Origin of the sequence: Stenotrophomonas sp. A3_2, from assembly GCF_036624925.1 — a bacterium.
Lineage (GTDB): Bacteria > Pseudomonadota > Gammaproteobacteria > Xanthomonadales > Xanthomonadaceae > Stenotrophomonas > Stenotrophomonas hibiscicola.
The window spans coordinates 1-56,343 of the sequence record NZ_JAZKVY010000226.1; the positions used below are offsets into that span (position 1 = coordinate 1).

51 protein-coding genes (1 of these 51 only partly in view) are annotated in these 56,343 nt (G+C 67.5%); 20 read left to right on the top strand and 31 right to left on the bottom strand.

From position 1 onward, the window contains the following. The 4 genes from R5H29_RS07830 to ttcA all read right to left on the bottom strand — a co-directional run. Positions 1-91 (bottom strand): transposase (locus R5H29_RS07830; protein WP_332329010.1); only part of this gene is annotated, 91 nt, incomplete at its 3' end. A gap of 278 nt (positions 92-369) precedes the next feature. Continuing rightward, positions 370-1,149 carry a M48 family metallopeptidase gene (locus tag R5H29_RS07835; protein ID WP_021202266.1) on the bottom strand — a complete coding sequence of 260 codons (780 nt, stop codon included), beginning with the start codon at positions 1,147-1,149 and terminating at the stop codon, positions 370-372. 59 nt (positions 1,150-1,208) lie between these two features. Further along, positions 1,209-2,114 carry a recombination-associated protein RdgC gene (locus tag R5H29_RS07840; RefSeq protein WP_021202267.1) on the bottom strand — a complete coding sequence of 302 codons (906 nt, stop codon included), beginning with the start codon at positions 2,112-2,114 and terminating at the stop codon, positions 1,209-1,211. A 36-nt stretch (positions 2,115-2,150) separates the two neighbouring features. Further along, entirely contained in the window at positions 2,151-3,071 is a 921-nt protein-coding gene (gene ttcA, locus R5H29_RS07845) for a tRNA 2-thiocytidine(32) synthetase TtcA (protein WP_171953210.1), read from the bottom strand. 91 nt (positions 3,072-3,162) lie between these two features. Between ttcA and R5H29_RS07850 the strand changes: the two genes are divergently transcribed. Beyond that, complete coding sequence (locus R5H29_RS07850; protein ID WP_005407501.1) at positions 3,163-3,366, top strand: YdcH family protein; 204 nt, start codon at positions 3,163-3,165, stop codon at positions 3,364-3,366. Positions 3,367-3,482: 116 nt separating this feature from the next. Here R5H29_RS07850 and plsB read toward each other — a convergent pair whose 3' ends face one another. The 4 genes from plsB to R5H29_RS07870 form a co-directional block, all read right to left on the bottom strand. Further along, positions 3,483-6,119: a glycerol-3-phosphate 1-O-acyltransferase PlsB gene (gene plsB, locus R5H29_RS07855; RefSeq protein ID WP_171953209.1), complete on the bottom strand. Its 2,637-nt coding sequence runs from the start codon at positions 6,117-6,119 to the stop codon at positions 3,483-3,485. Continuing rightward, on the bottom strand, positions 6,119-7,072 hold the full coding sequence (locus R5H29_RS07860; RefSeq protein WP_164145431.1) for a hypothetical protein: 954 nt from the start codon (positions 7,070-7,072) through the stop codon (positions 6,119-6,121). Before R5H29_RS07860 ends, plsB begins: the two co-directional genes overlap by 1 nt. A 424-nt stretch (positions 7,073-7,496) precedes the next feature. Next, positions 7,497-8,222, bottom strand: coding sequence for an orotidine-5'-phosphate decarboxylase (pyrF, locus tag R5H29_RS07865; RefSeq protein WP_021202271.1), 726 nt, complete (start codon positions 8,220-8,222; stop codon positions 7,497-7,499). Beyond that, positions 8,219-9,142 carry a 5'-nucleotidase, lipoprotein e(P4) family gene (locus tag R5H29_RS07870; protein WP_308306058.1) on the bottom strand — a complete coding sequence of 308 codons (924 nt, stop codon included), beginning with the start codon at positions 9,140-9,142 and terminating at the stop codon, positions 8,219-8,221. The genes pyrF and R5H29_RS07870 overlap by 4 nt, the downstream gene beginning before the upstream one ends. Before the next feature lie 101 nt (positions 9,143-9,243). Here R5H29_RS07870 and R5H29_RS07875 point away from each other — a divergent pair, with 101 nt between their 5' ends. Then, positions 9,244-9,897 carry a YceH family protein gene (locus R5H29_RS07875; protein ID WP_019662241.1) on the top strand — a complete coding sequence of 218 codons (654 nt, stop codon included), beginning with the start codon at positions 9,244-9,246 and terminating at the stop codon, positions 9,895-9,897. 61 nt (positions 9,898-9,958) lie between these two features. On the opposite strand, the gene R5H29_RS07880 is transcribed toward R5H29_RS07875, so the two are convergent. Both R5H29_RS07880 and R5H29_RS07885 read right to left on the bottom strand, forming a co-directional pair. Further along, positions 9,959-10,483, bottom strand: coding sequence for a GNAT family N-acetyltransferase (locus tag R5H29_RS07880; protein WP_332329018.1), 525 nt, complete (start codon positions 10,481-10,483; stop codon positions 9,959-9,961). Between the two features lie 261 nt (positions 10,484-10,744). Next, complete coding sequence (locus tag R5H29_RS07885) at positions 10,745-12,721, bottom strand: UvrD-helicase domain-containing protein (protein WP_058983214.1); 1,977 nt, start codon at positions 12,719-12,721, stop codon at positions 10,745-10,747. 101 nt (positions 12,722-12,822) lie between these two features. Here R5H29_RS07885 and R5H29_RS07890 point away from each other — a divergent pair, with 101 nt between their 5' ends. Beyond that, the gene (locus R5H29_RS07890; RefSeq protein WP_332329019.1) at positions 12,823-13,443 is read left to right on the top strand and encodes a thymidine kinase; all 621 of its coding nucleotides are present in this window, start codon (positions 12,823-12,825) and stop codon (positions 13,441-13,443) included. 568 nt (positions 13,444-14,011) lie between these two features. On the opposite strand, the gene R5H29_RS07895 is transcribed toward R5H29_RS07890, so the two are convergent. Next, entirely contained in the window at positions 14,012-14,665 is a 654-nt protein-coding gene (locus R5H29_RS07895; RefSeq protein WP_021204301.1) for a response regulator transcription factor, read from the bottom strand. Further along, positions 14,658-17,687 carry a triple tyrosine motif-containing protein gene (locus R5H29_RS07900; protein ID WP_332329020.1) on the bottom strand — a complete coding sequence of 1,010 codons (3,030 nt, stop codon included), beginning with the start codon at positions 17,685-17,687 and terminating at the stop codon, positions 14,658-14,660. The genes R5H29_RS07895 and R5H29_RS07900 overlap by 8 nt, the downstream gene beginning before the upstream one ends. A 97-nt stretch (positions 17,688-17,784) precedes the next feature. On the opposite strand from R5H29_RS07900, the gene R5H29_RS07905 reads away from it, so the two are divergent. The 7 genes from R5H29_RS07905 (at position 17,785) to R5H29_RS07935 (ending at position 24,561) form a co-directional block, all read left to right on the top strand. Then, a complete protein-coding gene (locus R5H29_RS07905; RefSeq protein ID WP_164145131.1) occupies positions 17,785-18,117 on the top strand; it encodes a hypothetical protein in 333 nt (110 codons plus the stop codon). 50 nt (positions 18,118-18,167) lie between these two features. Further along, a complete protein-coding gene (locus R5H29_RS07910; RefSeq protein ID WP_332329021.1) occupies positions 18,168-18,611 on the top strand; it encodes an AraC family transcriptional regulator in 444 nt (147 codons plus the stop codon). Beyond that, entirely contained in the window at positions 18,608-19,264 is a 657-nt protein-coding gene (locus R5H29_RS07915) for a hydrolase (protein ID WP_019659975.1), read from the top strand. The genes R5H29_RS07910 and R5H29_RS07915 overlap by 4 nt, the downstream gene beginning before the upstream one ends. A gap of 2 nt (positions 19,265-19,266) precedes the next feature. Beyond that, positions 19,267-19,692 carry a DoxX family membrane protein gene (locus tag R5H29_RS07920; protein WP_332329022.1) on the top strand — a complete coding sequence of 142 codons (426 nt, stop codon included), beginning with the start codon at positions 19,267-19,269 and terminating at the stop codon, positions 19,690-19,692. Positions 19,693-19,811: 119 nt separating this feature from the next. Continuing rightward, complete coding sequence (locus tag R5H29_RS07925) at positions 19,812-21,659, top strand: amidohydrolase (protein ID WP_332329045.1); 1,848 nt, start codon at positions 19,812-19,814, stop codon at positions 21,657-21,659. Continuing rightward, the gene (locus R5H29_RS07930; RefSeq protein WP_332329023.1) at positions 21,638-22,921 is read left to right on the top strand and encodes an alginate export family protein; all 1,284 of its coding nucleotides are present in this window, start codon (positions 21,638-21,640) and stop codon (positions 22,919-22,921) included. Before R5H29_RS07925 ends, R5H29_RS07930 begins: the two co-directional genes overlap by 22 nt. Next, positions 22,915-24,561, top strand: a complete 1,647-nt coding sequence (locus R5H29_RS07935) for an MFS transporter (protein WP_332329024.1) — start codon at positions 22,915-22,917, stop codon at positions 24,559-24,561. Before R5H29_RS07930 ends, R5H29_RS07935 begins: the two co-directional genes overlap by 7 nt. Positions 24,562-24,683: 122 nt before the next feature. Here the strand turns inward: R5H29_RS07935 and R5H29_RS07940 are convergent, their stop codons facing one another. Next, entirely contained in the window at positions 24,684-25,508 is an 825-nt protein-coding gene (locus tag R5H29_RS07940) for an alpha/beta hydrolase (RefSeq protein WP_332329025.1), read from the bottom strand. 186 nt (positions 25,509-25,694) lie between these two features. Between R5H29_RS07940 and R5H29_RS07945 the strand changes: the two genes are divergently transcribed. Beyond that, on the top strand, positions 25,695-26,081 hold the full coding sequence (locus R5H29_RS07945) for a hypothetical protein (RefSeq protein WP_155029728.1): 387 nt from the start codon (positions 25,695-25,697) through the stop codon (positions 26,079-26,081). 67 nt (positions 26,082-26,148) lie between these two features. Here R5H29_RS07945 and R5H29_RS07950 read toward each other — a convergent pair whose 3' ends face one another. From R5H29_RS07950 to R5H29_RS08010, 13 genes are all read right to left on the bottom strand, one after another. Then, positions 26,149-26,862, bottom strand: coding sequence for a DUF2968 domain-containing protein (locus R5H29_RS07950; protein WP_019659968.1), 714 nt, complete (start codon positions 26,860-26,862; stop codon positions 26,149-26,151). A 99-nt stretch (positions 26,863-26,961) separates the two neighbouring features. After that, positions 26,962-29,115 (bottom strand): TadG family pilus assembly protein, encoded by a 2,154-nt coding sequence (locus tag R5H29_RS07955; RefSeq protein ID WP_164145124.1) that lies wholly within the window; start codon positions 29,113-29,115, stop codon positions 26,962-26,964. 8 nt (positions 29,116-29,123) lie between these two features. Further along, the gene (locus R5H29_RS07960) at positions 29,124-29,582 is read right to left on the bottom strand and encodes a DUF3613 domain-containing protein (protein WP_155029726.1); all 459 of its coding nucleotides are present in this window, start codon (positions 29,580-29,582) and stop codon (positions 29,124-29,126) included. After that, complete coding sequence (locus R5H29_RS07965) at positions 29,579-30,469, bottom strand: Flp pilus assembly protein TadD (RefSeq protein WP_058982759.1); 891 nt, start codon at positions 30,467-30,469, stop codon at positions 29,579-29,581. The genes R5H29_RS07960 and R5H29_RS07965 overlap by 4 nt, the downstream gene beginning before the upstream one ends. After that, on the bottom strand, positions 30,469-31,404 hold the full coding sequence (locus R5H29_RS07970) for a type II secretion system F family protein (RefSeq protein WP_332329026.1): 936 nt from the start codon (positions 31,402-31,404) through the stop codon (positions 30,469-30,471). Before R5H29_RS07970 ends, R5H29_RS07965 begins: the two co-directional genes overlap by 1 nt. 25 nt (positions 31,405-31,429) lie before the next feature. Further along, positions 31,430-32,386: a type II secretion system F family protein gene (locus R5H29_RS07975; RefSeq protein WP_019659963.1), complete on the bottom strand. Its 957-nt coding sequence runs from the start codon at positions 32,384-32,386 to the stop codon at positions 31,430-31,432. Positions 32,387-32,388: 2 nt separating this feature from the next. Beyond that, positions 32,389-33,738: a CpaF family protein gene (locus R5H29_RS07980; protein WP_019659962.1), complete on the bottom strand. Its 1,350-nt coding sequence runs from the start codon at positions 33,736-33,738 to the stop codon at positions 32,389-32,391. Further along, complete coding sequence (locus R5H29_RS07985) at positions 33,723-34,979, bottom strand: fimbrial protein (RefSeq protein ID WP_019659961.1); 1,257 nt, start codon at positions 34,977-34,979, stop codon at positions 33,723-33,725. Before R5H29_RS07985 ends, R5H29_RS07980 begins: the two co-directional genes overlap by 16 nt. A 27-nt stretch (positions 34,980-35,006) precedes the next feature. Further along, the gene (locus tag R5H29_RS07990; protein ID WP_111102426.1) at positions 35,007-36,365 is read right to left on the bottom strand and encodes a type II and III secretion system protein family protein; all 1,359 of its coding nucleotides are present in this window, start codon (positions 36,363-36,365) and stop codon (positions 35,007-35,009) included. Between the two features lie 18 nt (positions 36,366-36,383). Further along, positions 36,384-37,421, bottom strand: a complete 1,038-nt coding sequence (gene cpaB / locus R5H29_RS07995; RefSeq protein WP_164145120.1) for a Flp pilus assembly protein CpaB — start codon at positions 37,419-37,421, stop codon at positions 36,384-36,386. 23 nt (positions 37,422-37,444) lie between these two features. Continuing rightward, a complete protein-coding gene (locus R5H29_RS08000; protein WP_058982316.1) occupies positions 37,445-37,921 on the bottom strand; it encodes a TadE/TadG family type IV pilus assembly protein in 477 nt (158 codons plus the stop codon). After that, positions 37,918-38,463 (bottom strand): A24 family peptidase, encoded by a 546-nt coding sequence (locus tag R5H29_RS08005; protein ID WP_332329027.1) that lies wholly within the window; start codon positions 38,461-38,463, stop codon positions 37,918-37,920. Before R5H29_RS08005 ends, R5H29_RS08000 begins: the two co-directional genes overlap by 4 nt. Positions 38,464-38,530: 67 nt before the next feature. Next, entirely contained in the window at positions 38,531-38,722 is a 192-nt protein-coding gene (locus R5H29_RS08010) for a Flp family type IVb pilin (RefSeq protein WP_021204284.1), read from the bottom strand. 684 nt (positions 38,723-39,406) lie between these two features. Between R5H29_RS08010 and R5H29_RS08015 the strand changes: the two genes are divergently transcribed. From R5H29_RS08015 to R5H29_RS08030, 4 genes are all read left to right on the top strand, one after another. Next, positions 39,407-40,387 (top strand): helix-turn-helix domain-containing protein, encoded by a 981-nt coding sequence (locus R5H29_RS08015; protein ID WP_332329028.1) that lies wholly within the window; start codon positions 39,407-39,409, stop codon positions 40,385-40,387. 236 nt (positions 40,388-40,623) lie between these two features. Then, entirely contained in the window at positions 40,624-45,630 is a 5,007-nt protein-coding gene (locus R5H29_RS08020) for a YadA-like family protein (protein ID WP_332329029.1), read from the top strand. Between the two features lie 63 nt (positions 45,631-45,693). Continuing rightward, positions 45,694-46,530 (top strand): OmpA family protein, encoded by an 837-nt coding sequence (locus R5H29_RS08025; RefSeq protein WP_134731548.1) that lies wholly within the window; start codon positions 45,694-45,696, stop codon positions 46,528-46,530. A 119-nt stretch (positions 46,531-46,649) separates the two neighbouring features. Continuing rightward, complete coding sequence (locus tag R5H29_RS08030) at positions 46,650-46,940, top strand: DUF6959 family protein (protein ID WP_019659952.1); 291 nt, start codon at positions 46,650-46,652, stop codon at positions 46,938-46,940. 82 nt (positions 46,941-47,022) lie between these two features. Here R5H29_RS08030 and R5H29_RS08035 read toward each other — a convergent pair whose 3' ends face one another. After that, positions 47,023-47,748, bottom strand: coding sequence for a class I SAM-dependent methyltransferase (locus tag R5H29_RS08035; protein ID WP_332329030.1), 726 nt, complete (start codon positions 47,746-47,748; stop codon positions 47,023-47,025). A gap of 166 nt (positions 47,749-47,914) precedes the next feature. Between R5H29_RS08035 and R5H29_RS08040 the strand changes: the two genes are divergently transcribed. Continuing rightward, positions 47,915-48,322, top strand: a complete 408-nt coding sequence (locus tag R5H29_RS08040; RefSeq protein ID WP_332329031.1) for a MerR family transcriptional regulator — start codon at positions 47,915-47,917, stop codon at positions 48,320-48,322. 72 nt (positions 48,323-48,394) lie between these two features. Here the strand turns inward: R5H29_RS08040 and R5H29_RS08045 are convergent, their stop codons facing one another. The 3 genes from R5H29_RS08045 to R5H29_RS08055 all read right to left on the bottom strand — a co-directional run bounded on the left by R5H29_RS08045 (position 48,395) and on the right by R5H29_RS08055 (position 53,156). After that, complete coding sequence (locus R5H29_RS08045) at positions 48,395-49,111, bottom strand: MgtC/SapB family protein (RefSeq protein ID WP_332329032.1); 717 nt, start codon at positions 49,109-49,111, stop codon at positions 48,395-48,397. Positions 49,112-49,239: 128 nt separating this feature from the next. Continuing rightward, positions 49,240-51,012 (bottom strand): chloride channel protein, encoded by a 1,773-nt coding sequence (locus R5H29_RS08050; RefSeq protein WP_227844730.1) that lies wholly within the window; start codon positions 51,010-51,012, stop codon positions 49,240-49,242. A gap of 62 nt (positions 51,013-51,074) precedes the next feature. Further along, on the bottom strand, positions 51,075-53,156 hold the full coding sequence (locus tag R5H29_RS08055; protein ID WP_332329033.1) for a TonB-dependent siderophore receptor: 2,082 nt from the start codon (positions 53,154-53,156) through the stop codon (positions 51,075-51,077). Between the two features lie 131 nt (positions 53,157-53,287). Here R5H29_RS08055 and R5H29_RS08060 point away from each other — a divergent pair, with 131 nt between their 5' ends. Then, positions 53,288-54,208: a M14 family metallocarboxypeptidase gene (locus R5H29_RS08060; RefSeq protein ID WP_332329034.1), complete on the top strand. Its 921-nt coding sequence runs from the start codon at positions 53,288-53,290 to the stop codon at positions 54,206-54,208. 113 nt (positions 54,209-54,321) lie between these two features. On the opposite strand, the gene R5H29_RS08065 is transcribed toward R5H29_RS08060, so the two are convergent. Then, positions 54,322-55,173, bottom strand: coding sequence for a LysR family transcriptional regulator (locus R5H29_RS08065; protein WP_332329035.1), 852 nt, complete (start codon positions 55,171-55,173; stop codon positions 54,322-54,324). Positions 55,174-55,324: 151 nt separating this feature from the next. On the opposite strand from R5H29_RS08065, the gene R5H29_RS08070 reads away from it, so the two are divergent. The 3 genes from R5H29_RS08070 to R5H29_RS08080 form a co-directional block, all read left to right on the top strand. After that, the gene (locus R5H29_RS08070) at positions 55,325-55,678 is read left to right on the top strand and encodes an SMR family transporter (RefSeq protein ID WP_134735563.1); all 354 of its coding nucleotides are present in this window, start codon (positions 55,325-55,327) and stop codon (positions 55,676-55,678) included. After that, positions 55,678-56,001 carry a multidrug efflux SMR transporter gene (locus tag R5H29_RS08075; RefSeq protein WP_134731558.1) on the top strand — a complete coding sequence of 108 codons (324 nt, stop codon included), beginning with the start codon at positions 55,678-55,680 and terminating at the stop codon, positions 55,999-56,001. Before R5H29_RS08070 ends, R5H29_RS08075 begins: the two co-directional genes overlap by 1 nt. A 96-nt stretch (positions 56,002-56,097) precedes the next feature. After that, positions 56,098-56,343: the 5' portion of a VOC family protein gene (locus R5H29_RS08080; protein WP_332329036.1), read on the top strand. The gene runs 135 nt beyond the window's last position; only the first 246 of its 381 coding nucleotides appear in the window; it begins with the start codon at positions 56,098-56,100; the stop codon falls past the right edge of the window.

A 56,343-nucleotide genomic window follows, 5' to 3' on the forward strand; every position in this document is an offset into this window, starting at 1 on the left:
TGTGGCGACGAGCAACGGCTTTGACTGATGTGGAGGTCTTGCAGGCCTCTTTGGCGACCTGCAGTTTGAAACGAGCGTCGTATCTGTTCATGTATCCCTCGGGGTTGGATCTGGCGTCCAACTCCCGGGGGTCACTTCACCCTGGGGGCTTGGCCGCGGCATCCATGCCGCGGACACCCCCGCAATCCCACCCATCCCGTCCTTCGACAGTTTCCGGTGTGCCCACCACGGAAGAAAGAAGGAAGAGCAGGAGCAAAGCGGGTCGCGCGCTGTGCGCGCTCTTCTGTAGAGCCGAGCCATGCTCGGCTGCTCTTCAACGTGATGACTGGAACCCCGCGCCACGCGCGTCAGCCGAGCATCGGCTCGGCTCTACAGCAGCTGGCGAAGCATCGCCTTCAGCCTGCGCCCTTCCAGCTGGAAGTAGTCGCGCTGCTCGCGCCAGGCGGGGAAGCGTTGTTCCACTTCGTGCCAGAACGCAGGCGAGTGATTGGGCTGGATCAGGTGGCAGAGCTCGTGCACCAGCACATACTCGAACGCTTCCGGACGACCGAGCACCAGGGCCAGGTCCAGTGCCATGCTGCCGTCGGGGGCCAGCGAGCCCCATTGCGAGGACATCACCTTCAGCCGCAGGCGGCTGGGGGCGCGCGGCAGAGTGGGCAGGTACTTCGGCAGCCAGCGGCCGACGTCGGCGCGGGTCTGAGCTTCGTAGAATTCGCGCAGCAGACGGCGCAGGGTGGCGTCGCCGCCGCGGGTCGGCCACTGCACGCAGGCGCCGTGCGCGTCGATCTCCAGGCGCGCGTAGCGCCCTTCCTGCCAGCGCAGCGGCAGCAGTTCGCCGCGCAGGGGCAGCACACCGTCTTCGCCCGGCTGCAACGGTGGCGGCAGGCCCTGGCCCTGGTACTGCCGCAGCTGCAGCGCCAACCAGTCGCGGTGCTGTTCCAGGAAGCGTTCGCCCATCACCAGGCTTGCGCGCGGCGGCAGGGTCAGGCGTGCGCCGCGTTCGTCCACGCTCAGCTTGATGCGCCGCGCACGCGGATCACGCACGCGCAGGACCTCGATCTCGGCATCCTCCAGGCGCAGGCGAACGGTGTCGCGCTGTACGGTGGCGGGCGGGGTCGGGCTGATCAGGCGGCGCAGCAGACGGCTCATGCGCCCAGCATAGCGCCGCTTCGGGCCGCCGGATGACCGGCGGCCGTCGCGCTGCCTGTTCAGTCAGCCTTGCTGAGCTTGAAGGCTTCTTCCAGCAACAGGAACAGGCGGCGGATCTCGGCGCTCTGCAGGGCAAAGCGGGCGTCGAACTCGGCGCGGCGTCCGTCTTCGTCGGCATGCTCCAGCTGGTCCAGGGCGCCGTCGAGGAACTTCAGCTTGCGCACGATCAGGTCGTCGCCGATGACGAAGGACAGGTTGTCCTCGAAGATCAGCGCCAGCTTGGTCACCTGCTTGCCGGCGTCCAGGTGCTTGTCGATCTCGTCGCAGCGCAGTTCCTGGTGCTGGCACTTGACCACCGCGCCGCCTTCCACCGGGTCCTTCATCTCGCACTCTTCGCCCAGGCTCAGTCCGGTCGGCAGCGGCTCGCCGGCGATCCAGCCGGTCAGGATCGAGCGCGGCGCGACTTCGGCGTTCAGCGGCATCGCCGGGAAGCTGCCGAGCAGGCCGCGGATGTCGGACATGAAGTACTCGCCAGTCTTGCGGCTGGAGGTATCCACCGCCACATAGCCGTGCTGCAGGTCGATGAAGGCGTCGTTGCGCGAGGACTTCACAAAGGCGCGCGGCAGCAGTTCATGCAGCAGGTCATCCTTCATGCGCTTGCGCTCGCGGCCACCTGGGCGGCGGCCTTCCTTCTCCTCGATCTCCTCCAGCTTGCGCTCGAGCAGGTCGTTGACCACCGCTGCCGGCAGGATCTTGTCCTCGCCGCCCACGGTCAGCCACAGGTGTTCGGCGATGCGGTGGGAGAGCTGCTCCTTTTCCTCGCGGCCGAACGGCGAGATGAAGCCGCGCGAGTTCATTTCCAGCGCGCCAACAGGCTTGAGCACGGCGTGCGGCAGCAGGGTATCGACTTCGGAAAAATCGGTGGCGGTCGGAAAACGGAAGAACGTCAGGTTGCGAAAGAACATGGAATTCCGGATGGCAAAGAGGAAGGGCGACCGACCTTAAACGGTGGGCGTCTCGGGATCTGCGTCGGCATCGGCCGGGGAACCGGCCAGCCAGGCATGGGCATCGGGCAGCGGCGCGTCGTCGCGACGGCCCAGCGCCATGAAGTCGAACAGGGTAGTGTCGGCCAGCTGCGAGGGCCGGACGTCGCCCATGGCGCGCGCGATCTGCTCGATGCGGCCGGGATGGTCCTTTTCCCACTGCTTCAGCATCAGGCCGACCTGGCGGCGCTGCAGGTTCTCCTGGCTGCCGCACAGGTTGCAGGGAATGATCGGGAACCGGCGTGCCTGCGCGTAGTCGACGATGTCGCTTTCGCGCACGTAGGCCAACGGCCGGATCACCACGTGCCTGCCGTCATCGCTGCGCAGTTTCGGCGGCATCCCCGCCAGCTTGGCGTGGTGGAACAGGTTCATGAAGAAGGTGGCCACCATGTCGTCGCGGTGATGGCCCAGCGCGATCTTGGTGAAACCGTGGGTTTCGGCGTAGTTGTAAAGCGCGCCACGACGCAGGCGCGAGCACAGCGAGCACATGGTCTTGCCTTCCGGAATGACCCGGCTGACCACCGAGTAGGTGTCCTGCTCGATGATGTGGTACGGCACGCCCAGCCCAGCCAGGTACTCCGGCAGAATGTGCTCAGGGAAGCCCGGCTGTTTCTGGTCCAGGTTCACCGCCACCAGCTCGAACGGCACCGGTGCCTTCTTCTGCAGCTGCAGCAGCACGTCCAGCAGGGTGTAGCTGTCCTTGCCGCCGGACAGGCAGACCATGACCTTGTCGCCGGCCTCGATCATGCCGAAGTCGGCGATCGCCTCGCCGACCTGGCGGCGCAGGCGCTTGGCCAGCTTGTGCTGCTCGCGCTCGGCCACGCGTGGATCGCGGGCGGCGCGCGGCTGGGGATCGGGAAGGGAAATCACGGCACTCATGGGCTCCATTCTAACGGCTCGGAGCGGCCCCGGCCGGGGGTCGGTATTCCCCTCTCCCGGCGGTCATCATCGCTGTGTATGCTCGGAACCTGTGGACACCTACGACCCCGCCGAGATCGTCGAACGCCTCGCCGCCCTGCGCGCCGAGCACCGCCTGCTGGATGAACAGATCACCCGCATGGCGGCCAACGGCGAGGACGAACTGGAAGCCAAGCGCCTGAAGCGGCGCAAGCTGCAGTTGAAGGATTGCATCGCCAGGCTGGAGAGCCTGCAGATTCCCGACGAGCCGGCCTGAGCCGGGTTCAGGTGGGTGCCAACCCGGGTTGGCCTCCTGCTCCGGTACGTGCCAACCCTGGCCGGCACGACGGGAAGGTGTGCGGACCAAGGTCCACACCCACCGCAGGATTCAGTTCAATCCTGCGGCGCCGGCTCGTCCGGGCGCGCCGCTTCCGGGCTGACCCGCTCGATGGTGTGGCGCAGCTCGCGGCCGAGGATGAACTTGGCATCCTTGGCCCAGGCATCCAGGCGCTCGTCGAACAGCAGCTTGCTGTTCTCGTCCGGCCACACCAGGCGCAGCTCGCGCAGCTTCTGGATGAAGCCACGGAACAGGGCCTTGTCGAAGAACTCCGGCGCCGCCGGCGCATAGAGCAGGCTCAGGCGCTGCGCGGCCTGCTGGCACAGGCTTTCCAGTTCGGCGGCGCCAAGCACGCCGGGGCCGTTCTTCACCAGCACCGAAATGGCGATGTAGTAGCGCTCGAACGCCTGCTGCAGCGAGTGCCCGATGGCGCGCAGGCGGAAGACCTCGTCGGTCTGCCCGGTGTTGCGCGCCAGAATGCCGCCGTCGTCGTCATTGACGTTCTGCAGCAACCCCTCACGCACGAACACGTTGATGGTCTGGTCGATGCGCTGGGCGAACTCGTCCTCGCTCCACGGCAGGAACAGCTCGGCCTGCAGGAACGGGTACACCGTACGGCCCAGCTGGACCAAGCCGGCGCGGCTCATGCGGCGGTTGTTCTGGAAGCAGCAGGCCACCCACGACGAGGCGGTGAACAGGTGCAGCACGTTGTTGCGGAAGTAGCTCAGCAGCACCGCGGTATCGCCGCTGACGCTGAGCACATCGCCCAGGGGGTGCTTGACGCGGGTGAGGACGTTGATTTCCTCGGCGTGGGCGATGATCCGCTCCGGCGAGTGCGGGGTCACCGTCACCCGGTCCGAATATGGCATCTCGACCAGCAGGGTCTTGCACAGCTCGATCTGCGCGATCAGGTCGGCCTCGCCCATCGCGTGCTTCGGCGTGGACAGCAGCGCCAGCGCCAGCAGGTTGATCGGGTTGACGTCGGCGGCGCCGTTGATGCGCACCTGGATGCGTTCGGCCAGCGTATCCACCGTGGTCGACAGCCAGGCCGGCTTCTCGTCCTCGGACACCGCCTCGCCCTTCCACTCCGGCGCCTTCTCGGCCAGCACGTCGTTCAGTGCGATCGGTTCGCCAAAGTTCACCACCACCTGGCCGTAGTTCTGCTTGAGCACCTTGGGGATGCCCCACAGCAGCGACCAGATCGATTCCTTTTCCTTCGGCCGGCCGGACAGTTCGTCCAGATAGCTGCCGCCTTCCATCAGTTTCTCGTAGCCGATGTAGACGGGCTGGAACAGCACCGGCTTGCGCGGCTGGCGCAGGAACGCACGCAGCGTCATCGAGATCATGCCGCCCTTGGGCTGCAGCAGGCGGCCGGTGCGCGACCGGCCACCCTCAACGAAATACTCCAGCGAATAGCCACCGGCCACCAGCTGCGCGACGTACTCGCTGAGCACCGCCGAGTACAGCGCGTTGCCGCGGATCGAGCGGCGGATGAAGAACGCACCGCCCTTGCGCAGCAGGGTACCCACCACCGGCAGGTTCAGGTTGATGCCGGCCACGATGTGCGGCGGCACGATGCCACGGTCGTACAGCAGGTAGGACAGCAGCAGGTAGTCCATGTGGCTGCGGTGGCTGGGCACGTACACCACTTCGTGGCCCGGCGCGGCAGCCTTGAACTTGTCCAGGTGGTGCACCAGCACGCCCGCATAGATGCGGTTCCACACGTGGCTGAGCATGAAGCTGGCCGAGCGCACGACCGGGCTGGAATAGTCCGCGGCGATTTCCCAGGCGTAGGCGTGTGCCTTCTTCCAGGCATCGGCCGGCTTCGAATTGTCGCGCTTGGCCTGTGCGGCGATCGCCTCGCGCACCGGTTCGGCAGCCAATACCTGGTCCACCAGCAGGCGCCGCGTCGACAGGTCCGGGCCGATCACCGATTCACGGATGCGCCGGAAGTGCGTACGCAGCACGCGCTGCAGCTTGCGCACCGTGCGCTCCGGCTCCAGGCCTTCGTCCACGGTGCTGCGCAGCGAGATCGGCGGGGCGAAGCGCACGATGGTATTGCGCCCGTTCAGCAGCAGGCCCAGCAGGCGGCGGAAGCGACCGACCAGCGCCCAGTTTTCCGAGAACAGCACCGCGAACCAGCCGCTCTGCTTGTCCGGCGCGCGGCCGACGAAGATAGACACCGGCACCAGGTGCACGTCCAGGTCGTCGCGCACGCGGTGCGCCTGCAGGACCTTGGCCAGCGAATCGGAGTGGGTCTTGGCGCCGCGCTGCTCGGGAATCAGCGAGTTGCTGGAGCTGCGCCGCGACAGCGCCAGGTAGGCGCGCTTGCGCCCGGTCGGGTCACCGGCCAGCGGCACCAGCGGCGAGGGCAGCCCGGCCTGGCGGCAGGCCTTGTCCAGGATCAGCGCGTTGGACAGGCCGTAGTCTTCCAGCACGTACACGACCGGACGGCCATCGTTGTACTGGCCTGGGTCTTCCGGCTCGATCTTCAGCGACAGCCACGGCTCGACCAGGCGGCCCAGCAGGCGAGCCCACAGCGGGCGGCGGCCGGCCGGACGCGCGTGCACGGGCGGCGGTACCGGGTTCGGGCCGGTGCCGGTCGAGGGGGACGCCGGCACCGTATCGGCGGGCGTCGACTGGGATTCTTCGCCGGGAAACGGCAGCGGGTTCTGTTTCGACATCGGCGCCATTATGGCTTAGGCGGCGGCGTTGCTGCTTCCCCACCCCCAGCAGGGGCTTCAGCCGGTGATGGCGAGGCCGCAGCGCGGGCCGCGTCGGCCTTGCGCAGCAGCGCATCGGTGTCGGCCAGGGTGCGGGTCAGGTACCAGTGGCCCTCGCGGCGGCTCAGCGGCAGCTGCAGGATCATTTCGCGGCCAGCCAGGTCGTAGTGCAGGCGTACCAGCGCATTGTCACCCTCCACCGAGAGCAGCTCACCGCGCACGCTGCGCAGCGCCTCGTCCACGCCCAGTCCGTAGCTGCCCAGCACGGCCTTGAGGGTGTGGATGAACGGCGCCAGCTGCTGCAGGCTGCCTTCCATGCCGGCGGCCTGCAGGCCGGCCTCATCATCGAACCCAACCTTGCCGGCCGCGCCAACCAGTGCGGCGATGGTGCTGCGCGCGCGGGCGCGGTCACTGATCGGTGCGCCCTGCGCCCAGCTGGCGAGGGTTTCCACCAGGGCGATGTAGTGCGCCTGTTGTCCGGGCGTATAGCCCTTCTGGTGGCGCAGGTACTGCACGCCGAAGTTGCCCATCGACTGCGCGGCCTGGCGAACGGCGCCGGCCTGTCCGGCCAGCTGGCGATCGAAGCTGCGCTGCAGTTCGGCGCTGGCGTTGGGCTTGCGCAGCGCGGCCAGCATCGGCAGCAGCTGGTCACCCAGCGGCAGTTCGGTCAGCGGCCACTGGCTGTGGCCTTCGGTCCAGGCCTGTTGCAGGCGCTGGTACTGGCTGGGCGGCACCGACAGCTTCGCGTAGCCGACCAGATCGTCCTCGGCCAGGCGCAGGGCCATCGCCTGCACCGCCGCGACCGGTTCGGCTGCCGGCTTGGCCGGATCATCGGCTGATTCGCGGCACGCGACCGCCGCCAGCAGCAGCATGGCTGCCAGCCCCCATCCACGCGCAGACCTTCCTCGCACCGCCACGCTCATGCAATCGGACTCCCCGGACCGGTCCGCATCTTGCGGCCTGCGACGTGACAGCGGCAAGCCGGGACGTCACGGTTTCCGCTGTTGCCTGTGCAAGTCACTGACGGGAATAAAAAAAGAGCCGGGATCACGGGGATCACAGGCTCTTCAAACCGGCGCAGGGCCGGTGGACAGTGTTGTGGCACATGTCCGGTCCGAGGACCGGATGGCGGCGATCCTACGCTGCCGCTCAAGTTAAGGCAACACTTCACGTAATGCGCCTTAAACTATTGATTTTATTGATTAACCTGATGATGGGGGTGGAAGCAATGAAATCTACGGCAGGTTTTGCGGCGATTCGGGCACAACCGCTCGGTAGACAGATGCAAAAACGCCATCCCGCGCGGGCCGGGATGGCGTTCGGGCCTGCAGCCTTCGCAACGGAACCTCAGCGCGCACCCAGTGCCGACGCGATTTCCTGCTGGATGGCCCGGGCCGCGGCCTGCGGATCGGTGGCCAGGCGGATCGGACGGCCAACCACGATGGCATCGGCACCATCGGCAAACGCCTGGGCCACGCCAACGGTACGCTTCTGGTCATCGCCGACCGGGCCACCGGGGCGGATGCCCGGGCAGACGATCGAGAACCCGGCGCCGGTCGCGGCGCGAATCGGGCCGGCCTCCTGGCCCGAGGCGATCACGCCATCGATGCCGGCCGCCTGCGCGGCCAGCGCGCGTTCGACCACCACCTCCACCGGTTCACGGTCGATGCCCATCTGCGCCAGGTCCGGGCGGCCCATCGAGGTCAGCACGGTCACCGCCAGCAGGCGCATGTCGCTGCTGTTGGCGGCGGCGCAGGCTTCCATCATCGCCGGGTGCCAGCCGTGGATGGTGGCGTAGCTGACCGGCCACTGCGAAAGGCGCTTGATCACCGCCGCGGCGGTGGCCGGGATATCGAAGAACTTCAGGTCGACGAACACGCGCTTGTCGCGGCGGGCCAGCTCGTCCAGCACCTGGAAGTACTCGCCCGACGCCAGCAGTTCCATGCCGATCTTGTAGAACGCCACGCTGTCGCCGAGGCGGTCGACCCACTCCAGCGCCTGCGCGCGATCAGGCACGTCCAGCGCGAAGATCAGGCGCTCGTCGTCGCGCAGCGGCAGTGGCGCGCGGCTCATGGTGCGTAGTCCAGGGCAGCGCGCTTGGCGTCGTGGCGGGCCTGGCGCGACTGGCTGTAATCGTTGTTGAACTGCGCCGGCTCGAAGCCACCGTAGGTCGGGTTGGGCAGCATCCACCAGCGCTCGCCGAACCAGTCGTGGTACTGCTGCAGCAGTGCGTCACGGCCTTCGTTGGTGTTGGCGGTCACTTCCACGAAATCGCCCAGCTGGTCGCCGAACTGCATCAGCACGCGGTACTTCTGCCCGGCCAGGCGGCGGCGGCAGTTCTTCTCGCTACCGGCCTGCTCGCACCCTTCGACCACGGTGCCCAGGCCCAGGAACACGCTGTCATCGGCCACCGGCAGGCCCTGCTCGCGCAGGTTGGCCAGGGTCGCGTCCTTCAGGTGCACGGCGCGGTTGGAGATGTACAGCAGGGTCACGCCCTTGGCGTTGGCAGCCTTGGCGAAATCCACCACGCCCGGAATGGCCTTGGCCTTCTTCTCGGCCACCCACTGGTCCCAGCTCAGCTCGTCGTATTCCTTGCCGTCGCGCACCAGGCGCGCCTGGTAGGGCGAGTTGTCCAGCACGGTCTCGTCCACGTCCAGTACCACGGCCGGCTTCAGGCCCTTGGCCTCGTTGCCGCGTTCTTCCGGCACCAGTGCGTCCCAGTGGGCTTCCTTCAACGCGACATCCAGGTGGTCGGCGGCGGCACGATAGGTCTGCTCGGTGATGGCCTTGTACTCCTGCGCGCGCTGCATCCACAGCACCGCATTGAGATTGTCGTTGGCCGTGGCATCGAGCACGCCATCGGCCTTGGCAGCGGCAGCGGGCGCCTGCGGGGCCGCGGCTTCGGCGGCAGGCGCCTCCACGCGCTTGCAGGCGGACAGGCCCAGCGCCGCAGTGGCGAGCAGGGTCAGGGACAGGGAAACGGGACGACGCATGGATTCACCGGCAATCAGATATACCGGCGCATTTTACCGGCAAAGGCGGCCCCGGGACGGCTATGCTTGGCGGTTGACCCGTTGCCCTTCCGGAGGCCGCCATGACCGATTCCACCCAGACCCCCGACGTCCCCCTGCTCGACGCCGTGCAGGCACGCCTGCTGGGCTGCCTGGTGGAAAAGGAGGCGACCACACCGGACACCTACCCGCTGACGGTCAACGCCGCCCAATCGGCCGCCAACCAGAAGACCGCGCGCGAGCCGGTGATGAACGTCGATGCCGGCAGCGTGCAGCACGCGCTGCGCCAGCTGGAAACGATGGGCCTGGCCCGCCAGCACTTCTCCTCGCGCGCGGACCGCTACGAGCACCGCCTGCAGGCCGCGCTGGACCTGACCCGACAGCAGACCGTGCTGCTGGCGCTGCTGCTGCTGCGTGGGCCGCAAACCCTGGGCGAGCTGGTGTCGCGCAGCGAGCGTCTGTACCGTTTTGCCGACACCGACGAAGCCCGCCACGCCATCGAGCGCCTGCAGCAGCGCGCGCTGCTGGTGGTGCTGCCGCGCGCCAGCGGCCAGCGCGAAGACCGCTACATGCACCTGCTGTGCGGAGAAGTGGACGGCGCGGCACTGGCAGCGAAGTACGCCAGCGGCGGCGGTGGCAGCAGCGATGCGGCCGATCCGGGCCTGGCCGAGCGCGTGGCCCGGCTGGAAGCGGCCGTGGCCGAGCTGCAGGCGCAGCTGGACGAACTGCGCGGCTGAGGGGGTGGGTGCCGACCGTTGGTCGGCACTGCATCTGAATCGTACCGACCAACATCAGGGGTCAGACCTGCGCCGCACCCGGCGTGGCATACAACCGGCTCGGGCTGTCCACGCCCGGCAACTGGATCACCCCGCGCGTCTGCATACCCAGGCCCTGCAGGATCTTCCCGGACACCACGTTGTCCAGATCGGTGATGCCATACAGATCGTGCAGGCCCAGCGCTCCACGCGCATGCGCGAACACCGCGCGTGCCGCCTCACCGGCATAGCCCTGCCCCGCGAATTCCGACAGCACCGCATAGCCGATGTCCGGCCCCGGCAGGCCATCCCGCCGCACCAGCCCGGCGTTGCCCAGCCAGGCACCATCGGACAACCGCTCGATGGCATACATGCCGAAGCCATTCAACGCATAGCTGTGCAGCACCCGCAGCGCAATGTACTCGCGTGCCTGTTCTTCGTCGCGCACGTTGCGGTCACCGATGAAACGCACGAAGCCCGGATCGTTGAGCAGGGCCAGCATCGGTGCCGAATCACGGTCAGGTTCAATGGCCCGCAGCCGCAGGCGCTCACTCTCGATCGGTTGCACAGGCAGACCTCCAGCCGAAACCCCGATTCTGCCTCAACCGCCGGCTGTTGCTTTTGATTTCCTCTGCATTGCCGTGGAAGGAAGCGCCCGGAATCTGTCAGAGGCCGGTCGGGGTGGGTTCGCGGGGGTATCCGCGCCATGGATGGCGCGGCTAAGCCCCCAAGGACGGGTTCACGGCGTCCCCCGCGAACCCACCCCGACCGGCCACACTGCGGAACCAACGCGTGCTCCACCACGGAGGGGCGGCGCCGTTGGAGCGCCCTAGTCGAACAACGCCTCGATCGCCGCCAACCCCGCACTCGCCCGTTCCTTCTTGCGCGCCGCATCGGCCACCGGATCGGCGCCATCGCGCTGGATCTCCTCGGCCGGAATCTCCTCGAAGAACCGGCTCGGCTTCAGGCGTACGTGTTCGCCGAACTTGCGCGTCAGCTTGCTGTAGCTCATCCACAGCTGGATCTTGGCGCGGGTGATGCCCACGTACAGCAGGCGCCGTTCTTCCTGCAGGTTGCCCTCGTCCAGGCTGACCTGGTGCGGCAGCACGCCGTCCTCGCAGCCGACGATGAACACGTACGGGAATTCCAGGCCTTTGGAAGCGTGCAGGGTCATCATGCGCACCTGGTTGCCGCCCTCGTCCTTGTCGCTGCGCGACAGCAGCGCCAGCTGGCCGGCCAGGTCGGCGGCGGTTGCACCGCGCGGGCCGCCCTCGAACCACTGCGCCAGTTCCTCGATGTTGTTTGCGCGGCGCTGGTAGCTGGCCTCTTCCTTGGCCTGCTGGCGCAGCTCGCTCAGCAACCCGGATTCCTTGGCCACCTTGCGGATCATGTCGCCGGACGTCACCTGGCGCATCTGTGCACGCAGGTCGCGCAGGATGTCGGTGAAGCGCGCCAGGCTGTTGGCCGCGCGCGGTGGGAGCTGCTGCAGGGCACCGATGGTTTCTGCCACATGCGCCATCGGCATGTCCTTTTCCTGGGCCAGCTCGGCCAGCTTGGCCAGCGTGCCGGCACCGACGTCGCGCTTGGGCGACTGCACCGCACGCATGAACGCGGTGTCGTCATCCGGGTTCACCAGCAGGCGCAGCCAGGCCAGGGTGTCTTTCACTTCCTGGCGTTCCAGGAACATGGTGCCGCCGGTCAGGTGATAGGGAATGCGCAGCAGCTGCATCGCCTTTTCCAGCGGGCGCGACTGGAAGTTGCCACGGAACAGGATGCAGAAGTCACTCCACGGCACGTTGCGCGATTGCGCCACGAAGGCGATCTCGGCGGCGACCTTCTCCGCTTCATGTTCGCTGTTGCGGCATTCCCAAACACGGATGCGTTCGCCGTCGGCCTGGTCGCTCCACAGCTTCTTCAGGTGCTCATGCGGATTGTTGGCGATCAGCGCGTTGGCGGCGCGCAGCACGCGGTTGGAGCAGCGGTAGTTCTGCTCCAGCTTGATGATTTCCAGCGTGGGGTAATCGCGCCCCATCTGCTGCAGGTTTTCGGGATTGGCGCCACGCCAGGCGTAGATCGACTGGTCATCGTCGCCGACGCAGGTGAAGTTGCCCTTCTCGCCGGCCAGCTGCTTGAGCAGGCGGTACTGCGCGTCGTTGGTGTCCTGGCATTCGTCCACCAGCAGGTAGCCGATGCGCTCGCGCCAGGCCAGGGCGATGTCCGGATTCTCTTCCAGGATCTGCACCGGCAGACGGATCAGGTCATCGAAGTCGACCGCATTGAACGCGGTCAGCCTCAGCTGGTATCGCTCGTAGACGCTGGCCGCTTCCTTCTCGCGGTTGCTGCGTGCGGCGGCCATCGCCTGTTCGGGCGACAGGCCGGCGTTCTTCGCGCGCGACACCAGGTTCTTCATGTCCTCGATGTCGTCGGGCTTGGCCCCGTGCATCAGGTCCTTGATCTGCGCAGCGGCATCGTCGGCGTCGAAGATCGAGAATCCACGCTTCAGGCCCACCGCCGCGTGCTCGATCTGCAGGAACTTCAGGCCCAGCGCATGGAAGGTGCAGATCGTCACCTCGTCGGCATCCTGCTCGCGCAGGCGCTTGGCCACACGCTCGCGCATTTCCTTGGCCGACTTGTTGGTGAAGGTGATCGCCGCGATGCGGCGTGCCGGGTAGCGGCCACAGCTGATCAGGTGGGCGATCTTTTCCACGATCACGCGCGTCTTGCCGCTGCCCGCGCCGGCGAGCACCAGCAGCGGACCTTCGATGTGCAGGACGGCGGCGGCTTGGGGGGGATTGAGACCGTGCATGGGATGGGGATTGTAGCGGGGCGGGGTGACGACCACAGCGGCCTGCCGGCGGGGTTGCTGAACGGCTTCGGCGAAGCGGGGCCGCGGCGTACAATCCGTCGATGGCCAAGCTCTACTTCTACTATTCGGCGATGAACGCCGGCAAGACCACCACCCTGCTGCAGAGCGCCCACAACTACCGCGAGCGCGGCATGCGGGTGGCGATCCTGACCCCGCGCCTGGACGATCGTGCCGGCGCCGGCGTGGTTGCCTCGCGGATCGGCCTGCGCGCCGAGGGCATGGCCTTCGACCGTGATACCAACCTGCAGCGCTGGGTAGAGCAGGACCTGGCGGCGAACGGTCCGATGGGCTGCGTGCTGGTGGACGAAGCGCAGTTCCTCACCCGCGCCCAGGTCTGGCAGCTCAGCGAGGTGGTCGACCAGCTGCGCATTCCGGTGCTGTGCTACGGGCTGCGCACCGACTTCCGCGGCGAACTGTTCGAGGGCAGCCAGTACCTGCTGGCCTGGGCCGACGAGATGCAGGAGATCAAGACCATCTGCCACAGCGGCAAGAAGGCAACGATGACGGTACGCGTGGATGAGCATGGCCACGCAGTACAGGACGGCCCGCAGGTGGAGATCGGTGGCAACGACCGCTACGTGTCGGTCAGCCGCGCCGAGTTCAAGAAGATCACCCGCGGCGAAGGGCGGATCGATCCGGCGCAGGCGCCGCTGCCGTTGTAAAGGGTGTTCGGCAGGGCTGCGCCCTGCACCTGCAGAGGCAACAGCAACGTCAACAGCGAACGCTGGCATTCCGTGGGATGGCGGGGCACTGTGGGTGTGCGGGGACGGCGCAAGTACGTCCATGTAGCCTTGGTCGCCGCATCCATGCGGCTCACACCCCGCAAACCCACAGTGCCCCGCCTTCGACAATTGGCCGGCGGCCAGTAGATCCACGCCATGAGTGGATGAAAATCTGTCAGATATCGAATGAAATTCCGGGGTCAGATCCGTTTTCCTTCGGAAAACGGATCTGACCCCTGATTGATTTCGATATCTGACAGAAGTGTCGACCAAGGTCGACACCTACCAACCGCCATCGGAACCTGTCAGAGGTGGGGCGGTGTCGGAGTGCGGGGTGTCAGCCGCATGGATGCGGCTGCCAAGCTTACAGGGACGTACTTGCAGCGTCCGCGCACTCCGACACCGCCGCGCCATCCCACGGAAAGCCCGCTTTTGCTGTTGAGGTTGCCGGCCAGCGGCCGGCACTACCGCGGGTGCAGGGCTGCAAGCCCTGCCGAACCACCCCCCCCTAATCGTGCCCGCTGTCGTCCAGGCTGATGATGCCGCGCCGCAGCGCCTGGGTGACCGCATGGGTGCGATCACCCACGCCGAGCTTGTCCATCAGGCTTTTCATGTGCGCCTTCACCGTCTGCTCCGAAATCTGCATGCGCTCGCCGATGCGCTTGTTCGACAGCCCTCCGGCCACGTACCGCAGTACCTCGGTCTCGCGCGGTGACAGGCGGTCTTCGATCACATGCGCGGCGATGCTGGCGGCCACCGCTGGAGGAATCGGCGCACGGCGGCCACCGGCCACCATGCGGATGGTGTCGACCAGTTCGTGGCGCAGCATGTCCTTCAGCAGATACGCGCTGGCGCCGGCCTGCAGTGCCCTCACCGCGCGTACGTCACCGCGATAGGTGGTCAGCACGATGATGCGGGCGCGTGGGTCCAGCGCGCGGATCCGCACGATGGCTTCCACACCATCCAGGCGGGGCATCTGCAGGTCCATCAGCACGACGTCAGGCTGCAACTGCTGGTAGCGTGCGATGGCTTCTTCGCCATCGGCGGCTTCGCCGAGCAGGCGCAGGTCGGCATGAGCGCCCAGCAGTGCCGCCAGGCCATCACGCAGCAGCGGGTGGTCGTCGACCACCAGCACGCCGATCGGGGCAGGGGACTCAGTCATGGTTTTCTCTACTCCAGGGCCAATGCCAACGCGATCGGCGGCGCTGATACAGCCGCCGGGCCGGAACTGCCAGCGCGACTTCGGTACCCAGCCCGGGGCGGGTCCACAGCTGCAGTTCCGCGCCGAGGCGCTGGGCGCGCTCACGCATGCCCTGCAGGCCCCAATGGCCATGGCCGGCATTTTCGTGGGTGATGCCCACGCCATCGTCGCGCACGTGCAGCAGGAAGCAGCGCGTTCCGTAGGAAAGTTCCACTTCGATGGCGCTGGCGTTGGCATGACGCAGCGCATTGCGGATGGCCTCGCGCCCGATCAGGAACACCTCTTCGGCCGCGTCGGCCTGCAGCGGTGGCGTCGCGCCTTCCACGGTCAGGCGCAGGGGATTGATGCCATGCCCGGCGTATTCGGCGTGCACGTCGGCCAGCGCCGAAGCGAGGTCGCGGCCCGCGAACGGCGCCTCGCGCAGCGCATTTACCCGCTCGCGACCCTCGGCCAGGTTGCGCTCGGCCAGCTGCATCGCTGACTCAAGCTGGCTGCGCACCGGTTCCGGCGTCTGCGCTGACTGGCTGATCGCGTGCAGGCGCAGGATCAGGCCCTGGCTACCCTGCAGCAGGGTGTCGTGCAGGTCGCGCGCGATGCGTTCGCGTTCGCCGTTGCGCTCCTGCAGGCGCGCGCGGAACAAGGCTGCCAGCTGGCCGCTGCGGATGCGTACGGCCAGCACCAGCAGTGCAAGCACGGCGGCGGTGCACAGCAGCTTGAACCACAGGGTCTGCATGAAGGTGGGAGCGATGCGGAAGCTGCGGCTGGCCGGTACGGTGCTCCAGATGCCATCCTCGTTGGCGGCTTCCACCTCGAACCGGTAGCTGCCGGGCGCGAGGTTGGTGTAATACGCACGTGTGCTGCTGCCAGCGTCCTGCCAGCCGTCATCCACGCCCGACAGGCGGTAGCGGTATCGGTTGCGCTCCGGACGTGCCAACGACAGCGCCACGTAATCGATCTGCAGCTGGCTGGTGCCGGCCGGTAGGCGCAGACCATCGCGTAGCGGCGCGTGCTCGCTGCCATACAGCACCTCGCCGATGCGCACGCTGGGAGCCATCGTATTGACGTGCGAGCGGGTGGTGTCCAGCCAGGCCAGGCCCTGGTTGGTGGCCAACCACAGCAGGCCGTCGTCGGCCAGCGTTGCGGTGGCGATCGGTCCGCTCTGCAGGGCAATGCCCGGCATGCCGTCAGCTGCGTCGAACAGGCGTGGCATGACCGGCAGGCCGTTGCGCACGGCGCGGCGCAGCAGGCCGGTTTCCAGGCGAACCAGGCCACGGCTGCCGTTGAGCCACAGGTATCCATGTGCATCGGTGACCATGCCGGTGATGCCTTCCAGTACGCCGGCCATGTCAGTGCGCACCGGAACGAAACGGCCATTGCCCAGGCGTGCTGCCAGCCCGGCCTCGCCGGCGATCAGCAGAAGGTCCCGGTGGTGCAGCATCGCGGTGATCGGCCCTACCGACAGGCCGTCCCCGGAGTCGAAGCTCTCGGTGCCATTCGCACCCAGGCGGCGCAGGCGGCCATCGGCATAGCCGAGCAGCAGCTGGCCATCGGCATCCAGCGCCAGCGATGAGCAGGCCTGCTCGGGCAGGCGGATTTCACGTTGCCACTGGTCATGCTGGTAGTGCAGCACCCCGCGTTCGCCGGTGCAGACCCAGGCCTGTCCGTCATCGGGGAACAACAGGGCATGCAGCGGCTGCCCGGTGAACGGCGCCGGCAGCGGGATCAATGTGGTGTGGCCGGCGACCGTGCGCGCGAGGTTGACCCAGTCGAACTGCCAGATCGGCGTGGGTGCCTGGCGCGCGGCAGCCTGCAGCTGCGTGGCGCTGCCATCCAGCAGGGTGCGCCGCAGGTCGTAGGGCTTGAGGTCTTCGCCATAGCCATACACGCGGCCATCGCTGGCCCGTACCAGCGAGCGGTAGGGATCGCTTGGACCCACCGCCAGGGTGTGCACGCTGCGTGCGCGGAAACGGTTGAGGCCGAGATTGGTGCCAATCCAGAGATTGCCTTCGCGATCGACGATGATCGGCACGGCCGAGGTGGCGGTCAGTCCTTGCGGCGAATCGAAGCGTTCCATGCGCACGGCCCGGGTGCCGGCGAAGGTGATGTGGGCAACGCCGCCGTGCGGACTCATCGTGGCCCACAGCGCGCCATCGGCAGTGAACTGCAGGCGCGCAGCGACCAGTTCCGGCAGCCGCCGTGCCTCACGTTCGCTGTCTGCCAGCAGACCCTGCGCGTTCGCCAGTGGCGAGGTGCCGCGCACCCGGTCGGCCAGCCACACTTCACCCTGCGGGCTTTCGGCCAGCGTCGCCATCTGCGAGACCGCGATGCCGGTGTCCTCGAACGCGGTCTGGCCCGCCGCGCGCATCCAGATCTTCAGGCCGGCCAGCACCCAGAACCTGCCCCGGCTGTCGTGCAGCACCCACTGCACACGGTGCTCGGGCAGGCCGGCAGCGGCCGGCAGTGGCTGCCAGCGGTGTCCGTCAAAGCGGCGCAGCCCGCCATTGATCGCCGCCCAGAGTTGGCCATCGCGATCCTGGCTGAAGCGCGGCACCACGCCGACCGGCACCCCCTGCTCACGGCCGTAGCTGTGCAGCCGTCCCTGCGCGAAGCGGCTGATGCCGGCCTGGAAGTAGCCGATCCACAGGGCGCCGTCGGCGGCATGCGCCAGCGTGACCATGTTGGTGGACGGGAACTGGCTACCGACGGGCGCTGCCTGCCGTTCGAAGCGACGGCCATCGAAGCGGTACAGGCCCGAGCCGGTAGCCAGCCACAACAGGCCCTCACGGTCCTGGGCAATGTCCCATATATCGCCTGGGGTGCCCTGGCCGACACGCCAGGCGGTATGTTCGTAATCGGGCAGGCCACCGCTCACCGGCGGGCGCTGCACGGCAAGGGCGGGCAGGGCGGTCAACAGCAGCAGGCACGTCAGCAGCGCCGGCAGGCGACGCAGGAACGGGAAGGGGCGGCCACGCATGGCGCGCATTCTGGCAGGTGTGGGGCAGCCCGGGGTGACCCGAACGGGGTAGGCGGTGGCCGCTGCGGTCGGCTATCACGCCGGCATCTCCTCCTGGAACCTGGCCATGCAGCGCCTGTTCGTGATGTTCCCTGATCGGGGGCCGGGCATCGGCCTGTTGTGGTTCCGGCTGTGCGTGACCGCCGCGCTGTGCGCGCCGGATGCTCATGGCAGTGGGTGGTCGGCGCTGTGCCTGCTTGCAGCGGCCATGCTTGCACTGGGTATGTTGACGCCACTGGCAGCGCTCACGGCGGCCGTGGGCCTGTTCGCGCAGCAGGCGCCCTGGCCACTGGTGGCATTGCCGCCGGCGCTGCTGCTTGTGGGGCCGGGGGCCTATTCACTGGATGCGTGCCTGTTCGGGCGCCGCCTGCTCGGCCGTCGGCCTCCCCCATTCGGGTAGGTGCCGGCCTCGACCGACGGGGGTAGGGCATCGCGCAACGGCCACGCACCATGGGGCACCCCCTCGCGGCGCCCCGCATGGCCACCGTCACTCCGCCCGATCCGCCCGCCGCGCCACTGGCACCGCAGCAGGCCGCCGCACTGCAGCGCGCCCTGCGCTATGTCGACGAGCATCTGTCGCAGCCGCTGCGGGTCACCGAACTGGCGGCCGTCGCCTGCGTCAGCCGCTTCCACCTTGTGCGCCTGTTCCGTAGCGGCACCGGCGCCAGCCCGCTGCGCTATGTGCGCCGTCGCCGCATCGAACGCGCACGCCAGCTGCTGCCTGGCGCGCAGTTGCCGATGGCGTGCCTGGCCCAGCAGCTGGGCTTCTTCGACCAGAGCCACTTCGTCCGCAGCTTCCGCGCGGAGACCGGCTGCAGCCCCGGCCAGTACTTGGCCGGCGATGCCGCCCTGTCGCTTCCCCTTGATCGTGTTTCCAACGGAGTCCATCCATGACCCATGCCACCGCCACGCCCGCCCCGGCCCTGCTGTCGCCCACCGACCATGCCCTGGTGCTGATCGACTTCCAGTCACAGATGGCGTTCGCCACCCACACCATCGATATCTCCACGCTGCGCAACAACGTGTCGCTGATCAGCAAGGGCGCCAAGGGGTTCAAGGTGCCGGTGGTGCTGACCACGGTCGCCGAAGCGTCGTTCTCCGGGCCGATGTTCCCGGAACTGCCGCAGATCTTCCCCGGCCAGCCGGTGTTCGACCGCACGTCGATGAATACCTGGGAAGACCGGCCGGTGATCGACGAGATCAACCGCATCGGCAAGCGTCGGCTGGTGCTTGCCGGCCTATGGACCAGTGTCTGCATCGTGGGTCCGGCGCTGTCGGCGCTGGCGCAGGGCTTCGAGGTCTACGTGATCACCGATGCCTGTGGCGATGTCAGCGAAGAAGCGCACGAGCGTGCGATCACCCGCATGGTGCAGGCCGGCGCGGTTCCGATGACCAGCGTGCAGTACCTGCTCGAGCTGCAGCGCGACTGGGCGCGGGGTGAAACCTACGACCTGACCACCGGCATCGCCCGCGACCACGCCGGCGGCTACGGCATCGGCATCCAGTATGCCAAGCGCATGTTCGGCGCGCAGGAAGGTGGGCACTGAGCATGCTGGCCGGCCATGGCCTTGACCTGGCCCTGCTGATGCTGCGCGTGGCGGCAGGAGGCTTCCTGCTGCCGCACGCGCTGGGCAAGCTGTTTGGCTGGTTCGGCGGACCGGGGCTGGCCGGCTTCGCCACCGAGCTGCGCGGTTTCGGGCTGCCGGCAGTGGCGCCGTTGCCGCTGCTGTTGGCCCCGTTGCAGGTGCTGTCCGGGCTGGCCGTGCTGCTGGGATGGCAGACCCGCATTGCCGCGCTTGCAGCGGCTGCTTTCATCGGCTTCACCGTGCTGTTGGCCCTGCCCAGGGGCTGGTTCTGGATGCGCGGTGGCAGTGAGTACCCGTTGATGTGGACCACGGTACTGCTGGCCATCGCGCTGGCCGGGCCCGGCACCTGGGCACTGGACGTCCATCGCCTTCCGGGAGACCTCGCATGAGTCACGATCCCCTCGACCACGGCCGCCGCACCGTGATGCTGGCCAGCGGCGCCGCGGTTGCGCTCGGCCTGGCCGGTCGCGCCGCTGCCGCACTCGATTCCACTTCCAAGGAGCGTCGCATGAGCACCCTGGTCATCCGCAATGCCCGCATCACCACCCTCGACCCTCAGCAGCCGCACGCCCAGGCACTGGCCGTGCAGGAGGGCCGCATCGTCGCCGTCGGCAGCGACGAGGAGATCATGCGCGGCTGGGGCAATGAAGCGACGCTGATCGACGCGCAGGGCAGGCGCCTGCTGCCTGGCCTCAACGACAGCCATACCCACCTGATCCGTGGTGGCCTGAACTACAACCTTGAACTGCGCTGGGACGGCCTGCGTTCGCTGGGCGACGCCCTGGACATGTTGAAGGCCCAGGTCGACCGCACCCCTGCACCGCAGTGGGTGCGCGTGGTCGGTGGCTTCACCGCCGCACAGTTCAACGAGAAGCGCCTGCCGACGCTGCAGGAGCTCAACGACATCGCGCCGGATACGCCGGTGTTCCTGCTGCACCTGTACGACCGCGCGCTGCTCAACCGCGCCGCGCTGCGTGCGTGCGGCTACAGCAAGGACACGCCGGATCCGCCGGGCGGGCAGATCGTGCGCGATTCGCTGGGCAACCCGACCGGGCTGCTGCTGGCCAAGCCGAATGCGTTGATCCTGTACGCCACGCTGGCCAAGGGGCCACGCCTGCCGATCGAGTACCAGGCCAATTCGACGCGCCACTTCATGCGCGAACTGAACCGGCTGGGCGTCACCTCGGTGATCGACGCTGGCGGCGGCTTCCAGAACTACCCCGAGGACTACCAGGTCATCGAGCAGCTGCATCGCGATGACCAGCTGACGGTGCGCATCGCCTACAACCTGTTCACCCAGAACAAGGGCAGGGAAGTGGATGACTTCCGTGGCTGGAGCGAGATCCTGCAGCCGCGCCAGGGCGATGACCTGCTGCGCCACAACGGCGCGGGCGAGATGCTGGTGTTCTCCGCCGCCGACTTCGAACTGTTCAACGAGCCGCGCCCGGAACTGCCGCCGGAGCTGGAGCCCGAACTGCACGACGTGGTGAAGCTGCTGGTCGAGAAGCGCTGGCCGTTCCGCATCCACGCCACCTACGACGAGAGCATCACCCGCATCCTGGATGTATACGAACAGGTCAACCGCGAGGTGCCATTCGATGGCCTGCACTGGTTCATCGACCACGCCGAGACCATCACTCCGCGCAATATCGAGCGCATCCGCGCGCTGGGTGGGGGTATCGCCGTGCAGCACCGCATGGCCTACCAGGGCGAAGCCTTCGTCGAGCGCTACGGCGTGCAGGCGGCACGGCACACGCCGCCGGTCAAGCGCATGTTGGCCGAGGGCGTGCCGGTGGGCGCAGGCACCGACGCCACCCGCGTGGCCAGCTACAACCCGTGGGTGGCGTTGTCCTGGCTGGTGACCGGGCGCACCGTGGGCGGGTTGGCCCTGTATGGCGAGGAAAACCTGCTCGAACGCGAGCAGGCGCTGCGCCTGTGGACCCAGGGCAGCGCCTGGTTCTCCGGCGACGAAGCAGTGAAGGGGACATTGAAGGTTGGTCAGCTGGCCGACTTCATCCTGCTCTCGGCCGATTTCTTCCGCGTCCACGACGCGCAGATCGCCGACATCACCAGCATGCTGACCGTGGTCGGCGGCCGCATCGTGCACGCCGACGGCGATTATGCTGGGCTGGCGCCGCAGCTGCCGCCGGCGATGCCGGACTGGTCGCCGGTCAACCGGTTCGGTGGTTACCACGTTGGTGGTGCCGCCACCGGATTGGCCGCTGCCCATCGCCACCATCACGGTGTGGCCTGCAGTACGCATGGTGCTCACGGTCATGCCGCGCAACATGCGGCGCCCACCGATGACCTGACCGCCTTCTGGGGCGCGATGGGATGCTCGTGCTTCGCGTTCTGAGCCTGGCGCTGCTGGCCGTGCCATGGATGGCGCTGGCCTGTGACACCGGCCGCTGCACCGACGTGGGCGGCGGGCAACTGCAATGGGACGCCTCGCTGCGCCTCAGGGGGATGTACTACGACCCGGCCCGATTCGGTATCGGCGGCAGTGAAGACGGCTACGGTCTGCTGCGGGCACTGGCGTCGGCCACGTATGTCGAGGACAACTGGCAGGCACGGGTGCAGCTGGGCGTGCATGCCGAGAATGGCAAGGCAGGCGGCCCGGGCCGTACCGACAGTGGCGCGTTGGACGTGCAGCAGGCCTACTGGCGCTGGCAGCGCGGTGGGTTCCATCTGCAACTCGGTCGGCAGGAAGCCGGCTATGGCAGTTCGCGGCTGTTGTCGGTGCGCGATGGGCCGAACATCCGGCTGGCATTCGATGGCGCCCGTGCAGGCTGGAAAGGCCGCCTCGGCACGCTGGACCTGATGGCGCTGCGACCGCTGGAGAACCGACCCGGCGCCTTTGATGACCGCGGCGAACGCGGTGCCCACCTGTGGGGCGCGTATGCGACCACCGCGCGGGGTCGTGGCCCAGGGCAATGGGATCTGTACCTGCTGGACTACCGTCGTGAAGGCGCGCGCTTTGCGGCGGGCTCCGGTACCGAGCGGCGGGAGACCCTCGGTGCGCGTTGGTTCGGCCAGTTCGGTGCGCTGGACTGGAACAGCGAGCTGGTGGCGCAGGGCGGTGAACTGCAGACGGTTGCCGGCACGCTGGATGTCCGCGCCTGGACGCTCGCCACCGACACCGGCTGGCGCTGGACCGAGCGGCCGCTGCAACCGAGGCTGGGGCTGAAGGCGGATATCGCCAGTGGCGACGGCAAGCTGCATGACGGCCGCCTGGGAACCTTCAATGCACTGTTCCCTAAATCGGCCTACTTCAGCGAGGCCAGCCTGCTGGCCCCGGCCAACCTGATGGACCTGCAACCGACCCTGACCCTGCGCCTGCATCATGCGGTGACCACGGAACTGGGCGTACAGATGGCGTGGAAGCAGCGTCGTGCCGATGCGGTCTACACCACACCGGCACCGCTGCTGGCGTTGCCGGGGAGCGCCGGTGGCGCGCGCCGCATCGGCACCCAGTACAAATCTGAAACCCGCTGGCAGGCCAGCAAACACTGGCAATGGCAGCTGCAGCTGGCCTGGGTCGACGCCGGTCCTGCACTGAAGCAGGCCGGAGGCCAGGACACGCTGTTCGCCTCGATCGTTGGAGCATGGCAATGGTGAACGCAACCGCGTCGCAACACTCCACACAGGCCGCAGGCGCCTGGTCCCCGCTGAAGATCCAGATGTTCCGTTCGATCTGGCTGGCAATCCTGGCCAGCAACATCGGCACCTGGGTCAATGATGTAGCCGCCGCCTGGGTGATGGCCGAACGCACCGGTTCGCCGTTGATGGTGGCCCTGGTGCAATCGGCCACCACGGTGCCGATCGTGCTGCTGGCGCTCGCTGCCGGCACCCTGGCCGACATTGTCGATCGCCGGAAGTACCTGCTGGCGACCCAAGGCTGGATGCTGCTGGTGGCCGCAGCGATGGCCGCGTTGACCGCGATGGACCTGCTGACCCCGCAGTTGCTGGTGCTGCTGACCTTCTGCATGGGCTGTGGTGCGGCGATGGCAATGCCCGCGCAGGCCGCCATTGTCTCCGAGCTGGTACCCCAGCCGATGCTGGCCTCGGCGGTGGCGCTGAACTCGATCGGCATCAACATCGCGCGCTCGATCGGCCCGGCCATTGGTGGCGTGATCGTGGCGCAGCTGGGTGCGGTGTGGGCATTCGGCTTCAACGCCATCACCTTCGCCGCGATGCTGTTCGTGGTGTGGGGCTGGACGCGTGATCCCAAGCAGTCCAGCCTGCCACCGGAAGGTTTCGGTGCCGGCTTGAAGGCGGGCCTGCGTTACGCCAGCCGCGCCGGGCGGCTGCAGGCGGTGCTGATCAAGTCGGTCGGCTTCTTCTTCTTTGCCGCGGCGATGAACGCGCTGTTGCCGGTGGTGGTGCGTGGGCAGATGCATGGCGGGGCGGGGCAGTACGGCATGCTGCTGGGCTGCATCGGCATCGGCGCAGTGGGCGGTGCGCTGCTGCTGCCGAAGCTGCGTGCGCAGCTGGATCGTGACCTGTTGGTACTGCTGGCGACCTTGTCGCTGGCCCTGAGCCTGGTCGGGCTGGCGCTGACCCGCAGCTGGTACGTGCTTCCGGCGGTGATGCTGGTCAATGGATTTGCGTGGATCACCGTGCTGTCGTCGCTGCAGATCGCTGCGCAGACTGCGGTTCCGGCATGGGTACGTGCGCGTGCGCTGGCGCTGTACATCATGGTGTTCTCTGCCGGCATGGCCGCCGGCGGCCTGAGCTGGGGCGCGCTCGCACTGCGTACGTCGCCGGAGCTGGCGTTGCTGGTGGCTGCCGCAGGTGCGGTGATCGGCGGATTGCTGGTGTGGCGCGTGCGTATTGCTGGCACCGAGGATCTGAACCTGCGTCCGGCCGGGCACTGGCCGGCGCCGGAACTGTCGGTGCCGGTGTCGAATGATCGGGGGCCGGTGCTGGTTACCATCGAGTACCGCATCGACGATGCTGACCGTGCCAAGTTCCAGGCGCAGATGCGCGCGCTGGGCACGATCCGTCGCCGCGACGGTGCGGTGGTCTGGGGTGTGGTCGAGGACGTGGCCAGCCCGGGCATCCACCTGGAGTATTTCGTGACCCCGTCGTGGCTGGAGCACCTGCGCCAGCACGAGCGCATCACCGCGGATGACAAGGCCATCCAGGAAGTGCTGCGGGAGCTGCATCGCGGCGAGCGCGCCCCCGTGGTGCGTCACTTCGTGGGAGGGCATGACCCGCTGCCAGCCGCCGTGCCGCATCACCACACCGACATCTGACCCGCCGGTGGTAGAGCCGGCCGCTGGCCGGCTGCGCGTGATCACGATGGATGATCGGGTTGCCGGCCAGCGGCCGGCACTACCGAAGGAGCGGCGGCGCCCTGGGGCGCCACCGCGGGACATCATTTGCGCGCGAACGCGAGCAGGTCGGCATTGAACTGGTCGGCGTGGGTGATGGTCAGGCCATGCGGCGCGCCGGCGTACACCTTCAGCTCGGCATCCTTGATGATCTGCGAGGACAGCTTCGCCGAGGCATCGAACGGCACGATCTGGTCGTCATCACCGTGCACGACCAGCGCCGGCACATCGATCTTCTTCAGGTCTTCGGTGTAGTCCACTTCCGAGAATTCGTGCACGCAGTCGTACTGGCCCTTGACGCCACCGAGCATGCCCTGCAGCCAGAACGCATCACGCATGCCCTGGGTGACGGTATTGCCATCGCGGTTGGCACCGAAGAACGGTGTGGTCAGGTCCTTGAAGAACTGCGAGCGGTCACCGCCCGTGCCCTTGCGGATGCCGTCGAAGACCTCCAGCGGGGTGCCGGCGGGGTTGGCATCGGTCTTCAGCATCAGCGGCGGCACCGCGCCGACCAGCACCACCTTGGCCACGCGCGCGCTGCCGTGGCGGCCGATGTAATGGGCCACTTCACCGCCGCCGGTGGAATGGCCGACCAGGATCGCGTCCTTCAGGTCCAGCGCTTCGATCACCGCGGCCAGGTCATCGGCATAGGTGTCCATGTTGTTGCCGTTCCAGGTCTGGCTGGAGCGTCCGTGGCTGCGGCGATCGTGGGCGACCACGCGGAAGCCGTTCTGGCCCATGAACAGCATCTGCGGATCCCAGGCATCGGAAGACAGCGGCCAGCCGTGGGCGAAGACGATCGGCTGGCCGGTACCCCAATCCTTGTAGAAGATGCGGGCGCCGTCGGCGACGGTGATGAAGTTGCTCATTGTGGTTTCCTTGGCGGAAGGGAGGGACGGCCCCGGCGTGGATGCCGGAGCCTCCGGCAGTACAGCGCAGCGCCAGAGCGGCGACTTGCACGGCTGTGCTGGATTGCGCCGGATGTGACGCATATCGCTCTAGCACGAAGCCGTTCCGGCATTGACGATGGCGGCTGCCCTGTCGAGGAGCCTGCAATGTCGAATGCGTTCTGGAGCCTGTGGGTGTGCCTGCTGCTGACCACGGCGGCGCACGCCCGGACCAACGTCTACAAATGCGTGGACGGGCCGCATCCTGTCTACCAGCAGACGCCGTGCCAGGGGCGTGCGGAATGGCGCTGGGAGGTGCCGCCGGAGCCGCCTTCGACAGGTGCGACCGTGGCCAAGCCAGCGAGCCCGGCCTCAAGCCGTCCGCGTGTGGTGCAGCAGGGGCGTGCGCGGGCCGCTCTGATACCCATCAGCACCGATCCCGCCGCCTGTGAGCACGCGCGGCAGCAACGCGGGAAGGCGCTCGCCCAGGCCAAGCGCCTGGACTTCGTACAGCGGCGGCAGCTGGATGATGCGGTGCATGACGCGTGCCGTTGAATCCAGGTGCCAGAAACGACAACGGCGCCCAAGGGCGCCGTTGAGAGCAGATGCCAGGTGCCGGACCTCAGCGACCGTCGCTGGCCGTCGCCGGTGCCGGCGAGGGCACGCTGTCAGGTTTGGGCAGGCTCAGCTCCGGGTTGCCCTGTTCGGCCTGCAGGATCTGGATGCGGCGCTGCAGGGCGTCCAGCTGGCTGTTCGTGCTCTGCACGTCGCTGCTCAGGCTGACTGCCTGCTGCTGGGCCTGCTGCAGGGCCGCGCTGACCTGGGCCGACTGCGCCTGCTGCTGTTCCATTTCCTGCTGCAGGGTGCGCAGGCGTTCCTCGTTGTAGGCCACCAGGCGCTCGGTATAGCGCTTGCCGGCTTCCAGGCGGGTGGTGTCGATGTAGACCTGGGCAAGCTGCTCGGACTGTTGCGCGAAGGTGCGGTAGACACGCTCGGCGTTGTCGACGGCGTCAGTCTTGATCACCCGCCAGAAATTCTTCTCCTGGAACAGGGCGACGTAGTAGGTCAGGGTGTTGGCGTTGAACAGCAGGCTGGCGCCGTAATTGCCGTTGTAGGTGGTGCGCAGCTCGGTCAGCTGGCGGGCATCCATCAGCTGCTTGAGCTCGTCAACGGTATTGCGCACCACCGGTGCGCTACGAGCGGCCGGCTCTGCGGCAGCTTCGCGGTCGCCACGGGCAGCCATCGCCGCTGGTGCCACCAGCATCATGCTCACGGCCAGCAGTGCCGCGCCGTACGCGCGCCGGGCGAAGACCGCGCCCCCTGAAGTTTCTCGCATGTCTAGACCATCCACGGATGAGTGTGGGTTGAGATGAAAGTGGTTCCCCGCCGGGAGTCTAGCATGTGCGCGGGCGCCGCCAAGGGCGCCCGTCACGGGTCAGTAGACCAGCTGTGCGGCGCTGCACTGGATCGACTGCACGTTGACGTCGGTGCGCCCCAGCTCCAGGCCCAGCACGCTGGCCAGCAGGTTGGTCAGCAAGGTGCCGACGCTGTTGAGGACCGGGCGCAAGGCGGACAGGATCGGCTTCAGCAGCGTGCACAGCAGGCCGCTGCAGCTGACCGTGCCATCGGGGTTGGTGACGCCGGTGCCGCCGGTGCCGTCAAGGAACCCGGCCGGCGCGGTCTGTATGTACGAGGCCAGGTTGTTGCGCACGCAGCCGTTGTAGTCGATCAGGTTGCCCAGCAGGCTGTCGCAGCGGTTGATCAGCAGGCCGCCCACCAGCGAGCCGAGCAGTCCATCGAGCACGCCCAGTCCTTGACCGGTGACCGTCACCTTGAACGCATCCCAGACCGGACCGTCCTTGTGGCAGGTGGACAGGTTCAGCAGGCCACAGGCGTAGGGCAGGCCTCCGGGTACGGTCCAGCTGTTGAGCGGGGCCAGTTGCCGGCTGGCGTCGCCATCGCGCAGCAGTGGAATCAACTTGTCCACCTCATACCGGGTGTTCGGCGGGAAGGTGGCCTGCAGGTAACGGTCGGCCAGGGCCTTGGCCGTGTCGTTGGCACTCATGCCCTGCTTGGGTGAACTGAGCATGCCCGACAGCACGCGCAGCAGCTCATTGACAAGGTCGGATACTGCGTTGCCGAGAGCAAGTGGATTGATGCGCGTCGAGCCGGTTTCGCCAGCGGCCAGGGTGAGGTTCTGCGAGCTGGTCAGGGCCGGCAGCGTGATCTTGTCGTTGATCAGGGGTTGTCCGAGCAGTTTCAGCAGCTGTTCGTTGTTCAGCGTCGCGTCGCAGACATTGTTCTTCGAGAAACGCTGCGATGGATCGACGTTGCCGACGCAGGCCCGCAGGACCGACGAATCCACCTGGATGGTGGCCCTGGGTGGATTGGCGCCACACTGGATTCCGGTCAGCGTTCCCATTCCGTTGGCGACATCGACATGCAGCGGCAGGTGCAGGCGCGTGCCCAGCAGGTTCAGAAGTGGCCCCAGTGCGAACAGGTTGTTGCTGTCCACGTCTGCCACCAGCCTTACCTGCGCGTTGTAGGCGCGGCTGCCGACACCGCCGATGGCGATCGATGGCGGCTCGACCACGCCGGCCTGGATCTTGATGCCCAGCAGGTCCAGCCCCTTGACCGCCACGCCGTTGCCATCGTTGGCGATGGAGATCGCAGTGTTGATCAGGTTGAGCACGTTGATCTGTGACTCCAGTGCACTGCCGACCGTGCCGTCGGGCGAGACGACTTCGGCGAAAAGGCCGCCGCCGCCGGACTGGCTGCCCAGCACGATGTTGAGCTTGTTGATGTCCAGCTGGGTGGCAACCAGGTCGGACAGGGCGCGCAGTTGCACGCCCACCGTGGAGTCGCGGCCGACCACGGTGGCGGTGGCGTCGACCAGCTGCGCCAGCGAAACCTTGTTGACCGACAGAAGCCGGTTGAAGTCAGCCACGCTGAGGTTGGCGCTGACCGGGATGTTCAACGCCTTGAGCAGGCCCGATGGCGTGATGTTGGCCTGGGCGAGGCCGTCATAGGAGAGCACGGTGGCGTTGGTCACATCCAGGCCGACCAGGCGCAGGGTCGACAACAGTACCGAGTCGCCATTGGTGCGCAGTAGCTGCGAACCGACCGCGAACACCGCAGTCGGTTCGGAACGGCGGGCCACGGCCTCCACGCTGACGGTGGGCAGGGTGGTGTTCTGCCCGAAGAACGGCAGCACGCTGCGCTGCGCGACGACCTGCACGGCATTGCGTGGGTTGCTGGCATCGATGGTGGTGACGAAGCGGTTGGCGGTGGTGCGGTTGGCGCTCCAGTTGCCGCAGCGGATCTGCAGGCTCCCTTCGAACGTGTTCTGGGTGAGTGCGCTGTGCCGCGCAGCGCTGTTGTCGCTGTTGTCCGAGGTGCACAGCTCCAGTCGTTGCGCTCCGGCCAGTGCGGCCAGATCAGCAACTTTCTGCGCATCGCGCTTGGCCCAGAACAGGTAGCCGATCTCGATCAGGCCCAGCATCGCCAGCAACGCCAGCATGACCAGCATCATGGTGATCGACATGCCGCCCCGTGCGCGGCTGAAACTGAACTGGCGTGGGCGTTTCATGGCCTACCTCAGCGTCCGGATGAGGATGATCCCTTGGACTTGGCGACATCGGTCTCAAAAAAGTCCGGGATCTCGTGTTCGAAGCTCTTCATGTAGCGTGCGTAGCTCAGCGTCGCCTGGTCGCCGAGGATCGGCAGGTGCTGCCCGGCCTGCTGTCCGGACGCCTGCAGGCGGAACAGGTTGCGCGCGGTATCACCGATCTGGCTGCGGCCGGGTCGCGCGGTTGCAGCGTTGCCGTCGGTGATGTCCACTGCAGCAGGCGCCGCCTGCGGCACTGGTGCGGGCCGGGCCGCCAGGTCCACGGCGGGCAATGACTCGGACTGCAGCGGCTGCGCAGCCGGCGCTGCCGGTGTGCTGCCGCCAAGCATCTGTCCGGTGAGCGGCTGTTGCTGCGCCTGCACTGCGGCGGCCGGCAGCAGGCAGATCAGAGCGGGCAGCAGGCGTCGGGCCAGGGGCGTCGCGGTCATGGTGTGTTTCCGTTCGGGTGGTCGTTGGCGCTGAAGCGTTCCAGCATCGAGGGCGGCAGGCGCTGTGGATCGCGTTCGTCGCGGCTGTCGCGGCGCGGTTCCGCCGCCAGTCGCGTGACGCCGCGCGGGTTGTTGGTGGCGTCGCTGTCGACAGCGCGCACAGGGGGCGGCACGACCGCCGCAGCAGCCGCTGCGGCCTGGCGCTGCTGCAGGCGGGCCCGGATCTGCGCCGCCTGCTGCTGGATGCTGAGCCGGGTGTCCTTGTTGAGGTTGGCCTGCTGGGCGAGGCGCTCGGCGGTGGCGGTGTCGCCACGCAGCACCGCCCACAGGGCGAGGTTGGCGGTGGCCTTGGCATTGCCTGGGGACAGTTCCAGGGCCTTGGCCAAGGGTTCGCGCGCGCGCTCGAACTGCCCGGCGCGCAGCCTCGCATAGCCCAGATCGCCGAGATAGCTGGTATTCAACGGTTGCAGTTGGGTTGCCCGCGCCAGCGCCTGCTCGCTGCCGGCGTCGTCGTCTCGGCGCGCGGCGATCAGGCCGAGCCCATGCGCGGCTGCGGCGGCCTGGGGGCCGCTGGAAAGCGCGCGGTACAGTGCGATCGCGGCATCGGCCTGGCCGGTCTCTCGCAGCGCATCGGCCTGCAGCAGCCGCAATGCCGGCGGGTCGCCGTAACGCTGGCGGAAGGCGTCGACGTGGGCGAGCGAGGCATACCACGCGCCTTGCTGCTGCATGCGCTCGATCAACTCCAGGTACGCATTGCGGCTGTCCTGCGGTGCCGGTTCGGGCGCAGCCAGGCTGGGCGCGCGCAGGTACTTCGGCGTGGTCGACCCACAACCACTGGTGATGGCAGCGAGGGCAAGCAGCAGGCAGGAGGTGCGCAGGGCAGGCATCAGGGCGATCCCATCTTGGACAGGGTGGTGGCCAGCGCGACCAGCGCCGGCCCGGCGAGCACCAGCATCAACGCTGGCAGCAGGGTCAGCATCATCACCACGGTCATCTTCACCGAGAGCTTGCCGACCTTTTCCTTCAACGTGTTGCGACGCTGCTCGCGCAGGCGGAGGCTGAACTGCCGCAGGGGCTCCTGCACCGCACCGCCATGGGCATGCACCTGCAGGATCAGCTGCATCAGGCTGGTCAGGTCATCGTCGGCATAGACCTCGCTCAGCCGCCGCAGGGACTGCGCGCGCGTGCGGCCATGGGTATAGGCTACATTGGCCTCCTGAAGTTCGCTGCCGAGTACCGGCAATGCATCGCGAAGCTTGTCGCCGAGCGTCTGCAGGCTCTGGTCCATGCTGAAGCCTACGCCCTGCAGCAGGCGCAGCAGGTCGATCAGCAGCGGTAGCTCGGTTTCGACTGCACGCCGGCGCTGCTTCACCCAGGAAGAGAGAACGAATTTGGGCAACAGCAGTCCAGCGGCCAAGGCACCGATGATCACCATGATCCTGGCCAGCCCGGTGACGCTGCTGAATGTCAGCACCAGTGCCAGCACCAGCACGGCCAGCAGCAGGCGCAGGCCGAGGTAGATGGCCGTACCGCGACGGGTGTTCCACCCGGCCAGATCCAACAGCAGCCGATCTTCATTGGCCAGCAATGCCGTTTCCAGGCGGCCGCCGCTGAGGGCACGGCCGAAGCGTTCGAGCCAGCCCAGCGAATCGTGCCGTGCAGGTTCGGTGTCACGGGACGTCTCGCGCGGCTGCAGGGCGGTCTTCAACGTGGCCGTTGTACGCTGCTCACGATGGCTGCGTATCCAGCCGCCGATACCCAGCAGGGCGATGCCGGCAGCCAGCACGAGCAGGGAGAGGGCGAACCAGGCGCTGGCGCTCATCGGTCGTCTCCGGCGGGGCGGGGGTTCATAGCGATTTGGCCAGGCGATACAGCAGGAAGCCGCCGACAAGCTCCATGCCCAGTGCAAGCAGCAGGATCTTGTGGCCAAGCGGATCGTGCAGCACCGGCTGGAAGAAGTCCGGGCTGGCGATCGCCATCAGCACCGCGCAGGCCGGTGGCAGCAGGCCCAGCACCCACGCAGACATGCGTGTCTCGGAGGTCGTCGCCGAAAGCTCCTGCTGCGCCTGTTCCAGGTCGCGCATGAAATCACCCATGCGCTGCAGGATCTGGTCGGAGCGCCCGCCGATGCGCACGCTGACACCGATCACCACCGACAACACCTTCAGCACCTCCATGCGATAGGGTTGCGCGGCCTGCGCGAGTGCACGGTCCAACTCCATGCCGCTGCGCGCAAAGCGCACCGTGGTGTCCAGCAGCCCGCGCAACGGCGCGCTGGTCTGCATCGACGCAACCTGGAACGCGGCCTGCAGGCTGTTGCCCAGTGCAGTCAGCCGCACCAGGTTGTCGAGGAAGTCCGGCAGCTGATGCAGCAGTTGCGCACGCAGCTTCGTGGTCCGCCGCATCACCCACAGCCAGCAGCCAAGCAGGTACAGCAGCAGGGTCAGCGGAAACATCCACGCGGTGCCCAGCCGCGCCATCGCTACCACCGACAGTACCAGCCCCGGTACCAGCAGCATGATGGGGATTTTCCAGCCGGTCTGCAGCCCTGCGCGCTGCAGCAGGCCATCCAGCGGCAGCACGCGGCGCCCGGTGCTGGCGGGCCGCGCCGGATCGTTGGCAGCGGTGACGGACGGCCCGGCGGGTGCCCCGCCCGTGGCGCTTCCGCGCGAAAGCTGCTGCTCGGCGTGCCGCATTGAAACCTGGCGTTGTTCACGGCTGCTGGCCGTGCCCCACAGCCAGGCTGCCAGCGCCAGCAGCACCGCGATGATGCTCAACATGCCCAGCAGCGCGCCGGTTCCCATGCTCAGAAGTCTCCGTAGAGCGATTCGCGCAGCTGTTGGCGGAACGGCTCCAGCTTGTGCGAGTGTGGATGGAAGCCCAGCCCGACCCAGCGATCGATCTCTTTGCCGTTGCCGTCGATCTGCAGTTCGTGGCGGAACATTTCCTGGGTGGTGATCAGGTTGTCGCTGACACCGGTGATCTCGGTGATCGATACCAGCACGCGGCGGCCGCTGCCCAGGCGCGAGATCTGCACGATGAAGTCGATGGCACTGGCGATCTGCCGGCGCAGGCTGTCCTCGCTGCCCTGGAAGCCGGCAAATCCAGCAAGCATCTCGATCCGGTACAGGCAGTCGCGTGGTGAATTGGCGTGGATGGTGGCCATCGAACCGTCGTGGCCGGTGTTCATGGCCTGCAGCATTTCCAGCACTTCGGCGCCACGCACCTCGCCCACCACGATGCGATCAGGGCGCATGCGCAGGCTGTTGCGGACCAGATCGCGGATGCTCACCGCGCCATGGCCTTCGGCGCCACCGATGCGGCTTTCCAGGCGGACCACATGCGGGTGGTTGAGCGAGAGTTCTGCGGTGTCCTCGACGGTGATCACGCGCTCGTTCGCGGGGACGTAGCTGGCCAGGGCGTTCAGCAGCGAGGTTTTGCCGGAGCTGGTGCCGCCGGATACCAGGATGTTGCAGCGGCCCAGCACCATCGCCTTCAGCAGGGCGTGCATCGGTTCGTCGAAGGTGCCCTTGGCCAGCAGTTCATCGGGAGTGAATGGATCCTTGCGGAACTTGCGGATGGACACCATCGGTCCGTCCACGGCCAGCGGCGAGATGATCGCGTTGAGACGGCCGCCGTTGGGCAAACGCGCATCGACCATCGGGTTGGAGTCATCCAGGCGGCGCCCGAGCGGGGCCAGGATACGTCGCAGGATGCGCAGCAGGTGCGTATCGTCGGTGAATCGCTGGGTGGCCCGCTTGAGCTGGCCACCCTGGGAAACATGCACATCCTTGAAACCGTTGATCAGGATGTCTTCGATGGACGGGTCGTGCAGCAGGTCGTCCAGCGGGCCAAAGCCGGTCAGCTCCTTGACCAGGCCGTCGGCGACCACCTGCATCTCTTCTTCGTTGATCGGGATGCGCCACTCCTGGATGAAGCCCACCGTCTGCACCTGCACCCAGCGGGCGATGGTGTCGGGCGCCCAGGAATCGATGTCGATGCGCTCGTCCTCGATGCTGTTGAGCAGGTGCTCATGCGCTGCCGACAGCACCTTCTGGTACTGCTCGGTCTGCGCGAACGGCTGATGGCCCGGCGTGCTTTCGGGCAGCACCGGCCGGGCAACGGCATGCGGGAAAGGGGTTACCTTGTCTTCCATTGCGATCCACCCAGGGCAAGGGAGAGTCTTTCCCGCAGGCCCTGCGCCTGCACCCGGCAAGCGGCCGGGTCCAGGCGCGAAACCAGTGGGGCGAGGGCACGCAGATAGGGGTCACGCGGCGCATCCTGCAGCAGCAGGTGGCCCTGGCTCGCTGACAGGCGCACGCGGGGGCGCTCGGGAAGCGTGGCCAGCAGGGGCACCTCGAAGCGGCGCGCAATCTGCTCCGGGCTCATTCCGCTGCTGTCATCGTGGCGGTTGATCACCAGCTGCAGCCGCTTCTCGCGTTCGCGTTGCCCGGCAAGGTGCTTCAGTGCCTGATCGAGCGACACCAGCGTGGCGATCGAGGCATCTGTGACCAGCCAGATCTCGTCGGCCTGGTCCAGCAGCAGCGGTGGCAGCTGGCGCACCGGGCAACCGCCGGCATCACACAGCACGCTGGCGAACACGGTGCGCAGGCGCTGCAGCAGCGCACCCGGATCGGACGGCGGCACCGCGTCGCTTCCGCTGGCGCGGTCCAGCAGCACCAGCCCGGAATCGTGCCGGGCCATGGCCGTGCGGGCGAGGGTGGCGTCGATGCGGCTGGCGTTGCGCAGGGCGTCTTCGTAATGGAAGCGGCTGTCCAGGTTGAGGTACAGCGCAAGGTCACCCGAAGGCTGGGCCAGTTCCATCAGCAGGCCGTCCTGCTGCACTGCCTCGCCCTGTGCCAGCGCACGGGTCTGCTGTGCCAGCACCGAAAGGTGCGCGGCCATCGTACTGGTGCCGACCCCGGCGCGCACGCCCAGCAGGACGATCAGGCGCGCCTTGTGCGCGTGCTGCGCGGCGGCAGCTGGTCGTGGTGACAGGGCACGACGCAGTGCGGCCTCGACACCGGCGTTGTCGCTGTCCAGGTCCAGTACGTCACGCAGGCCCGCCCGCAGTGCGATGACGACGCCCTCTACCTGTCCGGCACTGGTGGCACCGACGGCAACCAGTGCGAGGTCCGGTTCTGTCTGTTGCAGTTGCTGCGCCAGCACGCTGGAGGCGGCGGCATGCTCGGGGCGGAAGTCGAGCAGCACAAGGTTCTGCGGCCCGCGGTGCAGGTCCTGGGCGGAGGTCGGGGCGCTGCTGTCCTGCCAGTGCAGGGTGGTGGTCGGCGGCAGTTTGGCCGCCAGCCGGGGCAGCAGTTCGCGATCCATTCCGTACAGGACCAGGTTCATCGGCGGTCCTTGCGGATGCAGCGGCTGGGCAGTGGCGTAGGGCATGGGCGTGGTATCGCAGGCATCATGGAATCAGCGTGAGAAGCCGGGTACCGGGTCCTGGCTGATTGGACCCAGCAGCCAAGCGCCCCATTCGGGCATGTGCGGCTTGGCTTCGCGGTCGCCGGGCAGTGGCAGTTCGGTGTTGCGGGCCAGCGGCTTCACCAGGCGTGGCGTGACGATGATCACCAGCTCCTTGTCCTGGCGCTTGTAGTCGAAGTTGCGGAAGAACGAGCCGATGACCGGCAGGTCACCCAGCAGCGGAATCTTGCCGACGCTGGAAACCACGTTGGAACTGACCAGGCCACCGATCACGAAGCTCTCGCCATCGCCCAGCTCGACCGTGGTGTCGGCGCGGCGGGTGGTGATCGATGGAATCTGCACGCCATTGAGCGCGATGGCGTTGCTGTAGTCCAGGTCGCTGGCTTCCGGCGCGACTTTCAAGGCGATGCGGTTCGGCGCCAGTACCGTCGGTGTCACGGTCAGGCCGATGCCGAAGGGCTTGTAGGTGATCGTGGTGGTGCCCAGCCCCTGCGGCTCCAGGATTGGCAGCTCGCCGCCGGCAAGGAAGCTGGCGCTCTGGCCGGACAATGCGACGAGGGTAGGTTCGGCCAGCACGCGCGCCATGCCATTGCTCTGCAGCAGGTCGACGTCGGCATTCCACAGGCCCTTGGTCGAGCCGAACACCAGGCGGAACGCCGAAGAAATGGGCGATTCGGCTTCGTTGCTGGAGTTGCCTTCCTGCATGCCGGGCAGGATGCCGGTGTTGCCCGGCAGCTGGCCGCCCGGGCGGGCGAATCCGTACGCGAAGTTGCCATTGCGGTTCTGGAAGCTGATGCCGATCTGCTTCAGAGCGGTCTTGTTGAATTCGACCACCTTGACCTCGACCTGCACGACGCCGCCGCTGCTTACCGTCGATGCGTCGGCAAGCAGTCCGTCCTTGCCCAGGGCCATCGCGGCGGTCTTCTGTTCCTGCATGTGCGACAGCACACTGTCGGTGCTTCCCTGCAGCAGGCCCTGATTGTCCTGCTGGGTGAACACCAGTCCGTTCGCGCCCGCGTCGGCCGCGCCCTGCACCGCGCTTTGTACCCGCACCTGCAGGCGCTGTGGCTCGGCCTGCTTGCGGTGCCAGAGCAGGAGCGTGGTGGTGCCCGGTGCCTTGCCGACCAGCAGTGCCTGGCGCTGGCCGCGCAGCATCACGATATCGGCCACGCCCGGGTCGGCAATGGCCACCCGCTCCAGGTCACCCGGCAGGGGCCAGGGGCGCTGCTCGCGCGTCTGCAGTACCAGGTCGTCGGCGGCCACGCTCGTCGCCGGTGCCAGCAGCACCAGCAGCAGGGCCAGCCAGCGCTGGCGGGGGGAAGGGCGTGGACTGCGGCGACGTTCGGTCATGGATGCGCTCGATGCAGGTCAAAGGGAACCACGGGGGGCGGAGCTGTCACCTCGGATGATTTCGATACCCGATGCGCGCGGGGCGCTGCGCCGGGGTGCGGGTGTGCGTGCCGTGGCATCCTGGGTGCTGCGGGCCGGCGTGTTGCTGCGGCCGGCCAATGCATCACCGTCGATGCCGGCGTAGGCGTGATTCTCCGGCCGTTGCAGCGCAAGCTGCTGTTCCGCATCCAGCCCCCGCAGCGGATCGATCACACCGCGTGCCTGCGGGAACAGCGCCAGATCGGGCTGGCCGGGATCGGCAGGGTTGCGCAGGGCCAGGAACAGTTTGCCCTGCTGCGCACCCAGCAACAGCCGGTTGGCGTCGGCCACCGGTACCGCCAGTACCGCGCTGCGTGCCGGCTGGGTGGTCTCGCTTCCCGTGCTCTGGGTGCTGCTGCTTCCGGTGATGTCGGCGGCGCGTGGATCGTTGCGCGCATCGGCTTCAGTGCTGGCGACAGCGCCAGCGTTGGCCAGGGCGATGTCCTGCTGGCCATAGCTGAGCACGCGCAGGCGCGACAACAGCAGGCGCGTCTGTGCTGCATCGGCCGGCCCGCTGGCGTTGGGTTGGGCGTTGCGCAGGTTGAGGAACACGTCGACAAAATCGCCCGGCACGATGCGGTTGCCGGCACCCACCAACTCGTCAACCGGTACCGCGAGTGCGCGCTCTCCGGGGCGCAGCTGCAGCGAGAATCCCTGCGCAAGCGCATTACTGCTGATTGCCGTGCCTTCGGCAATGTCCTGCACCGGCACCTTTCCCACCACGGCGGAAATGCTGGAGGCGGCACCGGCAACCGGGGCGCTGCGCTGCGCCAGGCGCAGTCCATTGGCAGAAATGGGTTCGCCGGCCGGCAGTCGCGCCACCGCCTCCACCACGGTGATTGCCTGGGCTTCGCTCTGCGCGGCCGGGGCAACCGTGGCCGGCGCGGCTTGCCTGCGCCCGATCATCAGGGCGATGACCGCCAGCAGCACGGCCAACCCGATCAGGGCGACGGCGGCGATGCGGGTCAACTTGAGCATGGAACCGTCTCCTGTAGCGATCGTCAGTTGCCGCTGCCGAGGTCGAGTTGCGCGACCGCCACGCTGCGGATGGGAGCCCGCATTACCCACTTGTAGAGCGTGGCGGTGCCGGGCAGGAAGGGATGGCTTGCGTAGTCGTAGCTGACGGTCACGGTCATGCACTGGGCGCTGGCCAGTCCGGCGCAGGGCGCCTGCGCGGAAACCAGGATGGCGTTGCTTCCCCCATTGCTGCAGTCGACGGACTGCCCGGAGAAGTTCAGCAGCCACTGCATCGAGCTGCGCGCCGCAATACACGCCGCGGTACGACGTTCATTGGCGCTGCCATAGCGCAGCGATGCGCGCGCACCCTCGGCCGAAGCGGTTGCCAGCGTCTGCTGGGCCGCCATGATCATCACGCCGGAGAACGTAAACAGCAGCAGTGGCAGCAGGCCCAGCATGAGCATCAAGGCGAACTCGATGCTGGCCGCACCACGTTGCCGGCGCGGGTTGGGGGTGTTCATGGCACACCTCCATACGTAGTGATGAGGATCCAGGCGATGGCCGACACGGCCAGGTAGGCTGCATAGGGAATGCCATGGCGTCCCTGGCGGGCGTTCTGCATGTCGCGCAGCGCCGGGTGTGAATGCCACTGCGAACTGGCCCGGTTCAGCTGGGCTTGCAGGCCGACGTGCAGTACTGGACCCACCCGGCGTGACGCCAGCACCAACGCGGCATGTGCGCCCGCTGCGAGGCTGGCCGCGATCCAGATCGGCAGCAGTGTCTGCCAGCCCAGCATCAATCCCAGCACGGAAAAGAACTTGACATCCCCGGCGCCCATCCAGCGCAACGCATGGAACGGCAGCAATGCGACCAGGCCGAGCGCCGCGCCGGCAACGTGGGAAGCCCACGGCAGGCGCGGCGCGTTGAACTGTCCGGCGATGAGCACGACAACGGTGATCGCGCATGCGGACAGCAGCCAGGCGTTGGGCACCCGCCGGGCGTACAGATCGCTGATCGCGATCCGCAGGCATACGCCGATGGCCAATAAACCCAGCAGTGTCATCGCACACTCCGTCGCCCGTCAGTGGACGCTCAGCAGTTGCTGTCCCTGATCCAATCCAGGAGGCGGCTCAGGCGGGCGTGCTGCCTGAAGCCTTGTTGGCAAGCTTGGTGAGATTCTCAAAGAGCGTGCTGAAGAATGTCTGGATCTGCGTACTGCCCAGTGCGATCAGCACTCCCGCAATCACAGCGGCCAGCAGCCCGTACTCGAGCGCGGTGACACCATCTTCTTCCTTCAGGAACTTGCGGATCGATGCGTTCATGACGATTGTCTCCCTCTACCTGTCTGCTACAGGACACCTGTTGGGCGGTGGCCCGGCTCCGCCGGGATCGTCCGTGGACCTCCGCACGTCCTGGCGGAGGAGGCAAGGCGGGATGGACCCGCTGTGCTCAAGCAGGGTGATCGCTTCCAGGCGGGACGCCGTTCGCACAACCGCGACCGCGCGGCGCGGGGCCGGTGGTCGACGTGTCGAGCGATACGTGCATGGTCATGCTGTCCCCCTGGGTGCGGTCATTATCAAAGACCGGATCACCGTGTTATCGACTTTGCCTGAATGGCGGCCGGCTGCAACCGGAACCTATATGCAAATTCGGCAGAATCCCTTCGGTCCTTAATTTTTCACGCGGGTTCTGTGACGGAAATCCGTTCGCTCGCACAACGATTCATCGACGTGCAGATAATGTGATTTTGGTTTCAGTCGAATGCGAGAACTGTGCCAATCACGTCAGCATGATTTTCACGTCTGTATCCATCCTATTCAACGCGGGGCAGATGTTTACCCCGCTGAATTATCGGGCATACTCGTATTCAAGTACTCGCGTTTCTTTTGGGGTGCGTGCGTTGGCGGCGCGCATCCCGGTGATGGAAGAGATTCCATGAGAGGTGCGCGCCCTGTCAGGCAGTGGGGGCCGTATCGCACGACGGATAATCGGGGGACGACACTGTCATGGTCGATGGTGGGGTAGGAGACAGCGACGACAGCGGCCTGCGGTCGATCGACCTGGCGACGCTGAGCGGCGTGCTTCGTGTATGTGATGTTGAACTGCTACTGCTCGATGGCAATGGGCCACGGGCGGCCTTCGCTTCACGCGTGCACGAGGAGGCGTTGTTCTGCAGCATCAGCTGTGGATTCCATTGCCGTGGACGATTCATGCTGCCGCCGGACTGGGCGATGCTCGGCTATCTGCACGCCACCGATGAGACGCTGAGCTGGTGCCATGGTGTACCGCTTGCGGCGGGTATGGCGTTGACCGTGATGCCGGAGGGCATCAGCGAGTTCACCCTGAGCCCGGGCACGCACATGACGCTGATGCTGGTGCCGGCGGCGCGCGTGCAGCGCAAGCTGACCGAACTGAGCCTGCGCAGCACGCCACCGGCTGGGCAGGCACTTTCGTTGTTCACCCTGGCCAACGAAGCAGCGCCGTTGGCGCGCCATTATCAGCAGCTGCACCTGCAGCTGGGGCAGGGTTCCGGCCTGCAGCCGGAAGAAGCCGAGCGGCTGCTGCATGAGCATGTGCAGGCACTGCTGGGCGCGGGTACCGCCGACCGCCCGGGCTGCAGCCGTGCGCGGCGCACACATTATCTGATTGCTCAGCGTGCCGAGAATTTCATGCGGCTCAACCTGCGCCGCAACATCTACATGAATGAAATCTGCGATGCCGCTGGCGTCAGCGAGCGCGGCCTGCGTTATGCATTCGAGGACCTGTTCGGCACTTCGCCGAACCGGTACCTCTCCATGCTGCGCCTGTGTGCCGCCTGCCGGAGCCTGTCGATGGCCGATTCCAGCCGCCGCTCGGTGAAGGCCATCGCGCTCAGCTGCGGGCTTTGGGACCTCTCGCGCTTCGCTGATAATTATCGCAAGGTATTCGGCGAACTGCCGCGCGATACCCTGATGCGCGCGCCCGCGCAGATCGGCCAGCCGGCCTGAGCCAAGGTCCCGCAAGGGTTTCCACGGCATTCATGCCGGAATTGCGCATCCGTTTGCCGATCATGCTGCCGCTTCTGCATAGACGGCTGCCGATTCCGGCCGTGGATTTGCCGGAATGCGCGATTGCCGTGCCGGATTGAAGTGCGCCACCGCCGTTGCAAACGCTGAAATGTCAGTCACCTGCCTAACGGCAAGTCCACTGACATTCCAGTTGTTCGCCTACGGGGGAAATGCTCATGAACCGCATCTACCGGCGTGTATGGAACCGCCAGCTCAATGCTCTGGTTGTGGCCTCGGAACTGGCCACCGGCGACAGCGGCGGCAGCGCCGCCCGCGATCCGCGCAGTGCACTGCTGATGCCGACTGCCCTGGCCCTGGCCCTGTTGTGTGCGCTGGCCAGCGGGCATGCAGGCGCAACCGAATCCAATCAGTCTCTACGTGACCTGCAGGCGCTCGCAGCCAAGTACGCGCAGCCGATGCCGGTCAAGGTCGACGCGGAAGTGGCGCTGGCTGCCGCATCGCGCCAGGCGCAGAGCAGTCCGGCGATCAGCGCTGACGCGCGTGTCGGCCTGCAGCTGAGTACGAACTCGCTGCCGATCGTACGCGACGTGCTGCCGGCCACCGTGCAGGTGAAGCTGGCGGCGAGCGCTGCGCCGAAGCAGGTCGCGGTTCCTGCGCTGGCCGCCGATATCCGCGCCAATGCCGGGTTGGGACACGCAGCGTCCAGTGTGGCGAAGATTGATGCCTCGCTGGCGGCCAACGTTGTGCCGTCCGCGCACGCGCCGCTCGGTGTGGCTGCGGATGCCCAGGCGAAGGCCGGCGTTGGCATCGCCGGTACCCAGGTGGCCTCGATCGATACCGGTGCCAAGGCGGCCGCCGCTGTTGCTGGCGCACCGGCTGGCTCGCTGTCCGGCCTCAAGGCGTCCGTTGACGGCAAGGTGGATTCGCAGCTGAAGCTGGCGGGCCATCAGATCGACGGGCAGGGGCAGGTCAAGGCGACGGCGGCGGTCACGCTGCCGGCCAAGGAGGAGTTGCCGGGCCAAACGCATGATCGCGCGATCACCGCAGCCTTCGATGCTGGTGTTGCCGGCAACGTGCGCGTGCAGGCGCCGGGTGGCCACGAAGTCGTGGCCGACCGCAATCTGAAGCTGGCCGGCCAAGCGACCGTGGCGGCGCAGAACAGCGCGCTGGGCGTCGATGGCCTGGTGGGCGGCGTTGTCGGCGCGGAAGGCGGCGCCGCAGGTGGCGTGCTTGATGGCACCGTAGGCAACACGGTTGGTGCGGTCGGCGGCGCCTTGCACGGCACGGTTGGAACGGTAGGCGAAGCACTGGGCAGCACGCTCGATGGCACCGTTGGAACTGTCGGTAGCGCGGTGGGTGGTGCAGTGAACGGCGCCGTTGGTACGGTTGGTGCAGTCGGCGGAACCGTGGGTGGTGCACTCAACGGCACGGCCGGTTCGGTCGGCAGCACCGTCGGTGGCGCGCTCAACGATGCAGTTGGCACCGTCGGTGCCGTTGGCGGTGCCGTGGGCGGCACGCTCAACAATACAGCGGGTGCGGTGGGCAGCACCGTCGGCGGTGTCCTCAATGGCGCTACAGGTGGCAGCCTCGGCGGCCTGGGTGGCCTGCTGGGCGATACGCTGGGCAATGTCGGCAGTGCCGTAGGCAACCTGCTCAACGGCAACCTCAACGGCACCATCGGCAATCTCGGCAGTGCCGTAGGCGGCCTGGTCGGCGGCACGCTTGGCGGGCTCGGCCTGACTCAACCCTCGGCCATACCGCCCACCAGCCCAAAGGCGCCGGCGCCGGCCGACCCGAACGCGGGCCTGATCATCGGCACCGGTGGCCTGGTCGGCAATGTCGGCCAGCTCATCGGGCCGACCACCAGCAGCCTTTTCGGCGGCGACGGCTACCTGAGCAACGGCAATCTCAAGCTCAGCAACGCCAACGTGATGCAGACCTACTCGACGGTCAATGTGCTGGGCCTGCCGGTGGTCAACCTGTCGCCGGTCGGTAGCACCCTCAATGGCCTCGGCGGCGCCGTCACCGGCGGCAGCTCGCACCTGACGCTCATTGGCGGCGTTACCTCGGACAGTTACATCTACAACATCAACAACGGCAATCCGGGTGGCCTGCTCGGGCTGCTGCTGCCAACGGATTCGCCGGAATGGGCGGCGAAGTGCCTGGACATCGCGCTGGCCGACATCTCCTGCTGGGCCGTCAACGCGGCACAGGACTACCAGGTGCTGATGGGTGATGGCGCCTTCGCCAACGGTTCGAAGGAAGTGGTGATCGGCGCCAATGCACGGCACGAACTGCCCAGGGTCGATGCCAACGTTGCCTTCCCGGGCGATGGCGTGAACGATCCCACCAACCCGACCGGCGTCCCGACCGCAGACTACGCTGCGCGCATGGGCCATTCGGTGATCGTCGGTGACAGTGCCGTCGGTACCGCCAACGGCCAGACCCTGCTGGGTGCTGAAGCCACCTCCAACCAGGCGAACTCGGTCGCACTGGGCTACCGTTCGGCTGCACTGCGCGGCGCGCAGGCCAGCTACAGCGCTTATGGCCTCACTGCACCGCAGGTCTCGGCCGGCGAAGTATCGGTGGGCACCGCCGGTGGCGGCGAGCGCCAGATCACCAACGTGGCTGCCGGCAGCGTCAACACCGATGCGGTCAATGTGGCCCAGTTGAAGGGCGCCATCAGCCTGATCGATGATGTGGCGGCAGCTGCGGTGACCTACGACCTGGACGGTGCCGGCAACCCGAACTACCGTCGGGTGACGCTTGGCGCGGGCACTGGCACCACCACCATCGGCAACCTGGCCGGCGGCGCGGTCACCGCGGGCAGCCTGGAAGCAGTCAACGGTGGCCAACTGGCTGCGACCAACGCCGCCATCGCCAGCTTCTTCGGTGGCCGCGCCGCGTTCGATCCGGCCAGCGGTGCCTTCACTGCGCCGCTGTTCGAGATCAGCACGATCTCCACCACCGGCGCCATCGCCCAGGGCCTGTACACCAACGCCACCGATGCCTTCGCGGCGGTGGATGGTTCGCTGGTCAACCTCAACACGCAGATCACCGATATCCGCAACGGCGGTACCAAGTACCTGCGGGTGAACTCGACCGGTACCGAGGCCGTGGCCACCGGCGCCGACTCGATCGCGGTTGGTACCAATGCCCGCGCCACCGCCTCCAACAGCATCGCGGTGGGCGCCGGCAGCCTGGCTGACCGTGCCAACAGCGTATCCATCGGTGCCGCCGGTGCCGAGCGCCAGGTCACCAACATGGCGGCCGGTACCGCAGCGACCGATGCGGTCAACCTGGGCCAGCTGCAGGCCTCGGAGCAGGGCGCCCTGCGCTATGACCTCAACGGCGACGGCAGCGTCAACTACGCCAGTGCCACGCTGGGCCAGAGCGGCACCGCCACCACGCTGCGCAACCTGGGCCCGGGCCAGGTCAGTGCCACCAGCAGCGAGGCCGTCAACGGTGCCCAGCTGTTTGCGGCCAACCAGGCCGTTGCCACCCACCTCGGAGGTGGCGCGGCGGTCAACGCCAGCGGCGTACTGACCGCGCCGACCTATTCGATCAATAACGTTGCCGCCAACGGCACGATCACCAAGGGCAACTACAACGACGTCGGTACCGCTTTCGACGCGGTCAGCAATTCACTGGCCAATGTGGCCGACCAGACCGGCGAGATCGACAAGCTGGCCGTGAAGTACGACGTCGACGGCAGCGGCAACGTGCTCAACAGCGTGACGCTGACGGGCACCGGCAGCGGTGCGGTGAAGATCACCAATGTGGCCGCCGGCAGCATCCTGGCCGGCAGCAGCGACGCCATCACCGGCGACCAGCTGTTCAGCACCCACAGCACCATCGCCAACTACTTCGGCGGCACCACTGCCTACAACGGCACCACCAACGCGTGGACCGCGCCGACGTTCAGCATCTCCAGCATCGCCACCGATGGCACCTTCAGCAGCGGCGATTACAACAACGTCACCGCCGCCTTCACTGCCGTCGATGGCTCGCTGAAGGTCCTCAACCAGCGCATCACCAACGGTGGCGGTGGCAGTGCCTACCTGGCGGTGAACTCGACGGCGGCCGCAGCCACCGCGGCCGGTGCGGAAGCGGTGGCGGTCGGCCCGCAGGCCAGTGCGGCCGGTGCCAACAGCGTGGCGGTCGGCAACGGCGCCAGCGCCAGTGCCGGCAACAGCGTGGCACTGGGTGCAGGTTCGGTGGCCAGCGTCGGTGCGCAGAGCGGCTATACCGGTGCCTACGGCCAGACCGGCGCCAGCAACTCGGCTGGTGAGGTCTCGGTCGGCAGTACTGGCAGCGAGCGCAAGATCACCCATGTCGCCGACGGTTCCGACACGTACGACGCGACCAATGTCGGCCAGCTGAAGAACGGCGTGAACTACGCCATCGACGAATCGAAGAAGTACACCGACCAGAAGATCCAGAACATCACCAACGTGGCCGGCAGCTTCCGCGCCAACAATACCAACAACCTGGCCGACCCGTCCGCCAGCGGTGCCAACTCGGCCGCCGGCGGTGCAGGCTCCACCGCCGCCGGGACCAATTCGACCGCGCTGGGCAATGGTTCACAGGCGCAGGCCGACAACTCGGTGGCATTGGGTGCGGGTTCGGTGGCGAACCGGGCCAACACGGTCTCGGTGGGTGCGAGCGGCGCCGAACGCCAGGTGGTCAACGTGGCTGACGGCTCGCAGGCCACCGACGCGGTCAACGTGCGCCAGCTGCAGGCCTCGCAGCAGGGTACGCTCCGCTACGACACCACGGTGAACGGTGCGACCAATTACAACAGCGTCACGCTGGGATCCACCGGCAGCGGCCCGACCACGGTGCGCAACGTTGCCGCTGGTACCGCCGGTACCGACGCGGTCAACGTGGATCAGCTGAAGTCGGGGATGGCGCAAACCCTGGACTGGTCCAAGGCCTACACCGACGAGCGCATGGGTGGCTTCGAGCGCGACCTGCGCAAGACCGACAACCGTGCTTCGGCCGGTATCGCCTCGGCGATGGCCACCGCAGCGCTGCCGCAGCCCAGCGAGGCGGGCCGCAGCATGGCCTCGATCGCGGCTGGCAGCTACAACGGCGAATCGGGCGTGGCGCTGGGCATCTCCGGTGTCTCCGAAGGCGGCCGCTGGATCTACAAGTTCAGCGGTTCGACCAACAGCCGTGGCGAGGCCGGCGTGGCCGTCGGTGCCGGCATCCAGTGGTGATATCTCCGCCGCCGGGCCGCACGCGCGGCCCGGTACCGCGGAAACGTCTACAGGGGGAATGACATGAAACAGCATCGTATCGCCCGCGCCGGCCAACATGCCGCTACGCTGGGCCTGATCCTGGGGATGGGCCTGCTGGCCGCCTGCCGCAGCCATGCGCCGGCCACCGACGGTCCTGCCGAAGCCACCGCCGTGCAGTTCCCGGAGGCCTCCAGGGCCTCGTTGAAGGAAGGCATCTATCCGGACGTCGCCGACCTGCGCCGCTTCGCGCCGGGCATGAGCAAGCGGCAGTTGTACACGCTGCTGGGCACGCCGCATTTCAATGAAGGCATGTGGGGCGTGCGCGAGTGGAACTACCTGTTCAACTTCCGCACCGCGCAGGGCGCGGAGTACTTCACCTGCCAGTTCCAGGTCCGCTTTGACAGCAAGGGCATTGCCCAGGCGGGGTACTGGAAGCCGGAATCGTGCGCGGCCGTGCTGGAGCCGCCGCGGCCACCGGCGCCGCTTGCACCGGCACCGCTGCCGGAGCAACCCCTGCGGCTGTCTGCCGACGCGCTGTTCGGCTTCGACAGCGCTGTACTCAGCGCCGAGGGCCAGCAGGCGGTGCAGGGCATCCTGGCGCAGGTGCGTGAAGCCGCACAGGTGCAGTCGATCCGGGTGACCGGCTACACCGACCGTATCGGCAGTGCCAGCTACAACCAGACCCTGTCGCAGCGCCGCGCCGAGGCCGTGCGCAGCGCGCTGGTGCAGGGCGGCGTGCCTGCAGCCAGCATCAGCGCCGAAGGACGCGGCGCGGCCGAGCCGATCGTGCAGTGCGAGCAGCGCAATCGGCGCGAGCTGATCGCCTGCCTGGCGCCAAACCGTCGCGTGCAGATCGCCGGAGTGGCACAGCCGCGCTGAAATCCCCTCACCGGGGCCAGGCCCCGGTCCCGAGTCCCCCCTGACCGCCGGCAGGCGTGGCAACGTCTCCCCCGTCGTCCACGCCTGCCTGCGGCTCAGGTCTTCTAACGGTGCACGCGATGAACGCTCAATTCCTGCCTCTTTCCATGAAGACGGAAACCACACTCAGCGTGTACGGCCAGCTCGGCAACCATGCCGTGGTACGCATTCCCGGGCGGCGCCTGCCAGGCCTGATCCTGCAGGCCGATACCGTGGCCGGGTTCCTTGCCCAGCTGCAGGAGGCCCAGGCCTGCCTGCGCAGCGGCCGCGCGCAGCGTACCGATGCGGAGCTGGACATGCTGATCGACGTGCTACAGCAGTGGTATGCGTTGATCGAATCTCGTCTGGCCGACGCCGGCGAGGCGCTGTAGACGACAAAAGGGGACGGAGGGGATTAAGTCGTTTCCGGCACGACACGGGCATGTGCGACTTAATCCCCTCCGTCCCATTTTTCTACGCGTGGCCGCGGACCAGCCAGCAGGCGGCATCCACGCGTACGCGGTCGTTCTCGACGAACGGTGCGAATGCGGCCAGTGCTCGGGCCAGCAGAGAATCGGCGCGTTCCTTCGGCATCGTGCGCAACGCCAGGCCCAACGGGCCCACTTGGCCGACATAGGTAGGCAGGTCCTCGCGGGCGAGCGAGCAGGGCAGGTCTACCGCAACAACCTCCACGTCATTCCAGCCGGCGGCCTGCAGCAGATGCTGCACGCGCTCGCCGTCGGCAAAGGCGAACTGGCCCGGTGCGCCCGGTACGCGGGGCGGAAGATCCAGGGCATCGCCGATGGCGCGCTCGGCGGTGGTCATGAACGGATTTTCCCCGGCGCCGCGCCAGGCGAGGAAACGCAGGCCGGCACCCGGTCGCGCCGCGCGGCGCAGGTTGACGAAGGCGGCCTCGGTATCTTCGAAGAACATCACGCCCAACCGAGATTGGATCCAGTCGAAGTGCGCGGTGGGCAACGGATGCTGCTGTGCGTCGGCGACGATGAAGTCTGCGTCCAGCCCTGCCGCCTCGGCGCGTTGACGGGCCAGCGCCAGCATCGGCGCGGAGATGTCCAGGCCGGTGCAGTGCGCCGACGGGCGTGCGGCGGCTGATGCCAGCAGGCTGGCCCCGGTACCGCAGCCGATGTCGAGCAGTTGCGTGACGGTTTCCGGAAGTTCGGCCACGAGCAGGTCGGCCATCGGCTGGAACAGGCCATCGAGAATGGCCTGCTGCGCAACCCAGACCTGGCCTCCAGGGCCGTTCCACAGGGCGTTCTGATCAAGGGGGGGGGGTGCTGGCCATGGCCTTGCCTCGGTGGGTAGTTGCCCATAGGTTGGCGCTTGAAGGTCACTTGAGGTCAAGCCCGTGCGCGAACTGGATATTGGCGAGGTGGTCAAGCGCAGCGGCGTGCCGGCCTCGACCCTGCGCTACTACGAACAACTTGGGCTGCTGCAGGCACTGGGCCGTCGCGGCCTGCGCCGGCAGTACGACGAGCAGGTGCTGGAACGGCTCGCGTTGATCGGCCTCGGCCAGGCGGCCGGGCTGTCGCTGCAGCAGATCGGTGCATCGCTGCCGTCGCAGCAGGGGTGCATTTCACTCGACCGCGAGGCACTGCTGGCACAAGCCGAGGTGCTGCAGCGGCAGATCACCCGGTTGCAGCGGGTGCGGCGGCACCTGCAGCGCGCGGCGGCCTGCCCGCAGGCGGAGGACGCCCGGAAGTGCGGTTCGTTCCAGAAACTGCTGCGTGCGCAGCAGCGCATGGCGGGTCGGTGAGAGAAGCATCCACGCATGGCGTGGATCTACTTCACCACGACCTCGGTAGATCCACGCCATGCGTGGATGGAATCAATCGCGGGTACTGACTTCCCAGGTGGCATGCAGCACGCCCGGCACCTGCTCCATCCGTGCCAGCACCACGTCCAGTTCATCGGCACTCACGGCCGTACTGACCAGCACCGCGATCACATCGGTAGGCGCGTCGGCATGCTCGGCCACCTGCACATCGCCCACCGGATACTGCGCCGCTTCCAGCGCATCGACCAGGCGCTCGCGCACCCGCGGCACGGCGTCGGCATCCACGCTCAGGCGCACCTCGTAGGTGGCTTCGGTCGCTGCCTCGTTGATCGGAATGCGGTTGATGGCATTCACCAACGGCCGCAGCAGGGTGTTGCCGGCGATGATCAACACGGTCAGCAGCACGCCCTCGGCCAGCATGTCCGCGCCGGTGCAGCTGCCGACCGCTGCAGAGCACCACAGGGTGGCGGCGGTGTTCAGGCCACGCACGTTCATGCCTTCCTTCATGATCACGCCGGCGCCGAGGAAGCCGACGCCGGAGACCACGTAGGAGATCACCCGCACCGCCTCGGCACTGCCGGCGATGCGCATGCCGAGGTCGACGAAGGCGGCGGCGCCTACGGCCACCAGCACATTGGTGCGCAGGCCGGCGGTGCGTTGCCGGTACTGGCGCTCGGCGCCGATCAGCGTGCCCAGCACGAAGGCGGCCAGCAGGCTGACCACGGTGTCGGCGAAGGGACCGGCCTGGAAGGTCTCAATGAAGCGCATGGCCGGAGTCTACCCGGTCGAGGTGACAGTAGATCCACGCCATGCGTGGATTTCCAGCGGTCCACGCCACGCGTGGTTAGCCAGCGTGCCAGAAACGACTTAATCCCCTCCGTCCCCTTTTTGCGGGGTCAGTCGGTGTCCTCGACGCGCTCGCCCATCAGCTCGCGCTGGCGCTTGTCCAGTTCCTCGGCGTAGCGCTTGCGCACGAAGGCTTCGGAGACGACGCCCAGCACCTGGCCGTCGGCGCCGACCACCGCCAGTTCGTCGGCCTGGGTCTGGTCGAAACGCTGCATCACGCTGACCACGTCCGCGGCCGGCGACAGTGAAACGTCACGGTTCTCGGCCAGCTCGCCGATCATGGTCTCCGGTTTCACGCCATCGCCGTAGACCCGTGGAATCTGCACGATGCCAGCGTAGTGGCCCTCGCTGTCGATCAGGATCACCCGGCTGCCCGAGCCCAGCGGGAAGCGCTGGCGGAACGCGGCGGCATCGAGATCGGCCGGAGTAGTGGCCACGCCCTTGCGCATCAGCCGGCCGGCGTTGAGGTTCTGCACCCAGCCCACGTCGCGGGCGCTCTTGATGGTCTCGCCGCGCAGGTGCATGCGCCAGGTCGAGAACGAGTAGCCGAACCACTGCCGCACCAGCGTGCTGGACACCAGTACCGCGCTCATCACAACGCTGGTCAGCAGGAAATCGTGCGTGCCTTCCAGCACCAGCATGGCCATGGTCATCGGCGCGCCAACGACGGCAGCAGCCAGCGCGGCCATGCCGGCCAGCGCGGCCGAGGTGGCGTCGATCACCGGAACGCCGGTAGCCATGCCCAGCAGTCCGGCGAACAGCGCGCCGACCAGGGTGCCCATGAACAGCGAGGCGAAGAACAGTCCGCCACGGAAGCCGAAGCCCAGCGAGATGCCCGAGGCCAGGCACTTCAGGGTCAACAGGCCGCCGATCCAGATCAGCGGCAGGTGCGTGGTCAGGTCCAGATGCAGGGCGCCGTGGCCCGACGACAGCACCTGCGGGCTGGCCAGTGCCAGTGGAATCAGCAGCAGCCCACCCACCACCGGCCGTCCCCACGCGGGCAGGGGGCTGCGCTTGACCGTGCCTTCGATCGAGGCGATCAGCCGCATGATGGCGATGCCGACCATCGCGCAGCAGCAGCCCAGCAGGCCGTAGATCGCGTAGTCTGCGGCGCGCACGTCGATGGTCGAGGCCGCTGGCAGTAGATAGGCTTCGATGCCGGCCTGGTCGGCCACGAACGCGCCGGCCAGCGCTGCGACGGCCACCGGTGCCAGCGCAGCGGGGGTGTAGGCGCCGATGACGATCTCGAAGGCGTAGAACGCACCGGCCAGCGGCGCACCAAACGCAGCGGCGATGGCACCGGCGGCACCGGCACCGACCAGGATGCGCACGTCGTTGCGACGCAGGCGCATCACCCGGCCCAGCTGCGAGCCGCTGCCCGCGCCCATCTGCGTATACGAAGCCTCAAGGCCGACCGACGCGCCGCAGCCGTTGGACAGCAGGGTCTGGGTCAGCACGATCAGGTTGTCGCGCATCGACATGCGGCCGCCGTGCAGCGCATTGGCTTCCACCGCATCGAGCAGTGGCCGTTTCAGTCGCGTCGCCGCCAGGCTGACCAGGCCGACCAGCAGTCCGCCCAGTGGCAGCACCAGTAGCGCGGTCCAGGTCAGCGAGGGCAGGGAGCTCAGCCGCATGCCGTCGTCCAGCCCATACAACGTGCCCTGCAGCCAGCGCGCGATGCCCGACTGCAGCAGGGTCAGGTAGCCGGCGATCAGGCCAACCAGCAGCGCCAGCGCGATGAACCACAGGTCGCTGCCGCGCAGGCGCAGGCGCAGGCCCTGGAAGGCCAGATGCAGGCGCGATGGCGAAACGGGCGAAGACATGGTGGCGGCATGATACGCCGCCACCGTGAGCGCCACCGTCACCGCATCGGGCGGCTACCGGCTCAGAAGCGGTAGCGGCCCTTTACGTAGAAGGTGCGTGGCGCAGCCACCATGCGGCCGGCGTTGCCATCGACGTTGCGGGTGTACCAGCGCTTGTCGGCCAGGTTGTTCACGCCCAGTGCAATCTCGCTGTCACCCAGGCCCGGCACCTGCCAGGCCACCTGCGCGTTCCACAGGCGCACGCCCGGCACGCGACCCACGCGCGCATCGGCGGTTTCTTCCCAGGTGTTGGCGGCGTCGGAGAACTGGCCGCTCTGGTGGGTGCTGGAGACGTTGAAGGTCCAGCCGGCCAGCGCGTAGCGGGCGCCGATGCTGTCGGTGTCGCGCGAGTAGAACGGCACGTCCAGGCCACGGTTGTCGCCGGACTGCTGGATCGCCTTGGTCCAGGTGTAGTTGGCGTACAGCTCCAGCCCGGCCAGCGCGCCGTCCTCGGCGAAGTGGTACTCCAGTGCGCTCTCCACACCCTTGTGGTCGGTGGCACCAATGTTCTGGAAGGTGGGCGGGGTGATGCCCGGCACCTGCAGGATCTGGTTGTCGAAGCGCATCTTGAACACGGTCACTTCCGCGCGCAGTGCCCCATCCTGCCAGCGTGCGCCCAGCTCGGTGGTCCTGGCCACTTCCGGGTTCAGCGGATTGCTGGCGGTCTGCGAATTGAGCTGGATGTTCTGTACCGGTCCGAACGAGGTGGTGTAGTTGCCGAACACGGTCAGCTGCGGAGTCAGCAGGTAGGCGATGTTGATCGAGGGCAGGGCCTTGTCGTTGCGGCTGCTGTAGGTCGCCGCGCCCGCGGCCTGGCGGCGGGCCATGTCGATCCATTCCATGCGCACGCCCGGGGTGATCCGCCACTGGCCGATGGCGATGCGGTCGTCGATGTAGAGCGCATGGGCATCGGTGGCGTTGTCGAACCGGGTGGTGGCACTGGCCACGCCGGTGCGTCGGGCGACGGTGTAGCTGCGGTCGTTGCCACGTTCGCGCAGGAAGCGGTAGCCCGCGGTGATGTCGTGCACGCTGGCGCCCCAGTGCAGGCGCTGGGTGTAGCGCGGCTCGATGCCGAGCACGCGGTAGTCACGCGGCTGCACGGTCAGCTGGGTGTTGGCGGCGTTGATCAGCGAGCTGGCACGGGTGCTCTCGTTGTAATAGGCCAGCACCTCGAACTCGCTGTTGGCCGACAGCGTGTTGGTGTAGCCCAGGTCGATGCCGGTGCGGTGGCCCTTCCAGAAATCGGTCGGCCGGGTGTTCTGGAACGGATCGGCCTCGTACTGCGCACGGGTCAGGCCGCCCGGCGTCAGCGAGCGTACGTCGTAGTAGGACAGCTTGGCACGCAGCTCCTGCTGTTCGTCGATGGCGTAGGCGAACTTCAGCGCGAGATCGTTGAAGCGGTCATCGCTGCCCTGGCGCCAGCCGCGACCATCCTGGCCGGAGTACAGCAGGGCGGCGCCCAGATCGTTGTCGCCGGTACCGCCAAGGAAGGCGTTGTACTGGGCGCTGTCGCCGCCGCCATGGTCGTAGGCGGTGTAGCGCACGCCGGCTTCGCCGTGCAGGCCGGCCTCGGTGGGAATGGCGCGGGTGCTGAAGTTGATGATGCCACCGACGTTCTGCGGCCCGTAGCGCACCGCGCCGCCGCCGCGCACCACGTCGATCGACTCGATGTTGGACAGGCTGGTCGGCGCGAACGACAGCTGTGGCTGGCCATACGGCGCCACCGCCAGCGGCACGCCGTCCAACAGGACGGTCGAGCGCGGCGAGTAGCGCCCGGTGAGGCCGCGCACGCCGATGTTCAGCGACACCGAACTGCCAGCGGTGCCGGAGTTGTCGGTGACCTGCACACCCGGAATACGGCGCATGGCATCGCCGATGCTGGCCGCGCCGCTGGCCTCGATGCGCTGGCGGTCGACCACGGTGCGCGCGCCGGCAAAGCGCTTGACGCTGTCATGCAGGCCGGTACCCAGCCAGCTGCCGGAGACCTGGATGCTGTCCAGCGTGGTAGCGCCGTCCTGGGCGAAGGCACGGGTGGTCGGGAGCAGGCACAGGGCGAGGGCGGCGGCCAGGGGCAGGCGGGCCGGTTGCAGGGCGAGGATGGGCATCGGTGCAGGCTGTGGAAGGTCGTAAATGAGAATTATTGCTGATTCCATTCGCTATTGGAATGCGCCTCCGGTTCATGCCGATGCCCCGGTGATAGAGTGGGCGATTGCTTACTGACTCGCTGAGATCTGCCATGTCCCAAGCCGCTTTCTACCCCGTCGGAACCCCTGGCCAGCCGTGGGGAGCGGCGGAACGGGAGGTGTGGCGTGGCCGCCAGCAGCGCCTGCGTCGCTATGACGAGGAGGTGCTGCCCCGCATCGAGGCGCTGGCTTCGCGCTTCGACAAGGTGGCCTATGGCCAGCTCGACTACGCTGGCGAGACCTACACTCTGTTCGCCCTGCGCAGCCGCGATTGGAACACGGCGCTGCCGGCTGCCCTGGTTACCGGTGGCGTGCACGGTTATGAGACCAGCGGCGTGATGGGCGCGCTGGAATTCCTCGAAAAGCACGCCGCCGACTACGCCGACAAGGCCAATCTGCTGGTGGCACCGTGCGTGAATCCGTGGGGCTTCGAGCGCATCAACCGCTGGAACTTCGATGCGATCGACCCGAACCGCAATTTCCGCGCCGATGGCCCGGCCCGCGAGTCGACCGCGCTGATGGAGCTGATCGCACCGATCAAGGACCAGTTCGTGCTGCACATCGACCTGCACGAGACCACCGACAGCGACGAGAGCGAGTTCCGCCCGGCGCTGGCCGCGCGTGACGGCAAGCCGTTCGAGCCGGGCCTGATTCCCGATGGCTTCTACTTGGTGGACGACAGCGAGAACCCGCAGGCGGCGTTCCAGCAGGCAGTCATCGCCGCGGTGGAGAAGGTCACCCACATCGCGCCGGCCGACGACAAGGGCGAGATCATCGGTTCGCCGGTGGTGGCCCACGGCGTGATCGAGTATCCGCTGGTGAAGCTGGGCCTGTGTGCCGGCATCACCGGTGCGACCTACACCACCACCACCGAGGTCTACCCGGACAGCCCGCGGGCGACCCCGCAGCAGTGCAACGACGCCCAGGTGGCAGCGGTGTGCGCGGCGCTGGATTACGCGCTCGCCCATCGTTGACCGGTAGTGCCGGGGCCCGGGCGCGCACCCCCCCCCCACACGGATTGCGCGCCCCGGCCCGGGGGCCCCCACCCCCCCCACTCGGTGGGGCCGGCCCCGCGCCCGGCGCTACCTCACCCCCACGCGTCGGCCCACCACAGCGCCGCTGGCCCCGGCGGCGTGTCGCGGCGCCACAGCAGGTCGCTGTGGATGCGCCGCGGCCACCCGGGCAGGGTCAGTTCCACCAGTTGCCCGCGGTCGTAGCGCTGCACCAATGCGCGGGGCAGCTCGGCCCAGCCGATGCCATCCTCGGCCATCTCCATCACCATCAGGTAGTCGGTGGCGGTCCACGCCAGCCCGGTAACCGCCCGCGCATGGTCGACCTCCGCGCTCAATCGCACCTGCCGGTACCGTGCCAGCTGGGAAGCTGCGCGACGGCCGGCGTCGGCCAGCGCATGGTCGCGCGCCACATACACCGACAGTTCGCTGTGATGGGCCAACGGCCGTGCCACCAGACCATCCGGGTAGCTTTCCTGGCGCGGCAGCAGGCCCAGCGCGGCGCGACCACTGCCGACCAGTTCCAGGACGTCTTCGCCTTCGGCATCCAGCCATTCCAGTTCGATCTCGGGGAACGCTTCGGCAAAGCGCTGCAACACGCGCTGCTCCGGATCGAGCTGATACACGTCGGAGAACACCACGGTCAGCCGCGCTTCGACCGGGGCGGCCAGCCGCACGCTCAACTGCTGCAGGCGGGTATCGGCGGCGAGGATTTCCTGGGCATGGGCGAGCACCTGGCGCCCGGCTTCGGTCAGCTGCGGGTAGCGTCCACTGCGGTCGAACAGGCTGACGCCCAGGTCCGCCTCCAGGTGGGCGATGGCGGTGCTGACCGTCGATTGGGTCTTGCGCAGGCGACGCGCCGCCGCCGAGAACGATCCGAGCGCGGCCGCTTCGACGAACGCCTGCAGGGATTCAGGGGAATAGGGCATTGATCCATCGCTCCTATCGATGGTATCCATTTTGAATCGACCGTAAAAGGCGATGATACTGTCCGCCGTCGCCCCCTGTCTGCGGGGCATCCACGCACGGCGTGGATCTACTGAGGGCGGGGCGCTGTCCGCGTCCCGCAAGGAGTTTCACATGTCCCGTACTGTTCCCGCCCGTGGCGCGCTGGTCGCCTGGGCCTGCCTGACCGTGGCGATCGTTGCCGAAGTGGTCGGCACCTCGTTCATGGCCCATGCCGCCCGCGATGGTGGCTGGACCGGCTACCTGATCATGGCCGGCGCGCTGGCGTTGTCCTACTTCTTCCTGGCGCAGTCGGTGCGCCGCATTGCTGTGGGCGTGGCCTACGCGGTGTGGGAAGGCCTGGGCCTGACCCTGCTGACCGTGGTCGGCCTCACCGTGTTTGGCGAGAGTCTGTCGCTGCAGCAGCTGGCCGGCCTGATGCTGGCCGTGGCCGGCATCGTCTGCGTCACCCTCGGGGAGGCGCACTGATGAACACCTTGGCCCTGTTTTTCGTGATCTGCTCGGCGCTGATCGACGTCGCCGCCAATATGATGGTAGCCAAGTCGGAAGGCTTCCGGCGCTGGCGCTGGGGTGTCGGCGCGGTCGTCATGGTCTGGATCGCCTTCGCCCTGCTGGGCCAGGCGGTGCGCTACATGGACCTGGCCACCGCCTATGCGATGTGGGGTGCAATCGGCGTGATCGGTACCGCCACTTGCGGCCGCGTTTTGTTCGGCAACCGCCTGCGGCCGATCGGCTGGGTTGGCATCGCCTTGGTCACGGCGGCGGTACTGCTGCTCAGCACCGCCAAGTAGCAGCACGCCTTGTCGCGAGCTGGGCGGCGATTGTGCAGCGATTTGCGAAGTCGCCCCTGCTCATCGACACTGCGGTTTTCCACATGGAGTGCCCGCATGTTCAGCCACATCACCGTAGGAACGAACGACATGGACGCCGCGCATCGCTTCTACGATGCCCTGTTCGCCGCGATGGGGGCACGTGCGGGCGTATTCGACGAGAAGGGACGGCTGCTGTACTTCAAGGATGGGCGGATGTTCGGTGTAACCGCGCCGATCGATGGGCAGCCAGCGTGCCATGCCAACGGTGGCACCATCGGTTTCAGTCTGGGCAGTGCAGAGGCCGTGCGTGCCTGGCAGGAA

Coding starts and splice junctions, on each gene's coding strand:
- R5H29_RS07970 (WP_332329026.1), bottom strand. CDS start 31,404: ATGAGCGCCAGCGCCTGGTTCGCCCTCTCCCTGCTCGTGCTGGCTGCC.
- R5H29_RS08035 (WP_332329030.1), bottom strand. CDS start 47,748: ATGGCCGACCTGCTCGTGGCCGAACTTCCGGAAACCGTCACGCAACTG.
- plsB (WP_171953209.1), bottom strand. CDS start 6,119: ATGGCGCCGATGTCGAAACAGAACCCGCTGCCGTTTCCCGGCGAAGAA.
- R5H29_RS07975 (WP_019659963.1), bottom strand. CDS start 32,386: ATGGGAACCGGCGCGCTGCTGGGCATGTTGAGCATCATCGCGGTGCTG.
- cpaB (WP_164145120.1), bottom strand. CDS start 37,421: ATGCTCAAGTTGACCCGCATCGCCGCCGTCGCCCTGATCGGGTTGGCC.
- R5H29_RS08045 (WP_332329032.1), bottom strand. CDS start 49,111: ATGCGCTTCATTGAGACCTTCCAGGCCGGTCCCTTCGCCGACACCGTG.
- R5H29_RS08030 (WP_019659952.1), top strand. CDS start 46,650: ATGAACGCTCAATTCCTGCCTCTTTCCATGAAGACGGAAACCACACTC.
- R5H29_RS07980 (WP_019659962.1), bottom strand. CDS start 33,738: ATGGAAGACAAGGTAACCCCTTTCCCGCATGCCGTTGCCCGGCCGGTG.
- R5H29_RS07930 (WP_332329023.1), top strand. CDS start 21,638: ATGCTCGTGCTTCGCGTTCTGAGCCTGGCGCTGCTGGCCGTGCCATGG.
- R5H29_RS08000 (WP_058982316.1), bottom strand. CDS start 37,921: ATGAACACCCCCAACCCGCGCCGGCAACGTGGTGCGGCCAGCATCGAG.
- R5H29_RS07935 (WP_332329024.1), top strand. CDS start 22,915: ATGGTGAACGCAACCGCGTCGCAACACTCCACACAGGCCGCAGGCGCC.
- R5H29_RS07985 (WP_019659961.1), bottom strand. CDS start 34,979: ATGCCCTACGCCACTGCCCAGCCGCTGCATCCGCAAGGACCGCCGATG.
- R5H29_RS07910 (WP_332329021.1), top strand. CDS start 18,168: ATGGGGCACCCCCTCGCGGCGCCCCGCATGGCCACCGTCACTCCGCCC.
- R5H29_RS08005 (WP_332329027.1), bottom strand. CDS start 38,463: ATGACACTGCTGGGTTTATTGGCCATCGGCGTATGCCTGCGGATCGCG.
- R5H29_RS08065 (WP_332329035.1), bottom strand. CDS start 55,173: ATGCCCTATTCCCCTGAATCCCTGCAGGCGTTCGTCGAAGCGGCCGCG.
- R5H29_RS07960 (WP_155029726.1), bottom strand. CDS start 29,582: ATGACCGCGACGCCCCTGGCCCGACGCCTGCTGCCCGCTCTGATCTGC.
- R5H29_RS08010 (WP_021204284.1), bottom strand. CDS start 38,722: ATGAACGCATCGATCCGCAAGTTCCTGAAGGAAGAAGATGGTGTCACC.
- R5H29_RS07920 (WP_332329022.1), top strand. CDS start 19,267: ATGCTGGCCGGCCATGGCCTTGACCTGGCCCTGCTGATGCTGCGCGTG.
- R5H29_RS07895 (WP_021204301.1), bottom strand. CDS start 14,665: ATGACTGAGTCCCCTGCCCCGATCGGCGTGCTGGTGGTCGACGACCAC.
- R5H29_RS07900 (WP_332329020.1), bottom strand. CDS start 17,687: ATGCGCGCCATGCGTGGCCGCCCCTTCCCGTTCCTGCGTCGCCTGCCG.
- R5H29_RS07885 (WP_058983214.1), bottom strand. CDS start 12,721: ATGCACGGTCTCAATCCCCCCCAAGCCGCCGCCGTCCTGCACATCGAA.
- R5H29_RS07840 (WP_021202267.1), bottom strand. CDS start 2,114: ATGTTCTTTCGCAACCTGACGTTCTTCCGTTTTCCGACCGCCACCGAT.
- R5H29_RS08025 (WP_134731548.1), top strand. CDS start 45,694: ATGAAACAGCATCGTATCGCCCGCGCCGGCCAACATGCCGCTACGCTG.
- R5H29_RS08050 (WP_227844730.1), bottom strand. CDS start 51,012: ATGTCTTCGCCCGTTTCGCCATCGCGCCTGCATCTGGCCTTCCAGGGC.
- R5H29_RS07965 (WP_058982759.1), bottom strand. CDS start 30,469: ATGCCTGCCCTGCGCACCTCCTGCCTGCTGCTTGCCCTCGCTGCCATC.
- R5H29_RS07945 (WP_155029728.1), top strand. CDS start 25,695: ATGTCGAATGCGTTCTGGAGCCTGTGGGTGTGCCTGCTGCTGACCACG.
- R5H29_RS07955 (WP_164145124.1), bottom strand. CDS start 29,115: ATGAAACGCCCACGCCAGTTCAGTTTCAGCCGCGCACGGGGCGGCATG.
- R5H29_RS07990 (WP_111102426.1), bottom strand. CDS start 36,365: ATGACCGAACGTCGCCGCAGTCCACGCCCTTCCCCCCGCCAGCGCTGG.
- R5H29_RS08075 (WP_134731558.1), top strand. CDS start 55,678: ATGAACACCTTGGCCCTGTTTTTCGTGATCTGCTCGGCGCTGATCGAC.
- R5H29_RS07860 (WP_164145431.1), bottom strand. CDS start 7,072: ATGAGCGTGGCGGTGCGAGGAAGGTCTGCGCGTGGATGGGGGCTGGCA.
- R5H29_RS08020 (WP_332329029.1), top strand. CDS start 40,624: ATGAACCGCATCTACCGGCGTGTATGGAACCGCCAGCTCAATGCTCTG.
- ttcA (WP_171953210.1), bottom strand. CDS start 3,071: ATGAGTGCCGTGATTTCCCTTCCCGATCCCCAGCCGCGCGCCGCCCGC.
- R5H29_RS07915 (WP_019659975.1), top strand. CDS start 18,608: ATGACCCATGCCACCGCCACGCCCGCCCCGGCCCTGCTGTCGCCCACC.
- R5H29_RS07870 (WP_308306058.1), bottom strand. CDS start 9,142: ATGCGTCGTCCCGTTTCCCTGTCCCTGACCCTGCTCGCCACTGCGGCG.
- R5H29_RS08060 (WP_332329034.1), top strand. CDS start 53,288: ATGTCCCAAGCCGCTTTCTACCCCGTCGGAACCCCTGGCCAGCCGTGG.
- R5H29_RS07950 (WP_019659968.1), bottom strand. CDS start 26,862: ATGCGAGAAACTTCAGGGGGCGCGGTCTTCGCCCGGCGCGCGTACGGC.
- R5H29_RS07890 (WP_332329019.1), top strand. CDS start 12,823: ATGGCCAAGCTCTACTTCTACTATTCGGCGATGAACGCCGGCAAGACC.
- pyrF (WP_021202271.1), bottom strand. CDS start 8,222: ATGAGCCGCGCGCCACTGCCGCTGCGCGACGACGAGCGCCTGATCTTC.
- R5H29_RS08015 (WP_332329028.1), top strand. CDS start 39,407: ATGGTCGATGGTGGGGTAGGAGACAGCGACGACAGCGGCCTGCGGTCG.
- R5H29_RS07835 (WP_021202266.1), bottom strand. CDS start 1,149: ATGAGCCGTCTGCTGCGCCGCCTGATCAGCCCGACCCCGCCCGCCACC.
- R5H29_RS08055 (WP_332329033.1), bottom strand. CDS start 53,156: ATGCCCATCCTCGCCCTGCAACCGGCCCGCCTGCCCCTGGCCGCCGCC.
- R5H29_RS07905 (WP_164145131.1), top strand. CDS start 17,785: ATGCAGCGCCTGTTCGTGATGTTCCCTGATCGGGGGCCGGGCATCGGC.
- R5H29_RS07875 (WP_019662241.1), top strand. CDS start 9,244: ATGACCGATTCCACCCAGACCCCCGACGTCCCCCTGCTCGACGCCGTG.
- R5H29_RS08070 (WP_134735563.1), top strand. CDS start 55,325: ATGTCCCGTACTGTTCCCGCCCGTGGCGCGCTGGTCGCCTGGGCCTGC.
- R5H29_RS07940 (WP_332329025.1), bottom strand. CDS start 25,508: ATGAGCAACTTCATCACCGTCGCCGACGGCGCCCGCATCTTCTACAAG.
- R5H29_RS07925 (WP_332329045.1), top strand. CDS start 19,812: ATGAGCACCCTGGTCATCCGCAATGCCCGCATCACCACCCTCGACCCT.